The sequence below is a fragment of the Ensifer sp. ZNC0028 genome, from assembly GCF_000799055.1.
Taxonomy (GTDB): domain Bacteria; phylum Pseudomonadota; class Alphaproteobacteria; order Rhizobiales; family Rhizobiaceae; genus Ensifer.
On the sequence record NZ_JTLA01000045.1, the window covers coordinates 1 to 55267 of the forward strand.

55 protein-coding genes (1 of these 55 cut by a window edge) are annotated in these 55267 nt (G+C 63.8%); 19 read left to right on the forward strand and 36 right to left on the reverse strand.

Features of this window, described 5'->3' with window-relative positions; genetic code table 11:
* Positions 1-26 precede the first annotated feature (26 nt).
* From L981_RS11255 to L981_RS11280, 6 genes are all read right to left on the reverse strand, one after another.
* Positions 27-1307 (reverse strand): imelysin family protein, encoded by a 1281-nt coding sequence (locus L981_RS11255; protein WP_043615417.1) that lies wholly within the window; start codon positions 1305-1307, stop codon positions 27-29.
* A 188-nt stretch (positions 1308-1495) separates the two neighbouring features.
* Entirely contained in the window at positions 1496-2782 is a 1287-nt protein-coding gene (locus L981_RS11260; RefSeq protein ID WP_043615420.1) for an RsmB/NOP family class I SAM-dependent RNA methyltransferase, read from the reverse strand.
* 136 nt (positions 2783-2918) lie between these two features.
* Positions 2919-3293, reverse strand: a complete 375-nt coding sequence (locus L981_RS11265; RefSeq protein ID WP_043615424.1) for a septal ring lytic transglycosylase RlpA family protein — start codon at positions 3291-3293, stop codon at positions 2919-2921.
* Between the two features lie 460 nt (positions 3294-3753).
* The gene (locus tag L981_RS11270) at positions 3754-4629 is read right to left on the reverse strand and encodes an SDR family oxidoreductase (protein WP_043615427.1); all 876 of its coding nucleotides are present in this window, start codon (positions 4627-4629) and stop codon (positions 3754-3756) included.
* Complete coding sequence (gene queG / locus L981_RS11275) at positions 4617-5819, reverse strand: tRNA epoxyqueuosine(34) reductase QueG (RefSeq protein WP_082005985.1); 1203 nt, start codon at positions 5817-5819, stop codon at positions 4617-4619. Before queG ends, L981_RS11270 begins: the two co-directional genes overlap by 13 nt.
* The gene (locus tag L981_RS11280; RefSeq protein ID WP_043615432.1) at positions 5800-6492 is read right to left on the reverse strand and encodes a glutathione S-transferase family protein; all 693 of its coding nucleotides are present in this window, start codon (positions 6490-6492) and stop codon (positions 5800-5802) included. Before L981_RS11280 ends, queG begins: the two co-directional genes overlap by 20 nt.
* Before the next feature lie 162 nt (positions 6493-6654).
* On the opposite strand from L981_RS11280, the gene L981_RS11285 reads away from it, so the two are divergent.
* The gene (locus L981_RS11285; RefSeq protein ID WP_043615435.1) at positions 6655-7461 is read left to right on the forward strand and encodes an undecaprenyl-diphosphate phosphatase; all 807 of its coding nucleotides are present in this window, start codon (positions 6655-6657) and stop codon (positions 7459-7461) included.
* 164 nt (positions 7462-7625) lie between these two features.
* Here L981_RS11285 and L981_RS34490 read toward each other — a convergent pair whose 3' ends face one another.
* The 7 genes from L981_RS34490 to dnaN all read right to left on the reverse strand — a co-directional run bounded on the left by L981_RS34490 (position 7626) and on the right by dnaN (position 12790).
* Positions 7626-7787: a hypothetical protein gene (locus L981_RS34490; protein WP_043615437.1), complete on the reverse strand. Its 162-nt coding sequence runs from the start codon at positions 7785-7787 to the stop codon at positions 7626-7628.
* Between the two features lie 239 nt (positions 7788-8026).
* On the reverse strand, positions 8027-9007 hold the full coding sequence (locus L981_RS11295; protein WP_043615439.1) for a complex I NDUFA9 subunit family protein: 981 nt from the start codon (positions 9005-9007) through the stop codon (positions 8027-8029).
* Between the two features lie 121 nt (positions 9008-9128).
* A complete protein-coding gene (locus L981_RS11300) occupies positions 9129-9416 on the reverse strand; it encodes a DUF1330 domain-containing protein (RefSeq protein WP_043615443.1) in 288 nt (95 codons plus the stop codon).
* A gap of 115 nt (positions 9417-9531) precedes the next feature.
* The gene (gene pyrF / locus L981_RS11305; protein ID WP_043615446.1) at positions 9532-10236 is read right to left on the reverse strand and encodes an orotidine-5'-phosphate decarboxylase; all 705 of its coding nucleotides are present in this window, start codon (positions 10234-10236) and stop codon (positions 9532-9534) included.
* Positions 10237-10239: 3 nt separating this feature from the next.
* Positions 10240-10827 (reverse strand): histidine phosphatase family protein, encoded by a 588-nt coding sequence (locus tag L981_RS11310; protein ID WP_043615448.1) that lies wholly within the window; start codon positions 10825-10827, stop codon positions 10240-10242.
* A 4-nt stretch (positions 10828-10831) separates the two neighbouring features.
* Entirely contained in the window at positions 10832-11434 is a 603-nt protein-coding gene (pmtA, locus tag L981_RS11315; RefSeq protein WP_082005986.1) for a phospholipid N-methyltransferase PmtA, read from the reverse strand.
* 237 nt (positions 11435-11671) lie between these two features.
* Positions 11672-12790, reverse strand: coding sequence for a DNA polymerase III subunit beta (gene dnaN / locus L981_RS11320; RefSeq protein WP_043615451.1), 1119 nt, complete (start codon positions 12788-12790; stop codon positions 11672-11674).
* 252 nt (positions 12791-13042) lie between these two features.
* Between dnaN and rsmI the strand changes: the two genes are divergently transcribed.
* From rsmI to L981_RS11370, 10 genes are all read left to right on the forward strand, one after another.
* Positions 13043-13972, forward strand: a complete 930-nt coding sequence (gene rsmI / locus L981_RS11325) for a 16S rRNA (cytidine(1402)-2'-O)-methyltransferase (protein ID WP_043615454.1) — start codon at positions 13043-13045, stop codon at positions 13970-13972.
* Positions 13962-14330: a YraN family protein gene (locus L981_RS11330; RefSeq protein ID WP_043615457.1), complete on the forward strand. Its 369-nt coding sequence runs from the start codon at positions 13962-13964 to the stop codon at positions 14328-14330. The genes rsmI and L981_RS11330 overlap by 11 nt, the downstream gene beginning before the upstream one ends.
* A 160-nt stretch (positions 14331-14490) precedes the next feature.
* Positions 14491-15789, forward strand: a complete 1299-nt coding sequence (locus L981_RS11335) for an extracellular solute-binding protein (RefSeq protein ID WP_043615460.1) — start codon at positions 14491-14493, stop codon at positions 15787-15789.
* A 5-nt stretch (positions 15790-15794) separates the two neighbouring features.
* Positions 15795-16799, forward strand: a complete 1005-nt coding sequence (locus L981_RS11340) for an ABC transporter permease subunit (RefSeq protein ID WP_245281618.1) — start codon at positions 15795-15797, stop codon at positions 16797-16799.
* Between the two features lie 10 nt (positions 16800-16809).
* On the forward strand, positions 16810-17652 hold the full coding sequence (gene ugpE / locus L981_RS11345; protein ID WP_043615463.1) for a sn-glycerol-3-phosphate ABC transporter permease UgpE: 843 nt from the start codon (positions 16810-16812) through the stop codon (positions 17650-17652).
* Positions 17653-17718: 66 nt separating this feature from the next.
* Positions 17719-18831 carry a sn-glycerol-3-phosphate import ATP-binding protein UgpC gene (locus tag L981_RS11350; RefSeq protein ID WP_043615466.1) on the forward strand — a complete coding sequence of 371 codons (1113 nt, stop codon included), beginning with the start codon at positions 17719-17721 and terminating at the stop codon, positions 18829-18831.
* Positions 18828-19817, forward strand: coding sequence for an endonuclease (locus tag L981_RS11355; RefSeq protein ID WP_043615468.1), 990 nt, complete (start codon positions 18828-18830; stop codon positions 19815-19817). The genes L981_RS11350 and L981_RS11355 overlap by 4 nt, the downstream gene beginning before the upstream one ends.
* A 147-nt stretch (positions 19818-19964) precedes the next feature.
* Positions 19965-20912: a glutathione synthase gene (gene gshB, locus L981_RS11360; RefSeq protein ID WP_043615471.1), complete on the forward strand. Its 948-nt coding sequence runs from the start codon at positions 19965-19967 to the stop codon at positions 20910-20912.
* Positions 20913-21129: 217 nt separating this feature from the next.
* The gene (locus L981_RS11365; protein WP_043615473.1) at positions 21130-22662 is read left to right on the forward strand and encodes a YifB family Mg chelatase-like AAA ATPase; all 1533 of its coding nucleotides are present in this window, start codon (positions 21130-21132) and stop codon (positions 22660-22662) included.
* Between the two features lie 114 nt (positions 22663-22776).
* Positions 22777-23265 carry an SRPBCC family protein gene (locus tag L981_RS11370; RefSeq protein ID WP_043615476.1) on the forward strand — a complete coding sequence of 163 codons (489 nt, stop codon included), beginning with the start codon at positions 22777-22779 and terminating at the stop codon, positions 23263-23265.
* Between the two features lie 76 nt (positions 23266-23341).
* On the opposite strand, the gene cysK is transcribed toward L981_RS11370, so the two are convergent.
* Together cysK and L981_RS11380 are read right to left on the reverse strand one after the other, a co-directional pair.
* Positions 23342-24310 carry a cysteine synthase A gene (gene cysK, locus L981_RS11375; protein ID WP_043615479.1) on the reverse strand — a complete coding sequence of 323 codons (969 nt, stop codon included), beginning with the start codon at positions 24308-24310 and terminating at the stop codon, positions 23342-23344.
* Between the two features lie 137 nt (positions 24311-24447).
* Positions 24448-25065, reverse strand: coding sequence for a LysE family translocator (locus tag L981_RS11380; protein ID WP_043615483.1), 618 nt, complete (start codon positions 25063-25065; stop codon positions 24448-24450).
* Between the two features lie 174 nt (positions 25066-25239).
* On the opposite strand from L981_RS11380, the gene L981_RS11385 reads away from it, so the two are divergent.
* On the forward strand, positions 25240-25872 hold the full coding sequence (locus L981_RS11385) for a LysE family translocator (protein ID WP_043615486.1): 633 nt from the start codon (positions 25240-25242) through the stop codon (positions 25870-25872).
* Positions 25873-25911: 39 nt separating this feature from the next.
* Here the strand turns inward: L981_RS11385 and L981_RS11390 are convergent, their stop codons facing one another.
* Together L981_RS11390 and L981_RS11395 are read right to left on the reverse strand one after the other, a co-directional pair.
* Positions 25912-26217, reverse strand: a complete 306-nt coding sequence (locus L981_RS11390) for an NIPSNAP family protein (protein ID WP_043615489.1) — start codon at positions 26215-26217, stop codon at positions 25912-25914.
* On the reverse strand, positions 26214-27128 hold the full coding sequence (locus L981_RS11395; RefSeq protein ID WP_043615492.1) for a DMT family transporter: 915 nt from the start codon (positions 27126-27128) through the stop codon (positions 26214-26216). The genes L981_RS11390 and L981_RS11395 overlap by 4 nt, the downstream gene beginning before the upstream one ends.
* A gap of 132 nt (positions 27129-27260) precedes the next feature.
* Here L981_RS11395 and L981_RS11400 point away from each other — a divergent pair, with 132 nt between their 5' ends.
* Positions 27261-27698, forward strand: a complete 438-nt coding sequence (locus L981_RS11400) for an Lrp/AsnC family transcriptional regulator (protein WP_043615495.1) — start codon at positions 27261-27263, stop codon at positions 27696-27698.
* A 13-nt stretch (positions 27699-27711) separates the two neighbouring features.
* On the opposite strand, the gene dut is transcribed toward L981_RS11400, so the two are convergent.
* Complete coding sequence (dut, locus tag L981_RS11405) at positions 27712-28185, reverse strand: dUTP diphosphatase (protein WP_043615498.1); 474 nt, start codon at positions 28183-28185, stop codon at positions 27712-27714.
* Between the two features lie 91 nt (positions 28186-28276).
* Between dut and L981_RS11410 the strand changes: the two genes are divergently transcribed.
* Complete coding sequence (locus L981_RS11410; RefSeq protein ID WP_043615500.1) at positions 28277-29860, forward strand: peptide chain release factor 3; 1584 nt, start codon at positions 28277-28279, stop codon at positions 29858-29860.
* 79 nt (positions 29861-29939) lie between these two features.
* Here L981_RS11410 and L981_RS11415 read toward each other — a convergent pair whose 3' ends face one another.
* From L981_RS11415 to L981_RS11425, 3 genes are all read right to left on the reverse strand, one after another.
* Positions 29940-30632, reverse strand: a complete 693-nt coding sequence (locus tag L981_RS11415; protein ID WP_043615502.1) for a B3/4 domain-containing protein — start codon at positions 30630-30632, stop codon at positions 29940-29942.
* A gap of 33 nt (positions 30633-30665) precedes the next feature.
* On the reverse strand, positions 30666-31583 hold the full coding sequence (locus L981_RS11420) for a DMT family transporter (RefSeq protein WP_043615505.1): 918 nt from the start codon (positions 31581-31583) through the stop codon (positions 30666-30668).
* Between the two features lie 94 nt (positions 31584-31677).
* Positions 31678-32484, reverse strand: a complete 807-nt coding sequence (locus L981_RS11425; RefSeq protein ID WP_043615508.1) for an AraC family transcriptional regulator — start codon at positions 32482-32484, stop codon at positions 31678-31680.
* A gap of 184 nt (positions 32485-32668) precedes the next feature.
* Between L981_RS11425 and L981_RS11430 the strand changes: the two genes are divergently transcribed.
* Entirely contained in the window at positions 32669-33364 is a 696-nt protein-coding gene (locus tag L981_RS11430; protein ID WP_210166424.1) for a DUF2268 domain-containing putative Zn-dependent protease, read from the forward strand.
* Between the two features lie 18 nt (positions 33365-33382).
* Here the strand turns inward: L981_RS11430 and L981_RS11435 are convergent, their stop codons facing one another.
* The 7 genes from L981_RS11435 to L981_RS11465 form a co-directional block, all read right to left on the reverse strand.
* Positions 33383-33802: a GFA family protein gene (locus L981_RS11435; protein ID WP_043615510.1), complete on the reverse strand. Its 420-nt coding sequence runs from the start codon at positions 33800-33802 to the stop codon at positions 33383-33385.
* 78 nt (positions 33803-33880) lie between these two features.
* A complete protein-coding gene (iolB, locus tag L981_RS11440) occupies positions 33881-34681 on the reverse strand; it encodes a 5-deoxy-glucuronate isomerase (protein ID WP_043615512.1) in 801 nt (266 codons plus the stop codon).
* Positions 34682-34914: 233 nt separating this feature from the next.
* Positions 34915-35814 carry a myo-inosose-2 dehydratase gene (gene iolE / locus L981_RS11445; protein WP_043615515.1) on the reverse strand — a complete coding sequence of 300 codons (900 nt, stop codon included), beginning with the start codon at positions 35812-35814 and terminating at the stop codon, positions 34915-34917.
* Positions 35815-36122: 308 nt separating this feature from the next.
* A complete protein-coding gene (gene iolD, locus L981_RS11450) occupies positions 36123-37976 on the reverse strand; it encodes a 3D-(3,5/4)-trihydroxycyclohexane-1,2-dione acylhydrolase (decyclizing) (protein WP_043615518.1) in 1854 nt (617 codons plus the stop codon).
* 75 nt (positions 37977-38051) lie between these two features.
* Positions 38052-39989: a 5-dehydro-2-deoxygluconokinase gene (iolC, locus tag L981_RS11455; RefSeq protein ID WP_043615521.1), complete on the reverse strand. Its 1938-nt coding sequence runs from the start codon at positions 39987-39989 to the stop codon at positions 38052-38054.
* 124 nt (positions 39990-40113) lie between these two features.
* On the reverse strand, positions 40114-40968 hold the full coding sequence (locus L981_RS11460; RefSeq protein WP_043615522.1) for a MurR/RpiR family transcriptional regulator: 855 nt from the start codon (positions 40966-40968) through the stop codon (positions 40114-40116).
* A 213-nt stretch (positions 40969-41181) separates the two neighbouring features.
* Positions 41182-42309, reverse strand: a complete 1128-nt coding sequence (locus L981_RS11465; protein WP_043615525.1) for a Gfo/Idh/MocA family protein — start codon at positions 42307-42309, stop codon at positions 41182-41184.
* Positions 42310-42580: 271 nt separating this feature from the next.
* Here L981_RS11465 and L981_RS11470 point away from each other — a divergent pair, with 271 nt between their 5' ends.
* Positions 42581-43387, forward strand: coding sequence for a class II glutamine amidotransferase (locus L981_RS11470; RefSeq protein WP_043615528.1), 807 nt, complete (start codon positions 42581-42583; stop codon positions 43385-43387).
* Between the two features lie 199 nt (positions 43388-43586).
* On the opposite strand, the gene coaBC is transcribed toward L981_RS11470, so the two are convergent.
* Complete coding sequence (gene coaBC, locus L981_RS11475) at positions 43587-44807, reverse strand: bifunctional phosphopantothenoylcysteine decarboxylase/phosphopantothenate--cysteine ligase CoaBC (protein ID WP_043615531.1); 1221 nt, start codon at positions 44805-44807, stop codon at positions 43587-43589.
* A gap of 287 nt (positions 44808-45094) precedes the next feature.
* Here coaBC and L981_RS11480 point away from each other — a divergent pair, with 287 nt between their 5' ends.
* Both L981_RS11480 and L981_RS11485 read left to right on the forward strand, forming a co-directional pair.
* Positions 45095-46906 carry a diguanylate cyclase gene (locus L981_RS11480; RefSeq protein WP_043615534.1) on the forward strand — a complete coding sequence of 604 codons (1812 nt, stop codon included), beginning with the start codon at positions 45095-45097 and terminating at the stop codon, positions 46904-46906.
* Positions 46907-47067: 161 nt separating this feature from the next.
* Positions 47068-48648 carry an ABC-F family ATP-binding cassette domain-containing protein gene (locus L981_RS11485; protein ID WP_043615537.1) on the forward strand — a complete coding sequence of 527 codons (1581 nt, stop codon included), beginning with the start codon at positions 47068-47070 and terminating at the stop codon, positions 48646-48648.
* A 6-nt stretch (positions 48649-48654) separates the two neighbouring features.
* On the opposite strand, the gene L981_RS11490 is transcribed toward L981_RS11485, so the two are convergent.
* From L981_RS11490 to L981_RS11505, 4 genes are all read right to left on the reverse strand, one after another.
* Positions 48655-49557 (reverse strand): cation diffusion facilitator family transporter, encoded by a 903-nt coding sequence (locus L981_RS11490; protein ID WP_043615541.1) that lies wholly within the window; start codon positions 49555-49557, stop codon positions 48655-48657.
* Between the two features lie 226 nt (positions 49558-49783).
* Positions 49784-51052 carry an MFS transporter gene (locus L981_RS11495; RefSeq protein WP_052201750.1) on the reverse strand — a complete coding sequence of 423 codons (1269 nt, stop codon included), beginning with the start codon at positions 51050-51052 and terminating at the stop codon, positions 49784-49786.
* A gap of 207 nt (positions 51053-51259) precedes the next feature.
* Positions 51260-51730, reverse strand: coding sequence for a nucleoside deaminase (locus tag L981_RS11500; RefSeq protein ID WP_043615543.1), 471 nt, complete (start codon positions 51728-51730; stop codon positions 51260-51262).
* Positions 51731-51741: 11 nt separating this feature from the next.
* Positions 51742-52335 (reverse strand): ankyrin repeat domain-containing protein, encoded by a 594-nt coding sequence (locus tag L981_RS11505; protein ID WP_043615698.1) that lies wholly within the window; start codon positions 52333-52335, stop codon positions 51742-51744.
* A 359-nt stretch (positions 52336-52694) separates the two neighbouring features.
* Between L981_RS11505 and L981_RS11510 the strand changes: the two genes are divergently transcribed.
* Entirely contained in the window at positions 52695-53585 is an 891-nt protein-coding gene (locus L981_RS11510) for a LysR family transcriptional regulator (RefSeq protein ID WP_043615545.1), read from the forward strand.
* Between the two features lie 6 nt (positions 53586-53591).
* Here L981_RS11510 and L981_RS11515 read toward each other — a convergent pair whose 3' ends face one another.
* From L981_RS11515 to L981_RS11525, 3 genes are all read right to left on the reverse strand, one after another.
* Entirely contained in the window at positions 53592-54371 is a 780-nt protein-coding gene (locus L981_RS11515) for an SDR family oxidoreductase (protein WP_043615548.1), read from the reverse strand.
* A gap of 158 nt (positions 54372-54529) precedes the next feature.
* On the reverse strand, positions 54530-54790 hold the full coding sequence (locus tag L981_RS11520; RefSeq protein ID WP_043615551.1) for a hypothetical protein: 261 nt from the start codon (positions 54788-54790) through the stop codon (positions 54530-54532).
* Between the two features lie 167 nt (positions 54791-54957).
* Positions 54958-55267, reverse strand: the 3' portion of a protein-coding gene (locus L981_RS11525; protein WP_043615554.1) for a GNAT family N-acetyltransferase. Its footprint extends 221 nt past the window's final position; the window shows 310 of its 531 coding nt (coding positions 222-531); its start codon lies beyond the right edge, outside the window; the stop codon is at positions 54958-54960.

Sequence of the window (55267 nt, forward strand, 5' to 3'; positions counted from 1 at the left end):
TTATCGATGCGGCCCGCCTTTTCAGCTTATTGGAAGACGGCGTTAGGATTATCCAGGCTGTCGGAACCTTCAAGCTCAACGGTGCCGAGATCCAGCGACGCAATGACGCGCTGTACGGTCTTTGCCTGAGCGATCAGGCCGTCGATCGCCGCCTGAATGGTGGCGTTGCCCTCGGCATTGCCTTCGCCGATCATCTGGTCGTAGGCCTCGGTCGTTTCCGCGCGCTTGGCCATCGCCTGCATCTTCTCGACCGTGGTGGCGAGGTTGCCCGCCATCTCCTTGTCGAGCGCGGCATCCTTGGCCGCAACGAGTTCGGAGAGCGACGGGCCGGTCATCTTCGTGCCGTCGACGCGGGTGTATTCGCCCGTATAGGCCGACTGGATGCCGATCGCATCGTGCAGGTGCGAGTTGTGCGTGTTGTCGGAGAAGCAGTCATGCTCTTCTTCCGGATCGTGCAGCAAGAGGCCGAGCTTCATGCGTTCGCCGGCGAGTTCCCCATAGGAGAGCGAGCCCATGCCGGTGAGGATGGCGACGAGGCCAGCCTTCGGGTCGGCCTCGACCGCCTTGGTCGCGGCACCATCCGGCGTCCAGTTGGCGACCATCTCCTTGAGGTCGGAAACGAGCAGCTCGGTCGCAGCCTTCAGATAGGCGGCGCGGCGGTCGCAATTGCCGCCGGTGCACGCCTTGGTGTCGTAATCCGTGTACGGGCGGTTGCCGGCGCCGGCCTTGGTGCCGTTCAGGTCCTGGCCCCAAAGGAGGAATTCGATGGCGTGGTAGCCGGTCGCGACGTTCGCCTCGATGCCGCCGGCTTCCTGCAGCGTGCCCGCCAGGAATTCCGGCGTGATGTTGGAGGCGTCGACGTCCTTGCCGTCGATCTTGATCGTCTTGTTGGCGATGACATTGGCGGTGAACAGCGCGTTCTCGTCGCTCTCGGTGCCGTAGCTCGGATCGACATAGTCGATCAGGCCTTCGTCGAGCGGCCAGGCGTTGACCTTGCCTTCCCACTCGTCAACGATCGCGTTGCCGAAACGGTAGACTTCGGTTTCCTGGTAGGGGTTGCGGGCCTTCTTCCAGGCGTCGCGCGCGGCCTTCAGCGTTTCTTCGCTCGGCGTCGCGATCAGCGCGTCGACCGCCTTGTCGAGCGCTTCTGCGGTCGTCAGCGCATCTTCGAACTTGGCGTGAGCGACGGCGGTGTAGTGCTTCACCACGGCGGCGGCATCGGTCGCGGCATGGGCCGGCTGCAGGGCCATCGCCGAGGTCGCCGTCATCAGCGCCAGCGCGGCGCCGCGGAAAAATTTCTTGGTCATGACCCTCTCCTGTTGCGTCCCCCGGCGCAGTCGAACGCGCCGCAAAACATGGCGTCGTTCAGCCGTCAGGCCATGAGAAAGGCCCCGCCGAGCCCGCTTCTCATGAACCAAAAGCAAACTTGTGTCAAAGTGTATAGTTTAGAACGCTTTCAATCTGATGCGCGCCTTTTGACGATCGTCAAACGGCCTTAACCCTTGCGTTGCATCAGGCAGAAGAAGAAGCCGTCCGTGCCGGTGGAAGCGGGTGTCAGCGTCACCGTCTTCATGTCCGCAGACCAGGGCTGCGGCTTGTCGGTGCCAAACAGCGTCGCCCAGATGTCGGCGGCAGACAGGATCTCGAATTCCGGATTGTCCTCGCAGAAGCCGTAAACCTGCGCCTCGTTCTCCTCGGGAAGAACCGAGCAGGTGACGTAGATCAGGTGGCCGCCGGGGCGGACGAACTGCGCCGCACTTGCCAGCGCTTCTTCCTGCTGGGAGATGCGCTCTTCGAGGTTCTTCTGGTTCAGCCGCCATTTGGTATCGGGGCGACGGCGCCAGGTACCGGTTCCGGTGCAGGGCGCATCGACCAGCACGCGATCGAAACGGCCGGCCAGCGGCGCGAGGCTTTCGGTCGATTCATGCACCTGGACATTGCGGGTCCCGGCGCGCTTCAGCCGCTCGATGATCGGGGCAAGCCGCTTGCGGTCGGTGTCGTAGGCGTGGACCTGGCCCTTGTTGTTCATCGCTGCCGACATGGCGAGCGTCTTGCCGCCGCCGCCGGCGCAATAATCGAGCACCTGTTCGCCTTCCTGCGGATAGGCGAGGTCGGCGACGATCTGCGATCCCTCGTCCTGGACCTCGAACCAGCCCTTCTGGAAGGAAAGCTCGGCCGTCACGTTCGGCAGGCGCGAGGCGCCTTCGCCGGCGGGAATGCGGATGCCGTTGCGGGCGATCGTTGCCGCCTCGGCGCCGCTGCGCTCCAGTGCCTTCAGCACTTTGGCGCGCGAGGCCTTCAGCGTGTTGGCGCGCAGGTCCAGCGTCGGCCGGCCCGCGAGCGCCTTGGCTTCTTCCAGCCAGTCGTCGGAGAAGTTTTCTTCAAAGGAGGCCTGCACCCATTCGGGGATGTCGCCCTGCACATGGGCCGGGGCGTCTTCGATCCGGCGCGACCTGAAGGCCTGAAGCTGTTCGGCCGGTGCCTCCGGCGCGAACTTGTCGCCATCGAGTTCGGCGGCCAGCTTTTCTGGCGAAAAGCCCCACTGGCGGTACATCACCGCATGGCCGAGCGCCGAGGCGCTGTCGCTGTCCATGAGGTAAGCGTGGGAGAGCTTCATGCGAAGGGCGTCGTAGACGATGTTGCCGATCGCCGAGCGATCGCCGGATCCGGCGAAACGGTGGGCAAGGCCCCAATCCTTGAGCGCGTCGGCGACCGGGCGCTTCCGCTTTTCGATATCCTCAAGAACCTCAATGGCTCCAGCGAGCCTGCCGCCCAAACGCATCTTCGATCAACTCCTTTTTCGCCGTGGTAACGGCGATGGCATCGAAGAGCAAGACGGCGGAGAAGATTAACCGCCGAGAACGGCCTTTAGCGAAGTAGATCCACCCGAACGCAGGCCGGGTAGCAGTATTTCAAGATCAGGAGTTGACGACGCGGTAGCAGACGCTGGCAGTACCGGAGCGAACCATGCCGATCTGCGAAGCAGCAGCCTTGGAAAGATCCATGACGCGACCGCGGATGAAGGGGCCGCGATCGTTGATGCGAACGATCACGCTCTTGCCGTTGCGCTTGTTGGTGACCTGCACCTTGGTGCCGAATTTCAGGCTGCGATGGGCGGCCGTCAGGTGAGTGGCATTCATGCGCTCGCCGGAGGCGGTCTTGGAGCTCAGCGCATACCAGGATGCGCCGCCGCAGCCGGCACCGGCCGCATGGCTATCGGAAACGGAAACGAGACCGATAGTGGCCGTGAATAGCGCTGCAGCGGCAGCAGTCTTGATCTTCGCTGGCGTCAAACTGGCGATCCCCTCGGTCAAAACACTTGGTTAAAAACTTCTGGGAACCGCTAATTGGGGCGAAAAATGGCAAAAACGTGCTTCAACCATTTACGCTCTATTAGGATTTATTAAAAAATGACGAAATTTCAAAAACGAAGATTGTTTGAAATAGTTTAAGCCTGGGCCGGAAGTTCTTTGGAATCAGGGGTTGAGCGCTCCCCAACTTCCGCACGCGGGCCGAACTGGCCGGTAAACGAAAAAAATCATTAAAAATTTCGAATTGGACCAATTTTCCGGAATCCGGATGGTCGAAAATTCGTTACTAGCGCACAGGTTGTATGAAAAAGCCAAGTATCGAACGAATATCCAAAGAATGTCACAATTGCGCTCGCCCAGCCCTGGCCATTACTGACGGACTGACTGTCGACGTTCTATAAGCATTACGGGTTATGCTATCTGGCGCGTGCCATATTTCGTTTCACTGTCCGCGCCAGGCGCCCGACTGCCAGAGCTGTGCAAGCGAGACGCGATAATCCGGAAACGCGAATTCAAAACCGGTTGCGCGCATGCGGGCGTTCGAAACCCGCTTGTTTTCGCCATAGAAGGTGCGGGCCATCGGTGACAGTTCGGCTTGCTCGAAGGGCGTTTCCGGCGGCGGCTCGACACCCATGAGCCGGGCGGCTTCCGCGACCACGTCCTGCGGCGGTGCCGGCTCGTTGTCGGTGATGTTGAAGACGCCGCTGGTGCCAGTGTTGGCGAGGAACAGGGCTGCCGCGCCGATATCCTCGACGCGGATGCGATTGAACACCTGGCCGGGCTTGACCAGCCGCCGTGCCGTGCCGTTTTCGAGATTGCAGAAGGCGTTGCGGCCGGGGCCGTAGATGCCGGAGAGCCTCAGCACCGCGACGGGAATATCCTGCTTCTTGCCGAAGGCGATCCAGGCGTCTTCCGCTTCCACGCGTTCGACAGAGCGGGCCGAGACCGGTTTGCGCAGCATGTCCTCGGTGACCCATTCTCCGCCGTGGTCGCCATAGACGCCCACCGTCGAGAGGTAGCCGATCCATTTGAGGTTCGGCGCGATCTGCGCGAGGTCCGGGCTCGTGGCGCGGAACATGGGATCGCCGTCGCGACCGGGCGCGATCGACTGGATCAAATGGGTTGCCTTGCCAAGGGCGGTGGCCAGACCGTCGGAGATCGTTTCGCCGTCGAAGAGGACCGGGCGGATGCCGGCCTTTTCGAGCTTTGTCGCCTTCTCCTCGGTCCGGGTGGTGCCGATGACGCTTGTGGCCGTCGGGGCCATCGCTTTTGCGATTGCCGTACCGGAGTAACCGGCGCCAAGGATCAGGACATGCATCGGCTCACTCCCGCGATCTGCCATTCGTTGAGGACGTCTTCGTCCGTCTCTGGCTCGCATTGTTCGGCAAATTCCGCAAGCGCCGCAGGCGCGACCAATCGTGACAGCGCCCAGACCGCCATCGCCCGCACCACGGCAGAGGGGTCGTTGACGCGCGCCTTGACTGCGGGCACCAGCGCCTCGCTGCCGGAGTTGCCAGCGGCGATCAGCACGTTCCGCACGAAGCGGTCTCGACCGATGCGCTTGACCGGCGAGCCTGAAAACAGGCTGCGGAAGCTCGGGTCATCGAGGTCAAGCAGGGTTTCGAGCGACGGCGCCTTCAGGTCGTCGCGTGCCCTGAGCTTCATTTCCGAGGCCGCCTGCGCGAACTTGTTCCAGGGGCAGGCGGCAAGACAGTCGTCGCAGCCATAGATGCGGTTGCCGATCAGCGGTCGGAGTTCGGGATCGATCGGCCCCTTGTGCTCGATCGTGAGGTAAGAGATGCAACGGCGCGCGTCGATCCGGTAGGGCGCCGGGAAGGCGTCGGTCGGACAGGCGTCGAGACAGGCGCGACAGGAGCCGCAATGGTCGCGTTCGGCTTCGTCGAAGGCGAGGTCCGCCGTCGTGAACAGGCTGCCGAGAAACAGCCAGGAGCCGAACTCGCGGCTGACGAGATTGGTGTGCTTGCCCTGCCAGCCGAGGCCGGCCTGCTCCGCCAGCGGCTTTTCCATCACCGGGGCCGTATCGACGAAGACCTTGACGTCCTCGCCGGCGCGGGCGGCAAAGCGGGTCGCGACTTCCTTCAGCTTGCCCTTGATGATGTCGTGGTAGTCGCGGTTCTGGGCATAGACCGAGATCGCACCGCGATCGGTCTGCTGGAGAATGCCACGCGGATCGTGTTCCGGGCCGTAGTTCATCGCGAACATGACGACGGAGCGCACCTCGCCCCAGAGCGTGCGCGGATCTGAACGGCGCGCGGCCGTCTCTTCGAGCCAGTCCATCGTGCCGTGGAAGCGCTCGTCGAGGAAATCCCTGAGCCGGCTTGGGGCTTGCGGAATGGCATCGGGCCGGGTGATGCGACAGAGATCGAAGCCCTTGTCTGCCGCTTCCGCCTTCAGGAACGCCGTCAGCTTCAGCCGGCGCCGTTCCTCACTGTCTGCCTTGGCATCGATGCCGGGCACGCTGTTCGCCTCAGAAGTCGAGATCCGCATAGTGCGGAACGGGGGTCACGCCGCGCACGCGCTCGGCAAGCAGCGGGCGGAAGGAGGGGCGGGACTTCAGCCGCTGGTACCACTCCTTGGCGCTCGGAGCGTCCGACCAGTCGATTTCTCCAAGATAGTCGAGCACGGACACGGTCGCGGCCGCGGCGAGATCCGCATAGGAAATGCGGTCGCCGGCAAGCCAGGTGCGTGTGCCCGCGAGCCACGAGAGGTATTTCATGTGCTGGCGGATGTTGGCGCGGGACGTGCGCAGGATCTTGCTGTCGGGCGCGCCGCCGCCCTGGTCCGGCGTCATCTGCAGCTTGAAGATACGCTCGCGCACCAGCGGCCGGGTCACATCGGCTTCCATCTTCTGCAGGAACCACTCGACCAGCCGGCGGATCTCGGCGCGCTGGAACGGATCTTCCGCGAGCAGCCGGCGATCCCGCTTCATGATGCCGTTCGTCTCGTCGAGATATTCCGAGATGATCGTGGCCCCACAGAGAGCCCTCATACTATCGTCAACATAGACCGGTAGCGTGCCGGCCGGGTTCAACGCCAGGAAGTCGCGCCGATTTTCCCAGGGCTGCTCATCGGTCAGTTCCGTCTGATAGCCGTATTCCGAAAGGATCAGGCGAACGAACCGTGAGGCGGAGGACATTGGGTGATGATACAGTGTCGGCATCGATGATCTGGTTTCTCAGAGGCTTTTTGCTGGGGGCATCAGCGTGGCGGCGCAAGCGTCTGGCCACGGCTCATAAGAAAGAGCTATAGAAATTTGTGGTGGCAAACACAAGCGAATCAGCCTTTTCCCCCCACTTCAAAACTTGTCAGGAAAATCTCATATATGGCGGATCAATCGATCATCAGCGCGCTCGTCCTCGGGCTCATCGAGGGCCTGACGGAGTTTATCCCTGTCTCGTCGACGGCGCATGTTCTCCTCGCCGGCCACTTTCTCGGCTTCAAGTCGCCGGGCAACACCTTCGCCGTTCTCATCCAGCTTGGCGCCATTCTGGCGATCCTGCTCGTCTATTTCCAGAAGCTTCTGTCGATCGCGCTGGCGCTGCCGACAAGCATCAAGGCGCGCCGCTTCGTCGTGTCAGTGCTGCTCGCTTTCCTGCCGGCGGCCGTCATCGGCGCCATCGCCCATGATTTCATCAAGACGGTGCTGTTCGAGACGCCTGTCCTGATCTGCGTCGTGCTGATCGTCGGTGGAGTCATCCTCTATGCGATCGACCAGATGCCGCTGAAGCCGCGCTATACCGACGTGATGGACTATCCGCCGTCGCTGGCGCTGAAGATCGGCCTGTTCCAATGCCTGGCGATGATCCCCGGTACGTCCCGTTCGGGCGCGACGATCGCCGGTGCGCTGCTGATGGGCACCGACAAGCGCTCGGCCGCCGAGTTCTCGTTCTTCCTGGCGATGCCGACCATGCTCGGCGCCTTCACGCTGGACCTCTACAAGAACCGCGACGCGCTGTCCTTCGACGACTTCACCCTGATTGCCGTCGGTTTCATCGCCGCCTTCGTCGCCGGCATCTTCGTCGTGCGCTCGCTGCTCGACTTCGTCTCGCGGCGCGGCTTCACGCCTTTCGCCATCTGGCGCATCGTCGTCGGGATCGCCGGCCTGATCGGTCTGTGGCTGCTTGGCTGAGCGGAACCGACGATCTCAGAATGACAAAAGGCGCGTTCCGGACGCGCCTTTTTCTTTGGCCTAAAGCGGCCTCCATAAACAAAGCCGCGTGCGTCTCACGAAGAAACGCACGCGGCCACTGGCCCCCGCCAATAACTGATTTTACCCTCCAAGAGGGTGCCGGCTTAGTTGCCGGAAAGGTCGATCGACGCGGTCGTGCACGGATCGACGCCATAGGCCGGAGCGCAATCCTTGCCGCTGCTGGCGACCGTGTTCGGCGCCATGAACGAGCCAGCCAGAATGATCAGTGCCGCACACGCAAAAAAGATTGCGATCGACTTGCCCATGGACGCTATGCCTTTCGAGATTGATGCCGCCGCCCGCCGTCATGCCTTGGGATCGGGGGCGCGAGGCGGTGTTTAGTTGGTGGATATGACATGATCAATATCAGGACATGTTGAATTTGCGGTAAATGCCAATCGCTTTTGCCAGTGCGGCAGAACTGCAACGCTGTTACCGCAATACAACAGAAAACGGCCGCCGGAAGTTCCGACGGCCGTTCAAAAAATCGCTGGGTCGCTGCCGATCAGGCAGCGCGGCCGCTGCGGGTGTACTGGCCCTGTGGGCGGTAGCGCACGAGGTAGGTCGGCAGGATCGGTTCCAGCATCGTCGGGTCGATGCCGATGCCCGAAAGCGTGCGACCTTCCGAAACGGCCTTTGCCGAGACGACATTGTCGGATTTCAGCAACACCACCTGGTCGGCGGTGAGCGGCGGCGTCACGAAGGGGATCAGCGACGAAACGCTGCCGATGAGGGACGCAACGCCGAAGGGCAGCGAGACGAGTGCGCGCTTGCGGTCGATCGTGTTAAGCATGATCTCGAGACAGTCGCGGAAGCTCAAGACGTCCGGGCCGCCGAGTTCGTAGATCTTGCCCTTGGCGATCTTGCCGTCGACGGCGCGAGCAACGGCTTCGGCGACGTCGGTCACGTAGACGGGCTGGAACTTCGTCTCGCCGCCACCGATCAACGGCAGGGCCGGCGAGAAGCGGGCCATGTTGGCGAACTTGTTGAAGAAGCCGTCCTCGGGACCGAAGACGACCGACGGACGCAGGATGATCGCGTCGGGCTTCGTTTCCAGGATCGCAGCCTCGGCGCGGCCCTTGCTGCGGGCGTAGTTCGAGGCGGACGATGCGTCGGCGCCAATGGCGGAGATGTGGGTCAGCGTCGCGCCGACGCCGCGGGCGGCTTCAGCCACCGCACGGGCGCCGAAATCCTGGACGGCATCGAAGGTGTTGCGGCCGCTTTCGAACAGCACGCCGACGCAGTTGATGACGTGATCGGAGCCTTCGACGGCGCGGTCGACCGATTTACGGTAACGCAGGTTCGCCTGGACGAAGGAGATCTGGCCGACATTGCCGAGCGGCTGGAGATGGCCGGCAAGATCCGGACGGCGAACGGCGACGCGGATGCGATAGCCGCGCTTGGCGAGCGCGCGCACCACATGACGGCCGACGAACCCGGATCCGCCGAAAATCGTCACCAGCGGCGGAAGGTTGGACAAGGTCATGGGATGTGCACTCCTGATCGGATCGGAAAGAATTGATTGCTACATAGCCCAACAGCCGCGAGAGGTGAAGGCCAATCGACGCCTGCGTGCAGAGCCTGCTGAAGGTTGGAGGCGGTGGGGATCAGACGCCTTCGACGACCACCATCTCGGCGTCGGCGACTTCCTGGCGGATTGCGGCGGCAATCTGGTACTCGGGAGAGTTATAACAGTCGATCGCCGCCTGCAGCGATGGAAATTCGATGACGACGTTGCGGGCGCGAACGCCACCTTCCAGCCGGTGATGGACACCGCCGCGTGCCAGAAAATTGGCGCCGTACTTCTCGAAGGCCGGCTTTGCGGCCGCCACATAGTCCTTGTAGCGCTCGGGGTCGCGGACATCGACCCGTGCGATCCAGTATCCCTTGGCCATACTGAGCTCCTCGTCTTGCAGCACGAAAGGCTGACGGGAGTGTTACTTCCGGCAAATTTGGGTCGAGGTCAAGCGGATCGGCCGGCCACGCGGGTCCGAGGGGTGCCGCTCGGCATCAGCGGGCAAGCGCGCCGTTCATTTCGGCAAGGATGGCGCGGGCAGCGGCAAGCGGTTCGGCGGCTGCGACGATTGGGCGCGCGACGACGAGATGGCTGGATCCGGCCTTGAGCGCCTCGGAGGGCGTCATCACCCGCTTCTGGTCGCCCTTGTCCGCGCCGGCCGGGCGGATGCCGGGAGTGACGAGCGCCATGTTGGGGCCGATGATCTTGCGCACGGCCGAAGATTCTTCCGCCGAGCAGACGATGCCGCCCATGCCGGCGGCGCGCGCCTGTTCGGCCCGGCGCAGCACCAGCGTGTGCGGGTCGTATTCGTAGCCGGCATCGATCACGTCCTGCTCGTCCATCGAGGTGAGCACGGTGACGCCGAGCAGGCAGAGATCGGAGCCCTTCGCGGCCTCGACAGCTGCCTTCATCGCCTTCGGATAGGCGTGCAGGGTCAGCATCGACATGCCCATCTTGGCGATGTTCTCGACGCCCTTGGCCACCGTGTTGTCGATATCGAGCAGCTTCATGTCGAGGAAGACCTTCTTGCCGCTCTTGGCCAGGTCGCGTGCGAATTCCAGGCCGCCGGCAAAGACCAGCTGGTAGCCGATCTTGTAGAAGGAGACGTCGTTTCCGAGCGTCGACACGATCTTCTCGGCATCCGCAATCGTCGGAAGGTCGAGGCCTACGATCAGTCTGTCGCGCGCGGTTTCGGTCATCGTCTAAATCCCCTGCCAGTGTTCCATCGGGGTCCAGTCGCATGCGACGGCTCGATCCGCAAGGCGGAAAGCAAAGACATTGCCGCCGCCGCCACCCTTCTGGTCGGCGGCGCGCGAGATCGGCGCGCCAGTGAGCCGGCATTTCAGAAGCGTGCCGACGCCGCCATGGCCCACGAAGGCGATCGGGATCTTCGGGTCGTGGTCCTCGAGGATCCGAAAGACCGCATTCGAGATGCGGGCCTGGGCGTCGATCGCCCGCTCCCAGCCCTTGAAGCTCTCGGTGGGATTGGCGAAGAACCAGTCGGCCGCCTTCTCGAATTCCGGCGGAGGAAGGAAGCCGGTAGCCGAGCGATCGTTCTCGCCCATGTCGTGGTGGACCTCGACCGCCACGCCGGCCGCATCGGCCAGCAGTTGTGCGGTTTCGATCGCTTTGGTTTCGTCGCTCGAAACGATCCGTCCGAGCGAACGCACCCAGGGCAATGCGGCGGTGATGACCGCGCGTTCGCGGCCAACCGTGGAAAGGCCCCATTGCGGGACGGGCACATCAGGATCGATCTGGACCTGCGGATGGGTGACGTAGACGCCGAACATCCTGTCAGTGCGCCCGGCGATAGACCCAGAGCTGCGCCGGCGGAATGTTGCGCACGACGAAGTCGAGATGCTGGATGCTGTAGCGGTCCGGCATGGCAACGACGGGCGACAAAGGTCCGTAGGAAATCTGCACGACCGGCCGGCCGACCGGAATGCGCGACAGCAGATCGTCGATCAGTTCGACGCGCCGGTGCATCGGGAAGTTCAGAAGCGGCACGGCCGAGACGACGCTGTCGAAGGTCTGGCCATTGAGTTCGCCAAGGGTATGCTCCAGATCGAAAGCATCGCCGTTGATGAAGTTGACGCCGTTGAAGTTGGTCTTGAGCTGATTGTAGAAATCGGTCGAATACTCGATCGACACGAGATTGGACGGCTCAAGGCCACGCTCCAGGATCGCCTTGGTGATGACGCCAGTGCCGGGGCCGAGCTCAAGAACCGGAAGGCCCGAGGCCGGGTTGATGACGCTTGCCATTCGGCGCGCGGTGACGGAGGAGGTCGGCAGGATCGCGCCGACAGCCTTGGCGTTGCTCATCCATCCCTTGAAAAAGCGAATCTCCTCGTCGAACTTCCGTCCGAGCCGTTCCTTCACCTTCACGCGCAAATTCATTGAACCCCTCAAAACCGCTGTCCTCTCCTCGCACAGGCCGTCCGCGCAAAATTCCCCACCCGGTGATTCGAGCCGGTGGCGGCGGCGTCAACATAATGTGTCCCCATCTGCGGCAAAAACAAGTCTGTCTGCGCCTGAAAGCGTTCGCTTATCAACAGCCCGCAAATGCCGCGGTCAACAAAAAACCCGCCACGCGCGGGCGTGACGGGTTGGCAATTCGTGCCACGTCAGGCCCGGCTACACGCGCATCGGCATGAGCACATAGAGCGCATCTTCAGCGGCCAGATCACGGACGAGCGTCGGCGAGCCCGGGTCTGCCAGCATGAAGATCGCATCGGTGCCGGTCAGTTGCGACGTGATGTCGAGCAGGTACTTGGCGTTGAAGCCGATTTCGAGCGGATCGTGGTCGTAGCCGACGGGCAGTTCTTCCGTAGCACTGCCGGAATCCGGATTGTTGACCGTCAGCGTCATCTGGCCTTCGTTCAGCGCCAGCTTGACGGCGCGGCCGCGCTCGGACGAGATCGTCGACACGCGGTCGACGGCCTGGGCGAAGGACTGGCAATCGACGCGCAGTTCCTTGTCGTTGTTGGCCGGGATGACGCGCTGGTAGTCCGGGAAGGTGCCGTCGATCAGCTTCGAGGTCATGACGATCGAGCCCATCGTCAGGCGGATCTTGGCGTCGGAGACTTCGACGGTGACGACGAGATCCGGGTTGTCGAGCAGCTTCTGCAATTCGCTGACGGTCTTGCGCGGGATGATGATGCCCGGCATGCCTTCGGAACCGGACGGCGCTTCGACGTCGGCGCGCGCCAGGCGGTGGCCGTCGGTGGCGACGGCGCGAAGCTTCAGCTCACCCTTGCTTTCGACCGTGTGGACGAAGATGCCGTTGAGATAGTAGCGGGTTTCCTCGGTCGAGATCGCGAACTGGGTGCGATCGATCAACATCTTGAGGTCGGTCGCCTTGAGGCGGAACGAGTGCGAGAAGCTGCCGGCGGTGAGATCCGGGAAGTCCGATTGCGGCAGGCACTGCAGCGAGAATTTCGAACGGCCGGATTGGACGGTCATCGCCGTGCCCTCGGCATTGGTGGCAAGCAGCACCTCCGAACCGTCTGGCAGCTTGCGCACGATGTCGTAGAGCAGGTGGGCCGGCACGGTGGTCGCACCCGCCTGTTCCACCTGAGCCGGCGTCGCCTCGGTGATTTCGAGGTCGAGGTCGGTCGCCTTCATTTCGAGGCTGGCGCCGTCGGAACGCAGGAGCACGTTCGAGAGGATCGGGATCGTGTTTCGCCGCTCCACCACGCGGTGCACGTGGTTCAGCGATTTCAGGAGGTTGGATCGCTCGAGAGTAATGCGCATGGGATGCCGCTTTCAACCATTGCCCGGCGGGCGAAACGTCCGCCTGAGCGTCAACTGCGAGTGCCCCGGCCGACCGACCGGATAGATGTGGACCGGCAAAATGGCAGAAAGAGCGCCCGGAAAGCAAGGGGTTTGAGGGCTTCTGTCCCCAGATGCGGCACGTAGGCCCGCCGTCTTGCCCTTGCTCTGTCATGGTGGCTCACTCATAAAGGCCGGATAGACACATCGGTCAGCACGATCAGGACGTTACAGGTGGAAAAGCAGAAGACAGCGGAACCGGCAGGCGGACAGAGGGAGCGCAGCTACCGGCTGCACAATGTGAGCGTTCCGGCCCGTCCCCTTGATGCCGCGCTCTATCTGGTGGCGACCCCGATCGGCAATCTCGGCGACATCACGCTGCGGGCGCTGGAAACGCTGGCCGGCGCCGATGTGCTGGCCTGCGAGGACACGCGGGTTACACGCGTGCTGCTCGACCGTTACGGCATCACCAATCGGCCCTATGCCTACCACGAGCACAATGCCGACGAGGTCGGTCCTCGGTTGCTGGCAGCGCTTTCGGAAGGGCGTTCGGTGGCGCTGGTGTCCGATGCCGGCACGCCGCTGGTCTCCGACCCCGGCTATCGCTTGGGGCAGCTTGCGATCGGGGCCGGACATCGCGTCGTGCCGATCCCCGGCGCCTCGGCGCCGCTGGCAGCCCTCGTCGGTTCGGGCCTGCCGAACGATGCTTTCCTTTTTGCCGGTTTCCTGCCGACCAAGGACAAGGCCAAGCGCGATCGCTTCAGGGAACTCGCCGCCGTGCCGGCAACCATCCTGTTCTTCGAATCGCCACACCGGATCGCTGCAACCGTCGCTGCGGCAGCCGAGGTCCTGGGCGAGGGCAGGCGGGCCTCCGTCTGCCGAGAACTGACCAAGACCTTCGAGGAGTTTCGCCGCGGCACGCTTGGCGAGCTTGCCGTTCATTATGAACAGGCGGGGCCGGTCAAGGGCGAGATCGTGCTCGTCATCGGCCCTCCTGACGCCGCGCCCGAACCGGAAGCGGCCGATGTCGACGCGCTGCTGCAAAGCCTCGTTGCCGACATGCCCACCGGCAAGGCGGCAACCGAAGCCGCCCGCCAGACGGGCCTGCCGCGCAAGGAACTCTATGACCGGCTGCTGCAACTGAAGGAGCGCCATGACGACTGATGGCGGCGACAAGCGGAAGCTGAGGGCGCTGAGGCGAGGATACCTTGCCGAATACCGCGCCGCGCTTTGTCTCCTGCTCAAGGGCTACCGCATCGTCGCCATGCGCCATCGCACCAAGCTTGGTGAGATCGACATCATCGCAAGGCGCGGCGATCTCATCGCCTGTGTCGAGGTCAAGGCCCGTCGCTCGGCCGAAGACGGCGTCTTCGCCGTGACGGCGACAGCGCAGAGGCGTATCCGTGCCGCGAGCGATCTCTGGCTGGCGAAACAGCCGGATTTCAGCAGGCTTTCCGTGCGCTACGACATCGTCACCGTGACCCCTTGGGGCTGGCCGCGGCACCTGCCGGATGCGTTCTGAATCGGCGCATAATGAAGGAAAATGATTGCGTTGTTCCGCGGGTGCCTCTCGTTGGAACATATTCTCGAATTTGTAATCGTTCCGACATAAAAGCGTTACGGGCCTGTCATTGAAGGTCACTAGTCCACTGCCATCCGCAACCCGGTGGAGAGGATTAGTCATGTTCAAGAAGTTTACGCTCGCAGCCCTTACCCTTGCTTTTTCCGCGACCTCGTCGCTTGCCGCGACCAATATTACCTGGTGGCACGGCATGGCCGGCCGCAACGGCGAAGTCATCAACGAAGTTTCCAAGAAGTTCAACGAAGCCCAGAGCGCCTGCGCGCTGACCCCGGTTTCCAAAGGCACCTACGAGGAAGCGCTTGCCTCCGGTATCGCCGCTTTCCGCTCGGGTGAACAGCCGAACATCCTGCAGGTCTTCGACGCCGGTGCAGCGACCATCATCAACGCCAAGGGCGCGGTCATTCCGGCCGAGGACCTGATCATCAAGGCCGGTCACAACTTCGACCGCAACGCCTTCATCGATGGCGTGCGTTACTTCTACGCCGACAGCCAGGGCAAGTTCGTCGGCATGCCGTTCAACTCGTCGGCGCCGATCATGTACATCAACGACGAAGCGCTGAAGAAGGCTGGCGTCGAAGCGCCAAAGACCTGGGAAGAGTTCGAGGCCGCAGCGCCGAAGCTGAAAGAGGCCGGCTATATCCCGCTCGTCCAGTCGCAGCTGACCTGGCAGTTCACCGAGAACTTCTTCTCGCGCAACAACATCCAGTTCGCCACCAACAACAACGGTTATGATGCCGTCGTCGACACGCAGCTGAAGGTCACCGACCCGAACCTCGTCATGATGTTCGACAAGCTGAAGGCGTGGAAGGACGAAGGCTACTTCGCCTTCTACGGCGCCGGCTGGAACGATAACCAGAAGGTCTTCGAAGAAGGTAAGGCCGCGTTCTGGATCGGTTCGTCGGGCTCCTTCGGTGGCCTGCAGAAGACGGCCCAGATGCCGTTCTCGGCAACCTTCCTGCCCTATTGGGGCTCGATCAAGGGTGCGGGCACCAACTCCTTCATCGGCGGCGCGGCACTCTTCGCCATGTCCGGCAAGTCGGATGAAGAAAACAAGTGCGTTGCGGACTTCTTCCAGTTCCTGACCTCGCCTGAGATCCAGTATTTCTACCACAAGGCCACCGGCTATGTGGCCATCACGAAGGCAGCCTACGAGCTTGCCCAGAAGGACGGCTACTACAAGGAAAAGCCGGTTGCCGAAGTCGGCATCAAGCAGCTGATGCTGCCGGCCGGCGAATGGTCGAAGGGCTACCGCCTTGGCTTCTACCCGCAGATCCGCGAAATCATGGAACGCGAATACGGCCGCATCTTCTCGGGCGAAACGACCGTCAAGGACGCGTTCGACACGATCGAGAAGGAAGGCAACGAGCTGCTGGCCCGTTTCGCCAAGACGGCTGGCTGACCCCCATGTCGACCGCGACAGATCTCCTCCCCGTAGCGCGGGGAGGGACCGGAACCACGACCGGTGGGCGTCGCTTCGGCGCCTTCCGGCTTTTCGGCGGCCAGTCGAATGGCGGAGGTGAAAGCGCTGCAAAGCGCGTTCAGTTCTCCTCGCCGTTCCTGCCCTACCTCTTTCTCGCGCCACAGCTCGCGATCATCTTCATCTTTTTCTACTGGCCGTCGGTTCAGGCGATCCAGTCGTCCTTCTATCTCGAAGATCCCTTCGGCTTCGGCTCGACCTTCGTCGGCATGACCAACTACACCGACGTGCTGAAATCGGGCGAATATCTCGGCATCGCCCGCTTCACCGCGGTCTTCACGGCGCTCGTCACCTTCTTCGCGCTGTCGATCGGGCTCCTGCTCGCCGTCAAGGCCGATGGCGTCATCCGCGGCAACGCCGCCTACAAGACGCTGCTGATCTGGGTCTATGCCATCGCTCCGCCGGTTGCGGGCCTCATCGGCATGATGTTCTTCGACCAGCATATCGGCCCGATCGTCGAGCTCGCCCGCTGGTTCGGCTGGGACATCAAGGTCGGTCTCAACTATTTCGACACAGCCTTTTCCATGGTGGTCGTCTCGGTCTGGAAACAGATCCCCTATAATTTCATCTTCTTCCTCTCAGGGCTCCAGGGCATTCCGGTCTCGGTGCGCGAGGCGGCGGCGATCGATTGCCGCTCCGGCTTCCGCCGTTTCTGGACCGTCATCCTGCCGCTTCTGGCCCCGACCGCCTTCTTCCTTCTGATCATCAACGTCACCTATGCACTGTTCGACACCTTCGGCGTCATCGACGTGATGGTGAAGGACAAGGCCGCCAACAACCCGATCACCCTTGTCTACAAGGTCTACATGGACGGGTTCCGCGGTAACGATCTCGGCGGCTCTTCGGCACAATCGGTGATCCTGATGCTGATCGTCTTCGTTCTCACCATCTTCCAGTTCCGCTTCATCGAGCGGCGCGTGCACTACAACTGAGGTGGGGCCGATGTATCGCACCAAGATTTTCGACCACGTCATCCTCCTCTTCGGCGTCTTCATCATGGTGGCGCCGGTTGTCGTCGCCTTCATGACCTCGACCCACGAGGCGGCCGATATTCACCGGAATGGCCTCAGCCTCACCTGGGGCGGCCATTTCGTCGAGACCTACCAGACGGTGCTGACGCGCGAGGGGGGCTTCACCGGCAAGATCACCGGCTTCAACATGATGATGAACTCGATGATCCTCGGGCTGGGTTTCGCCGTCGGCAAGATCGTGCTGTCGATGCTGGCGGCCTATGCGCTGGTCTACTTCCGCTTTCCGCTTGCGACCTTTTTCTTCTGGGTGATCTTCACGACGCTGCTTCTGCCGCTCGAAGTGCGCATCCTCCCCTCCTACGAAGTGATGAACACGCTGAAGCTGACGAACACCTATACCGGTCTGATCGTGCCGCTTCTGGCATCCGCCACCGGCACCTTCTATTTCCGGCAGTTCTTCAAGTCGGTGCCGGACGAGTTGCTGGAGGCGGCCCGTATCGACGGCGCCGGGCCGTTCAAGTTCTTCATCGACGTGCTGGTGCCGCTCTCGCGCACGATGATGGCGGCGATCTTCATCATCATGTTCGTCTACGGCTGGAACCAGTATCTCTGGCCGACCTTGATGACGACCGACGAAGGCTTCTTCACGCTGGTGCGCGGCATCAAGCAGATCCTGCTCGTCTGGGTCGGCTCGAACATCCCCGACTACAACGAGGCCTTTGCGCTGGCGATCCTCGCCATGCTGCCGCCTGTCATGATCGTCGTGATCTTCCAGCGCTGGTTCATCAAGGGCCTGACCGAAAGCGACAAGTAAGCGGAGCAGCAGTGGGGCAAACGTCCCGCCCGCTCCTGAAACGACACCAATTCTACGGAGGCAGCCATGGCGGCCATTACCATCGCCGAGGTCTCGAAGATCTATCACGGCAGTGTCGAGGCGGTGAAATCCGTCTCGATCGACATCGAGGACGGCGAATTCATCGTGCTGGTCGGCCCGTCCGGCTGCGGCAAGTCCACGCTCCTGCGCATGGTTGCCGGCCTTGAAACGATATCCAAGGGGACGGTGACGATCGGCTCGCGCGTCATCAACGACGTCGATCCAGCCGAGCGCGACATCGCCATGGTCTTCCAGAACTACGCGCTCTATCCGCACATGACCGTCTACGAAAACCTCGCCTACGGCCTGAAGAACCGCAAGACGCCGAAGGCCGAGATCGACGCCCGCGTCGCCGAAGCCGCGCGCATGCTGGAGATCGAGCCGTATCTCTCCCGCAAGCCCCGCGCGCTCTCGGGCGGCCAGCGCCAGCGCGTCGCCATGGGCCGCGCCATCGTGCGCAAGCCGGCGGCCTTCTTGTTCGACGAGCCGCTCTCCAACCTCGATGCCAAGCTGCGCGTGTCGATGCGCGGCGAGATCAAGCGCTTGCAGAAACGCCTCGGCACGACCTCGCTCTACGTTACCCACGACCAGCTCGAAGCGATGACGCTCGCCGACCGGCTGGTGGTTCTGAATGGCGGACGCATCGAGCAGATTGGTCGACCGCTCGATGTCTATCACCGCCCGGCCTCGACCTTCGTTGCCAGCTTCATCGGCTCCCCGGCGATGAACCTGATCAAGGGGCATATCGAAGGCGGCAGCCTGCAGATCGGCCTCTACCGGATAGACCTTGCCGGCCGCGCGCCGGTGGAGGGCGCCGTCACCGTTGGCCTTCGCGCCGAGGATCTCCGGCTTGCTGGCGTCGGCGAGGGCGCCATGCTGTTCCAGGTCGACTATGTCGAGGAGCTGGGCGCGCAGCGGCTCGTGCATGGCTCCATCGAGGGCCAGGCGCTGACCATCGCGCTGTCTCCGGAAACGCCGCTATCGGGCGATCTCGCGGTGACCATCGCGGTCGACCGCCTGCACTTCTTCTCGCCCGAGACCGGAAAGCGGCTGGAGCGCGGCACGTCGTTTGCCAATGAAGCCCCGGCGCAGACCCTTCGCCTGGAGACCGCATCGTGATTTTCGAAACCGTCGAGCAACTTGCCGTTCCCTCGCTTGAAACCCGCGCCAGCTTTGCCGAGATCGTTCGCACCATTGCCGCCCATGACGCCGCCATGGCTGCCCGGCCGGAGATGAACAGCGTCGAGGTCGGCGGTACGCCTTCGTCGGCCGCGCCGCTCGCCTTTCCGTTCACCGTCTCTGCCTGGAACCTGGAGCGCTGCCTGTTTGCGCCGGAAAGCGCTGCACATCTGGCCGAAACGGGGGCGCCGGTCGTCCTGCTTTCGGAAATGGACAACGGCATGGCCCGTACCGGCCAGCGTCATCCGACCGCCGAAGTCGCCGACACGCTCGGCATGCAATACGCCTATGGCATCGAGTTCATCGAGATGGGTCTCGGCTCCGACACCGAGCGCGAATTCTGCGAGGACGATTTCAACGCCAAGGGGTTCCATGGCAATGCGCTGATGGCCTCGGCGCCGCTCGGTCGACCCTTCATGCTGCGCCTCTGGGGCGAACGCCTGTGGTTCACCGACGGCGAGCAGCCGCGCCTTGGCGAACGTATGGCGATCGGCGCCGTCATCGAGACGGAAGCCGGTCCCTTCGTCGCCGTCTCCACCCATCTCGAAAGCGCAACGACCGCCGTCTATCGTGAACGCCAGGTCAAGGAATTGATCGATACGCTCGACGAAACCTTCCCCGGCCTGCCAGTGCTGATCGGCGGCGACCTCAACACCGGCAACCATGGCGGTGGCGATTTCGAGGCCGAAGGTCTGTTCGCCGTGAGCGCTGCCAGGGGCTTTACCCGCCACGGCGGACCGCTCGACGTGATGACCACGCGTCCGAGCCTCATCACCCGCTGGCCGGAACGGGCGATGAAGCTCGACTGGTTCCTGTCGCGCGGTCTGAAAATTGGCGAGACCCGCATCATCCCGTCGCTCGACGAAACCGGCCGGCCGCTTTCGGACCACGATCTCATCACCTGCGTCGTCGAAGGCTTCGAATAGGCCCGGCTCTCCTTGCCTAAGGCCCGCCCGCATTCTACATGTCGAGGGCTTTACCAGTGCGGCAGGGGGCAGCGGTTTTCCCGTCCTCTTCCGTTCCGGTAGTTTGAAATCGATCACGGCTGTCCGTGATCCATGAGGGATGGGTAGATGGCGAAAATCGTCAATGTCGGGGTCCAGATGGACCATGTGTCGGGCATCAACATTGCGGGCGATTCCACCTTCGCCATGAGCCTCGAGGCACAGTCGCGCGGCTACCGACTCTTCCACTACACGCCCGAGAAGCTGTCCCTGCGCGACGGCAAGGTCTATGCGAGCGTGCAGCCGATGACGCTGCGCGACGTCAAGGGTGACCACTTCACGCTTGGCGAAGCCGAGCGTGTCGATCTTTCGACCATGGACGTCATCCTGCTCCGTCAGGACCCGCCCTTCGACATGGCCTACATCACCTCGACGCATCTGCTCGAGCGCCTGCATCCGAAGACGCTCGTCGTCAACGATCCGGCCTGGGTGCGCAACTCGCCGGAGAAAATCTTCGTCACCGAATTTGCCGACCTGATGCCGAAGACGCTGATCACCCGCGATCCCGCCGAAATCGCAAGCTTCCGCCAGGAAATGGGCGACATCATCCTGAAGCCGCTCTACGGCAATGGCGGCGCAGGCGTGTTCCACTCGACCCGCGACGACCGCAACATGTCGTCGCTGCTGGAAATGTTCGGCCAGATGTTTCGCGAGCCCTTCATCGCCCAGGAATACCTGCCGGCGGTGCGCAAGGGCGACAAGCGCATCCTGCTCGTCGACGGCGAGCCGGTGGGCGCCATCAACCGCGTTCCGGCGGACCATGACGCCCGCTCCAACATGCATGCCGGCGGCCGCCCCGAGCCGACGGAGTTGACGGCACGCGAAAAGGAAATCTGCGCCCGCATCGCGCCGGCACTCAAGGAGCGCGGCTTCCTCTTCGTCGGCATCGACGTCATCGGCGACTACATGACCGAGATCAACGTGACCTCGCCGACCGGTATCCGCGAAGTCAAGAAGTTCGGCGGCGCCGATGTCGCGAGCCTGCTTTGGGATGCGATCGAGCGCAGGCGCGCCTGATTAATACCTCGGCCGAGGATCCATCTCGGGTCGATGGCGCTGCCGCGGGCTTCCGCCCGCGGCCGTTTGCTGGAACGGCCCCTTGACGGTGCGTCCACGCCTTTCAAATGTTCTGTTATTGTTCTTGTTTTTGTGCGCGATCCGTGCAAGGCTTCTGCCTGCAACCCTGGGCGGTTGCGGCGCCCGATAGCCGGGCTGCCTGGGCGAGGGGGCAAGCATGGTCGCGCGCGTCAGCACGGTCGCATTTCAGGGTATAGAGGGACTGCCTGTTGATGTGCAGGTGATGGTCGCGCCGGGCAAGGTCGGCATGCAGATCGTCGGCCTGCCAGACAAGGCCGTCGCCGAAAGCCGCGAGCGGGTGCAGGCCGCGTTGCATGCCTCCGGTCTCGCCCTGCCGGCCAAGCGGGTGACCGTCAATCTCGCGCCCGCCGACCTGCCGAAGGAAGGCAGCCATTTCGACCTAGCCATCGCACTCGGGCTGATGGCAGCCCTCGGCGCCATCCCCGGCGATGCACTGGCGCCATACGTCGTCATCGGTGAACTCAATCTCGATGGCACCATTGCCGCCGTTACCGGAGCGCTTCCCGCGGCAATCGGCGCCAATGCGCTCGGCAAGGGGCTGATCTGCCCGGCCGAAAGCGGGCCGGAAGCGGCCTGGGCCGGCGCCGAGATCGATATCCTGGCGCCGCGCAGCCTGATCGCGATCGCCAACCATTTCCGCGGCACGCAGGTGCTTTCGCGGCCTGAGGCCGCCATCCGCTCGGGCGCATCGAACCTGCCCGATCTCGCCGACATCAAGGGGCAGGAGAGCGCCAAGCGGGCGCTCGAGGTGGCTGCTGCCGGCAACCACAATCTGCTGATGGTCGGCCCGCCTGGATCGGGCAAGTCGATGCTTGCCGCCCGCCTGCCGTCGATCCTGCCGCCGCTCAATCCGGCCGAATTGCTCGAAGTGTCGATGATCCACTCGATCGCCGGGCAACTGCCGGGCGGCAAGCTTTCGGACCGGCGGCCGTTCCGCACGCCGCACCATTCCGCCACCATGGCCGCGATGGTTGGTGGCGGCCTTCGCGCCAAGCCCGGCGAGGCGTCGCTCGCCCATAACGGCGTGCTGTTTCTCGACGAGTTTCCGGAATTCACGCCGCAGGTACTCGATGCGCTGCGCCAGCCGCTCGAAACGGCCGAATGCATCATCGCCCGCGCCAATCACCGGGTGAGCTATCCCGCCGCGATCCAGCTTGTCGCCGCCATGAACCCCTGCCGCTGCGGCATGGCCGGCGAGCCGGGCCGCAGCTGCGCCCGCGGGCCGCGCTGTATGTCCGACTACCAGGCGCGCATCTCCGGCCCGCTGATGGACCGCATCGATATCCGCATCGACGTGCCGGCCGTCAGCGCCGCCGACCTCTTGAAGCCGGCAGCGGCCGAAAGCAGCGAGGTCGTCGCCCATCGCGTCGCCCGCGCCCGCGCCATGCAGATCGACCGTTTTGCCGCCCTCGGCCATGCGGAGCTGACCAGCAATGCCCGCGCATCGACCTCGCTGATCGAGAAGATTGCGGCACCCGATGCGGCCGGGCTGCAGCTTCTGCGGGACGCTGCCGAAAAGATGAAGTTCTCCGCCCGCGGCTACCACCGTGTGCTGAAGGTCGCCCGCACGCTCGCCGATCTCGATGGCGCAGTAACCGTCGGCCGCATTCATCTCGCCGAGGCGATTTCCTATCGCATTGCCGGCGAGCGGCTGCAGGCGGCTGCCTGACGAGGGCAGACAAGACTGTGCATGCCCAGCTCTCGCCGTCTCGGGCACGCATGATGCTGGAAGCGGATCGTCCAAGCTTTCTTGAAGTAGCTTGGCCGGCGAGGAGTGAACTGGATGACGGATACTCCAAACGGCAGAAGAACCGATCGCGCCGAATGTCTGATCCAGGCGCTTCCGTCAAAGATCTACGCCGCGCTGGTCGATCCCGCTGCGGTGGCGGTCTGGCTGCCGCCCGAAGGCATGAAGGGGCAGGTGCATGCCTTTGAGCCGCACGTCGGCGGCGCGTTCCACATGGAGTTGATCTACGAGGCGCCGGACGACAGGACGCAGGGCAAGAGTTCGGCGGATGCCGACATCGTTTCCGGTCGCTTCGTCGCGTTGGAGCCGGATCGGTGCGTGGTGCAGGAGACCGAGTTTCAATCCGACGATCCCGCTTTTGCCGGGACGATGCGGATCACCTGGGCGCTGGAGCCGGCGGCAGATGGCACCCGCGTCAGCGTCACCTGCGAAAACGTGCCGGAGGGCATTTCGAAGGAAGATCACGACGCCGGCCTGCGCTCGACGCTCGCCAATCTTGCAGGCTTCACGGAGCAGGCTGGCTGAAGCGGAACCACGCATCAACGACAAACAAAAAGAGCGCCCGTGGCGCCCTTTCCAATTGTAGGTGATGCCAGCCCGATCAGCCGCCCAGGCCCTCGAAAAGCACCGTCGAGAGGTAGCGTTCGGCAAAGGACGGGATGATGACGACGATGGTCTTGCCGGCATTTTCCTCGCGCTGGCCGATCTCGATTGCGGCGGTGAGTGCGGCGCCCGCGGAAATGCCGACCGGCACGCCTTCGAGCTTGGCGACCAGGCGTGCCAATTCGATCGCCTCGGCGCTGCTGACTGTGACGATCTCGTCATAAACCGTGGTGTCGAGGATCGCCGGGGCAAAACCTGCGCCGATGCCCTGGATCTTGTGCGGCCCAGGGGCGCCACCGGAAAGAACCGGCGATTCTTCCGGCTCGACGGCGATCACCTTGACGGAGGGCTTGCGCGCCTTCAGCACCTGGCCGGCGCCGGTGATCGTGCCGCCGGTGCCGATGCCGGAGACGAAAATGTCGACCGCGCCGTCCGTGTCGTTCCAGATTTCCTCGGCCGTCGTCTTGCGGTGGATTTCCGGATTGGCCGGGTTTTCGAACTGCTGCGGAATGATGGCGTCCGGCAGCGTCTCGACCAGTTCCTGCGCCTTGGCGATCGCGCCCTTCATGCCCTTGGCGCCTTCGGTCAGCACCAACTCGGCGCCGAGCAGCGCCAGCATCTTGCGCCGCTCGACCGACATGGTCTCCGGCATCGTCAGAATCAGCTTGTAGCCTTTGGCGGCCGCGACGAAGGCGAGCGCGATGCCGGTGTTGCCGGAGGTCGGCTCCACCAGCGTCGTGCGGCCGGGCGTAATCTTGCCCTGCGCTTCCAGGCTCTCGATCATCGCTACGCCGATACGGTCCTTGACCGAGGCGATCGGGTTGAAGAACTCGAGCTTGGCCAGCAGGTTCGCCTTGACGCCCTTTTCCTTGGCAAGCTTGTCCAGCCGCACGATGGGCGTGTCGCCGATCGTTTCCGTGATCGAGGAGTAGACGCGGCCGCGGCCGGGCTTGCGTGTGTCGGACATGGGTTTCTCCCTTGGGCGTGAAGTGTCGGGCTATGAGAATAGGAACAATGAACGCGCAATTCCAGAACGACAAACACCACGCGGCGATCCGCCGAAGGAAAAACCACCGGCGAAGTCGTTGTTCGGGAAAAGTTTTTTCAGTTGGCGCGAACGGCGATATAGGCCGCCGTTCCGGCAAGCACGCTGGCGGCAACCCGGTTCAGCGCTTTCAGGGCCTTCGGTTGCTTGAGCAACAGTCGCGCACGCGAGGCGAGCAGCATATAGGGCACGAGTACGCTTAGGAGCACCAGGAAGGTGGCGGTCAGCAGCAGGCCGTAATCGCCGGGGCCGATCGCCCTGATGTCGATCAGCGTCGGCACGAGCGCCACGTAAAACAGCATCGTCTTCGGATTGCCGAGCGTGATCAGCAGGCCGGACAGGAAGGACATAGCCGCACTCGTCGACGGCTTTGCCTTGATGTCCTCGGGCAGCAGCCCCGCGCTCCAGAGCTTCCAGGCGATGTAAGCGAGATAGAGAACGCCGGCAAACTTCACCACCAGGAAGGCTGTGGTGAAGGTCTGGGCGATCAGCGCGAGCCCGAGGATGACGGCAGTCAGATAGATCATGTCGCCAAGCGCGATGCCGAGACCCATGAAGAAGGTTTCGCGGAAACCGGAGCCGAGCGCGCGCGCAACCAGCGCGGTCACGCCGGGACCGGGGATGGCAGCGGCGATGAAGAGCGCGCCGCTATAGGCGATGAGGGCCGCGAGCGTCATGGAACGTCCTTGCGAAGATGATGCCGATTTCTACCGCAAGCGACCGAAAAAGGAAATCACCGAACTGCGATCGGCGGGCGTCCGCTGACGAAATTGATCGGGTGACAAGTCTGGCGTTGTCCGCTGCAGCGAAATGCGTAGAGCTTGCTGAAAACGAGCGAAAGGCGCCTCTCCATGCCCGAGTTGAAGGATATGATCGGCTTTGCCCTCCTGGCCCTTGGCATGGTGCTGACGCCGGGGCCGAACATGATCTATCTGATCTCGCGCTCGATCAGCCAGGGGCCTGGCGCCGGCTTGATCTCGCTCGGCGGGGTGGCGCTCGGCTTCGTCGTCTACATGGTCTCGGCGGCACTCGGGATCACGGCGCTGCTCCTGGCCGTACCCTTTGCCTATGATGCGCTTCGCATCGCCGGTGCGGCCTATCTTCTCTATCTCGCCTGGCAGGCCGTCAGGCCCGGTGGCCGCTCGCCCTTTCAGGTCAAGAACCTACCGAAGGATGGGCCGAAGAAGCTGTTCGTCATGGGCTTCCTGACGAGCCTGCTCAATCCCAAGGTGGCGGTGCTCTATCTCTCGCTGCTGCCGCAATTCATCCGGCCGGAACTCGGCAACGTGCTCGGGCAATCGCTGGTCTTCGGCTCGATCCAGATCGCGACCAGCGTGACCGTCAACGCCATGATTGCGCTCGCCGCCAGCGGTATCGCCGCCTTCCTTGCCGGGCGGCCGTTGTTCATGGTGGTGCAGCGCTGGGCGATGGGTACGGCGCTGTTCGGCTTCGCGCTGAGCATGGCCTCGGAAGCGCGGCGCTAACGCGCGCTTGCCGATGCCTTCGTCAATCCCGGAGCGCGCTTACTCGAAAACCGGCCGCATGAAGCTGCGCTCGTAGCTGAGGATGCAGCGTGTCTTCTCGGCATAGGCGAAGGCGTCCTGGCATTCCGGATCCGCGGCCATTTCCTTGCGGTAGGCCTCGTATGCGGCCAGGCTCGGAAAGCTGAAGAGCGCCAGCGCAATATTGTTCGCCCCCTCGTGCGGCAGGAAGTACCCGTGATGCGTGCCGCCCAGCCGATTGACGAGCGGGATCCAGAGCTTGGCATAATGCTCGAACTCGGCCGCCTTGTAAGGGTCGATAACGTATTTCAGGTAGCAGGTGATCATGCGGTTCTCCCTTCGCGTTCCCGCTTGATAGAAGACGGAAACCGAAGTTTCCAGCCAAGAGTCATGCCGGCGGCGGCAACGAGGATCGCGACCGAGCCAGCGATCTGGATCGGCTGCAGCTGGTGCCCGAAGGCGAAGCGGTCGACGACGATCGCGGCGATCGGATAGATGAAGGAAAGCGCGCCGGTCACATGTGTCGGCAGCCGCTGGATCGCGCCGTAGAGCAGCACATACATCAGCCCGGTGTGGATGATGCCGAGGGTCAGGACGATCGACCATTGCGTTGCGCCTGACGGGGCGGGTGCGGCAAGCGCCATCGGTGCCAGCATCACGGTGCCGGTGATCACCTGGATCAGCGCGATCAGATGCGGCGGCGTGCCCTTGAGCAGCTTGGTCGCAATCGCCGCGATCGCGTAGAAGAAGGCAGCGCCGATCGAAAGGGCAACGCCGATCAGGTAGTCTTCGGGCGCGAAGCCCTGGCCGGGCTTGGCCGAAATGATCGCGAGCATGCCGGCGAACGACACCAGGAGCCAGAAGATCTTGGTGACAGTGATCTTCTCCCCGAGGAACACCGCGCCGAGCCCCAAGAGCATGAAGGGCTGGGTGTTGTAGACCATGGTCGCGATCGAGATCGATGCGTGGGAATAGGCGGCGAACAGCAGCAGCCAGTTGACGACGATGGCGATGCCGCCGACGACCGACAGCAGCAGCATCCGACGACTGAAGTGACGACGGTCGAGAAGTCCGAGCGCCCAGGCGATGGCAACGAGTGTCACGGCCCCGAAGACGCAGCGCCAGAACACCACGCTCGTCACCGGCTGCCCCGACATCAGCACGAACCAGCCGATGGTACCGGAGATCAGCATTGCTGCCGTCATCTCGATACTGCCGCGTTTGAGTTCGGTATTCATGGTCACTGCTCTCCTATTGGTGATCGCAGAATAGCCGGTACTCATGGCCTTTCCCATGGATGAACGAAGGCGATTATGCTATATTGCCTAATTATCGAAGTTCTGATTGTTGTTGTGACTTATGGTGTCGTGATGCTGGACGAGATAGACCGACGAATCCTCGACATACTGGCAGCCAATGCCCGGGTGTCGCTGAAGGAACTGGCGCAGGAGGCGGGGCTCTCCTCTCCGAGTGCTGCGGATCGGCTGCGCAAGCTCGAAGAGCGCGGCGTCCTCGACGGTTTCACCATCGCCCTCAACCCCGCCAAGGTCGGCTACCCGCTGCAGGCGGTCATCCGCGTGCGGCCGATGCCGGGCATGCTGCACATCGTCGAGCGGCTGATCCAGGAAACGCCGGAATTCGTCGAGTGCGACAAGGTCACCGGCGACGACTGTTTCATCGCCAAGCTCTACGTGCGCGACATGGCGCAGCTCGACACGATCCTCGACCGGATCGCCGAGAAGGCGCAGACCAACACCTCGATCGTCAAGTCGACGCCGGTCAAGCGCCGCCTGCCGCCGCTCCTTTAATGGGAAATCTGGCTTAAACGCCGGTCGAGCCGAAGCCGCCGGCGCCGCGTGCCGTCTCGCTTGCCCCGTCGGCCTCGCGAACCGTCACCTGCGTGACCGGTGCGATCACCATCTGGGCGATGCGCATGCCGCGCTCGATGATGAACTCCTCGTCGCCGAGATTGACCAGCAGCACCTTCACTTCGCCGCGATAGTCGCTGTCGATCGTGCCGGGCGTGTTGAGGCAGGTGATGCCGTGCTTGAAGGCAAGGCCAGAGCGCGGGCGGATCTGCGCCTCGTAGCCAGCGGGCACTTCGAAGATGAAGCCGGTCGGAACGAGGGCGCGCTTGCCTGGGTTCAGCATCAGCGGCCGATCGGCGGGAACGCCTGCGCGCAAATCCATGCCGGCAGCGCCTGCGGTCTCGTAGGCCGGAAGGTCCAGGCCTTCGCCGTGCGGCAGGCGAACGAGGTTGAGGGTCGGGCGGGATAGGGGCGTGTGCGTGCTCATGCCCGCATAAGCCGGGCCACGGGCGCCTCGGTCAATTGCATAATCGGGGCCGAGCCTGTAAAGGACGCGGCAACTCACAGGATTTTACGATATGGCTGAAACTCTCGCCGAGGCGGTCTCCCGCCGCCGCACATTTGCGATTATCGCCCACCCGGACGCCGGTAAGACCACGCTCACGGAAAAGTTGCTGCTGTTCGGCGGTGCCATTCAGCTCGCCGGTGAGGTCAAGGCCAAGAAGGACCGCATCCAGACCCGTTCGGACTGGATGAAGATCGAGCGCGAGCGCGGCATCTCGGTCGTCACCTCGGTGATGACCTTCGAGTATGGCGGCAACGTCTTCAACATTCTCGATACGCCCGGTCACGAGGACTTCGCCGACGACACCTACCGCACGCTGACGGCGGTGGACGCGGCCGTCATGGTCATCGATGCGGCCAAGGGTATCGAACCGCGCACGCTGAAGCTCTTCGAAGTCTGCCGCATGCGCGACATCCCGATCATCACCTTCGTCAACAAGATGGACCGCGAAAGCCGCGACCCCTTCGAGATCCTGGACGAGGTCGAGGAAAAGCTGGCGCTCGACTGCGCGCCGGTGACCTGGCCGATCGGGCGCTCCAAGACCTTCTGCGGCTCCTACAACCTCGCCGACAACACCGTACGCGGGTCCGACACGCAGGAAATCCCGACCAAGGTCAACGGCCCGGAGATGGCCTCCCATCGCCTGCCGGAAAACGAGCGCGACGCCTTTACCGAAGAGCTGATGCTGGCGATCGAGGCGTGCAAGCCCTTCGACAAGAAGGCTTTCCTTGAAGGTCACCTGACGCCGGTCTTCTTCGGCTCGGCGCTGCGCAACTTCGGTGTGCGCGATCTCATCAACGCGCTCGGCGACATCGCGCCGCCGCCGCGCGACCAGGTGGCGGATGTCCGCACGGTGCATGCCACCGACGACAAGATGACGGCCTTCGTCTTCAAGATCCAGGCCAACATGGACCCGAACCATCGCGACCGCATCGCCTTTGCCCGGGTCTGCTCCGGCAAGCTCGAGCGCGGCATGAAGGCGCGCCTGTCGCGCACCGGCAAGCAGCTGGGCCTGAGCGCCCCGCAGTTCTTCTTCGCCTCGCAGCGCCAGCTCGCCGACACGGCCTACGCAGGCGATGTCGTCGGTATCCCGAACCATGGCACGCTCCGGATCGGCGACACGCTGACCGAGGGCGAGCCGCTGGTGTTCCAGGGCGTGCCGAACTTCTCGCCTGAAATCCTGCGCCGCGTGCGCTTGGAAGATGCGATGAAGGCAAAGAAGCTGAAGGAAGCGCTGCAGCAGATGGCGGAAGAGGGCGTCGTGCAGCTCTTCTCGCCGGAAGACGGTTCTCCGGCGATTGTCGGCGTGGTCGGCGCGCTGCAGCTCGACGTTCTGAAGGAGCGCCTCAGCGCCGAATACGGCCTGCCGGTCTCCTTCGAAATGTCGCGCTTCTCGGTCTGCCGCTGGATCTCGTCCGATCAGCCGGCCGAACTCGACAAGTTCGTCACGGCCCGCCGCGGCGACATTGCCCGCGATCTCGACGGCGACCCGGTGTTCCTGGCGCAGGACAGCTTCTCGCTGCGCTACGAGGCCGAGCGCTACCCGGCGATCAAGATGGTCGCGATCAAGGAATATCACGTCGCCAAGGCGGCCTGATTGTTTGCGTCCGGCCGGTGCCAAGGCATCGGCCGGCCTCTCGGCGCACAAGCGCCCTTTCCGAACGAAATCCCTAAACCTAAAAATCGAAACGCGGCGACGAACGATCGAGCATGGCCATGCTTGGACGAGCGCCCCAGGTCTGTTCGATGGCCGGCGAAAGTGCTGTGAGCAGGCGGTCGATGTCCTCACGTGCCGTCTCGTGCAGCGCTTCTGCCACGATCAGCGCTCGCGTTGTCTCAGGTCGTATCGCCGAAAGGCCGCCCTGCCGGTTGGTCCAGCGCCGGGCATGCGCCCGCCCCTCCGCGTCAGTGAAGACCACTTCGGCTGGTTCCGGATTTTCCGTTTCTCCTGAGAACGTCAGATAGCTCTCGTTGCCGAATGCCCGGCAGACATGCAGATGGCCGGCAACCTGCGCCAGATCGAAGACCGCGATCGGTATGGCGAAGGCGAGCGACGCTGCGTTACAGAGATCGATCAGCGGGTGGATCGAGGGTAGGTCGCCTTCCTTGCGGAAGCGCCGGAGCAAGGCTTCAGACGCCGAGCGATACTGCGTCGGCTTCAATCCCATCTTGGCGAAGGTCCGGCGCCAGGCCTGGATCTCGGGCAGGTCGCTTTCCGAACCTGCGCCGAGGCGATCGTTCGCGATCGCTTGGAACTGGCGAACATGGTCCCCGACCGAGACGCCGCCGCTGATGCCATCGATGAAAAGCGCGCCGGCGCTCAGCTCCGGGAAGTCGCGCCAGATGTCGCCTGCGTGCTGGAAGTGCATGGAAGTCCTCGAAGTGGATGCGTTCATTCTGGTTCAGGCCTTTGCGGTCGGAAGGGCGCGTGCTGTCCTTCGGCCAGCGCGGATCTGGGGTAGGGTCATGCCGAGGACGGCGGCGAGTACACAGCCGATCCCAAGCAATTGTGGGGCGCCGACCGGCTCGCCGAGCAAGAGAAAGGCAAAGGCGACGGCTGAAACGGGCGCCAGCGCGGTGAAGACGGAAGCCTCCGTGCCGCTCACTTTGGCCGACCCCGCATACCAGAGCAGGAAGCCGGCAACGGTCGGGATGAGGGCGTAGTAGAGAACCGCAACGATTGCGTCCCTGTCGATCGCGGCCGTTGCATGCGTCTCGAAGAGCGCGGGGATGAGGGCGACCACGAAGCCGAGGCCGGCCATCAGCGTCGAAAGCGCCAGCGGCGAGATCTCCGTCTTCACGCGCTTGTTGAGAAGGATGAACAGGCCCTCGCAGATGACGGCACCGAAGATAAGGGCGATGCCGAGCGGCGAATGGGCGCCGCCTTCACCGGGCTTGAAGACGATGGTGAGCACGCCGGCTGCGGCAAGCGCGATCGCCGCAAGCACTTTGCGGTCCGGACGCTCGCCGAGAAGAAGGATGGCGATGGCGGCGGAAACCACCGGTAGGGTGCCGATCACCACGCCGGCATCGGTTGCCGACGTCAGGCTCAGGCCGGCGATCAAGAGCGTCGTATAGCCGACGCTGCCGGCCCCCGCCTGGGCGATGAGGAGAAGCCAGTCGCGGCCTTTCAGTTTCGGCCATGACGTCCTGGTGAGCCACATCAACAGCAGGAAGAGCGGGAAGGCGACGGCAAAGCGCAGCGCGGTGGCCGTGAACGGTGGCAGGCCCGCCGCGATGATCTTGCTGGCGATGACCGTGCTGCCGACGAGGATCATCGCCAGTGACAGGTAGAGATAGCCTTGAAATTTTCCCGACACGTCCGTTCTCCGTTGCTACGCCACGCTTGTCGCTGCGCGGCTGGTGCAGCAATGCGCCCGGGGAGGGCTCTGGTCTTGAACGGAATTGCGGGTGTTACTTTCTGGCCTCGGCATAAATGCCGGGCGAGAGGCCATATTTGCTGACGAAGACGCGGGTCATATGGCTCTGGTCGGCAAAGCCGGCCGTAAACGCAGCCTCCGCCAGCGGCATGCCTCCACCGATCAGGCGGCGAGCGAGATCGATCCGGCGCTGGACGATATAGGCATGTGGCGTCAGGCCGACCGCGCTCGCGAAATTGCGCACCAGTTGAAAGCGGCTGAGCCCGGCTTCAGCGGCAAGATCGGCCAGCGTGATCGCGGCCGTCGGGTCGTCGTCGATCATCGCCTTGGCCGCCGTGACTGTTGCCGGCCTCTCACCCTGGTTTCGCTTGCCGGTGGCAAGAACGCCTTCCAGCAGCATGAGGAGCTGTTCTTCATGCCGGATGGCGTCGGCCCTGGCCGTTGGGTCGGTGATGGCCGCAAACAGCGACCGAAATTGATCTGCCACCTCCCGGTCGTGAAAGGCGGGGGCAGTGAACTCGCCGGAATCCGCGCGGCCCTGGCTGATATCCTCGGCGGAAGTGGCGATGACGGATGGATCGAAATAGAGCATGCGCCAGGCGCGGCCGGCATCGCCGATCGGCATGCCGTCATGCACTTCGCCAGGGTTGACGGTGATCATGTCGCCGGCGCCGGCTTCGACCATGCCACGGCCACTGAGCGACTTCTGCGCCCCCTCATAGATGAGACCGATGCCGAACTGGTCGTGCGTGTGACGGGCGAAGGACTGGCGCGTTTCGGCCTCGACCGCGTCTATGCCCGCGGCCGCACTGCGCAACATCCTGATCTTGCCCTTCGCCATCTCGCGCGCCTGCTCCGGTCTCCAGCTTTGTCTTGTACACCGCAGAGCCGCCTCCGGCCATCGCAATGACGCGTCCTCGGGCTCACATCCGCGGCTCACGGAAACTTTCATCTTTTCGACGTTGCAATCACCGGCCGCATCCTTACGTTGCGATCCCAAGCGGCGCGAAAGGGAGATGATCGAAATGCTGGATCTGCGTGTTCACTTCCTCGAAGCGGACGGATCTCTGGCGCCGTGGCGCGAACGGATACTGCAGTCCGTGCGCGAGACCGCCGAGCGGATCGGCGCGGCGGTTTCTGCCTCAGACAGCGCCGCACCCATCGATGTCCTCGTCGAGCATCGTGCGGGCGAGACGATTCCCGAACTCGGTGTTGCAGGTGCCTGCTATCGCAGGGCGCTGGTCTTTTTCACGGTCGATCCCGGCAACGAGAATTTCGAGGTAAGCCTTGCTGCAGGAGAGGTGCGCAAGTTGCTGACGCACGAGCTGCATCATTCCTTCCGCCACGGCGCCTGCGGTTATGGTTCCAAGCTCGGCGAAGCTTTGGTCAGCGAGGGGCTAGCCGATGCCTTCGATGCGGAAATCAACGGCGGCGACGGCCACGCGTGGAATCATGCGCTCAAAGCTGCAGACTGGGAAAGCCTGTTGGAGCGCGCCGAGCGAGAGCTTTGGGCCGAGACCTATGATCATGCGGGCTGGTTTTTCGGCACCGATCGCTCCCTGCCGCGCTGGGCCGGCTACACGATCGGCTATCACCTGGTGAAGACCTATCTGGCGGCGAACCCGGACGCGCGCCCGTCGCAGATGACGGCAACGCCCGCATCGGTGGTGATCGGCGAAGCCTGGGCGCCGCTCAAGGAACGCCTGCTCGTTGCGGCATGATGGTTCCGTCCGAGGCGGCTAGGCGTGAGGCGGCTCGTCGCGATCACGCCCCGGCAGCTTCCTGACGTCGCCGATCCAGGGCAGTGCCGAGGCGCACCAGATCTGTGAGCGTGGCCGGAGCTGCCGGCGCTGGTTGACCGTTCCCACCCGGATGCCGACCTCCAGGGCGTCCTCGTCCGTGCCGGTCGTATAGATCGGCGAGCCGCAGTTGGGGCAGAAGAACTGCAGCCGCTGCCGCCCGTTTGCGCCGATCTTCACATAGAGCTTCGGTTCGCCGCCGGTCAGCCGGAAGTTCTCCCGCTCCGTGCCGGCGGTGACGCGGTAGGCGGATCCCGTCAATTGCTGGCAATCGGTGCAATGGCAGATGCCGACATCGGCCGGATCGATCTCCGCCTCATAGGTCACGAAGCCGCAATGGCATTGCCCGTCGATATGCATGAAGCCCTCCCTGAAAGCGGGAAAGCTAGGGCGGTCCGGGCAAAAAGGCTATGCCGCTCTCATTTGGTTCGCCGCCGCTTACACGCCGGTAAACAGCCACTCGTGTTCGCGGGCGTTGTGGAACTTCCAGATGCGCTTCGGCCCGGCCATGACGTTGAGATAGTAGACGTCGTAGCCATGCACGGCGGCGACCGGATGATAGCCCTTCGGCACCAGCGTCACGTCACCGTCCTCGACAGCCATGGATTCGTCGAGCGAGCGGTCGTCGGTATAGACGCGCTGCATCGCAAAACCCTGCGGCGGGTTGATGCGGTGGTAGTAGGTCTCTTCCAGATAGCTCTCGGCCGGCAGGTCGTCCTGGTCGTGCTTGTGCGGCGGATAGGAGGAGGTGTGGCCGCCGGGCGTGATCACCTCGACGACGAGCAGCGACTGCGCCGAGCCGTCGTCTTCCGGCATGATGTTGGTGACGTAGCGGGTGTTGGTGCCCTTGCCGCGGGTCATCTGCGGATGGGTGCCTGGGGCGATGACCTTCGCCTTGAAGCCGTCGCCGCCCGGGGCCGAGCAGATGGCAAGGTCGAGGTCGGAGGTGGCCGTTGCCTGCCAGCGGCTGCCTTTCGGCACGTAGACGGCATAGGGCTGGCCCTCGAACGGCGTCATGCGCTCTCCGAGCTCGCCGAGGCTTTCGCCGTCGACGGCGACCTTCGCCTTGCCGGAGACCAGCACCAGGCAGATTTCCTTGTCGCCGGTCTCGCCTTCGGTCGTCTCACCGGCTTTCAGCCGTTCCAGCGCGAAGCCGACATAGGTCCAGCCGGCGCTCTCCGGCGTCACGTTTTGCATGAGGCCCGATTTGGCTTTCGGTTTGACGAGCAGCTTGGACATGTCGATCTCCCTGAATTCTTTTCTAGGGCACGCCGAACGTATGGCTTGCCCCTCACCCTAACCCTCTCCCCGCAGGCGGGGAGAGGGGATTGTCGAGTTCGCCGCTACTTTCTGCTTCGCCGGAGCGCGAGGAGGGCGACGGTGCGGCATATCCCTTCTCCCCGCCAGCGGGGAGAAGGTGGCGGCAGCCGGATGAGGGGTATTCCCATCACCCAGCAACCGAACGTGACGGCTTACCTGTCGAGCCCGGCTTCCTTGGCGAAGGCCTTCAGCGACTTCAGCCCGAGCGACTGGTACTCGAACGGGTTGCGCACGGCCGAGTCCTGCTCGGCTTCGATCACCAGCCAGCCGGAATAATTGTGCTCGGCGGCGATCTTCAGCACGGGCAGGAAGTCGACGCCGCCTTCGCTGTCGCCGGGAACCGTGAAGACGCCACGGCGCACGCCTTCGAGGAAGGAGAGGCCTTCGCCCTCAACGACCTTGCGGACGGCGGGCCGCACGTTCTTGCAATGGATGTGGCGGACGCGGTGCATGTATTTCTTCGCAACTTCCGCCGGATCGGAACCGCCGAACCAGGCATGGCCGGTATCGAGCAGCAGCTTGGTCGCCGGGCCGGTGTTCTGCATCAGGAGGTCGATTTCCTCGCCGGTCTGGACGATCGTGCCCATGTGGTGGTGGTAGACGAGGTCGATGCCCTGGTCGGCGCAATACTGAGCGATCGCTTCGAGGTCGGCGCCGAACGTCTTCCACTGGTCGGCCGGCAGGACTGGCTTGTCGTTTGCGACCGACTTGCCGTCGTCGCCATGGATGGCGTTCGAGGTTTCGCAGACGATCGCCACCTTGCAGCCATTGTGCTTCAGCAGATCGAGATGCGGCTGGATCGCCTTCTTCTCGGCCTCGACGTCATGGGTGAGCAGGTTGGTCGAGTGCCAGCCGGAAACGAAGACGAGATCGTAAGCGCCGAGCTTCTGCTTCAGTGCTTCCGGATCGGACGGCATCTTGTGGCCCTTCTCGATGCCGTCGAAGCCGATCTTCTGGCAATCGGACAGGCAGTCCTCGAGCGTCAGATGCGCGCCGATCGAATGATCGTCGTCGTTGCTCCAGGCGATCGGGTTGGTTCCGTAGCGGATCATGTCTTTCACTTTCTGTCTGCTGAAGCGGTTGCTTCGCCATTCTTCATTTGCTGTTCAGGCAGCCCCTCATCCGCCCGGTGAGGGGCCTGCCCCTCATCCGGCTGCCGCCACCTTCTCCCCGCTTGCGGGGAGAAGGCATATGCCGCGCCCGAGTACCCCAATCTCGATCTCTCTTTGGGGCACGTCCCCTCTCCCCGCCAGCGGGGAGAGGGTTAGGGTGAGGGGCTGTTGTCAACGTCTCATCCTTCGGGCCTTGCCCGACACGCAAAAAGCGCTCGCGTATAAAAACGCGAGCGCCGTGTTCTTGTTCAGCCGAAGCGCTGTGCGGCGAGCGCCTTCTCGTAGCCCTCGCGCGCCGCGTTGACCTGGGCGCGACCCGAGACTTCGGGCACCGCGACATCCCACCAGTGGCCACCGGCCTCGGTGGTGATCAGCGGGTCGGTGTCGATGACGATGACGGTCGTGCGCGTCTCGCTTGCCGTTTCCTTGAGCGCCGCTTCGAGTTCGGAGATCGAGCCGACCTTGCGGGTGACGGCGCCCATCGCGCCGGCATGCGCCGCGAAGTCGATCTGCGGCAGTTCGACGTGATGGGTGTCTTTCAAGAGATTGTTGAAGTTGGCGCTACCGGTGCCCATCTGCAGTCGGTTGATGCAGCCGTAGCCGGCATTGTCGAGCAGCACGATCGTGAACTTGGCGCCAAGCATGATCGAAGAGGCGATCTCCGAATTCAGCATCATGTAGCTGCCGTCACCGACCATGACGATCACGTCGCTCTCAGGCTTGGCGAGCTTGACGCCGAGACCGCCGGCCACTTCGTAGCCCATGGTCGAGAAGCCGTATTCCATGTGGTAGCCGCCAGGCTCTTCCGCCTGCCAGAGCTTGTGCAGCTCACCCGGCAGACCGCCGGCAGCGCAGACGAGCGTCGTGTTCTTGCCACCGCGGGCGCGCTGGACGGCACCGATCACCTGGGCGTCGGACGGTAGGGCCGCGTTGGTCGTGGCCGTTGCCTTGTCGGCGACAGCTAGCCATTCGGCCTTGCCGGCCTTCGCCTTGGCGGTCCAGCTCGGGTCGACCTTGTGGCCGCCGAGACCCCCGGAGATGCGGCGGAGACCAGCGCGCGCGTCCGCGATCAGCGGCAGGGCGTTGTGCTTGCCGGCATCGAAAGGCTGGACGTTGAGGCCGATGATCTTCAGCCCTTCGTTTTTGAACAGCGCCCAGGAACCCGTTGTGAAATCCTGCAGGCGCGAGCCGACGGCGAGAACCACGTCGGCATCCTCGGCAAGCGCGTTGGAGGCGGAGGTACCGGTCACGCCGACCGAGCCCATGTTGAGCGAGTGGGAATGCGCCAGCGCCGACTTGCCGGCCTGCGTCTCGACGACGGGAATGCCATGGCGTTCGGCGAAGTCTGCAAGATCCTTGCTCGCTTCCGAATAGAGCACGCCGCCGCCGGCGATGATGATCGGCTTCTTGGCTTCCTTCAGTACCGCGATCGCGGTCGCCAGTTCGTCGAGATCCGGCTCGATCCGGCGCGGCACCCAGACCTTCTCGTCGAAGAAGTTTTCCGGATAATCATAGGCTTCGGCCTGAACGTCCTGGCAGAGCGACAGCGTCACCGGGCCGCAATCGGCGGGATCCGTCAGCACCTGCATGGCACGGCGTAGCGCCGGGATGATCTGTTCGGGGCGGGTGATGCGGTCGAAGTAGCGCGACACCGGGCGGAAGCAGTCGTTGGCCGAGATCGTGCCGTCGCCGAAGCTTTCCACCTGCTGCAGCACCGGATCGGGACGGCGGTTGGCAAAGACGTCGCCCGGCAGGAAGAGAACCGGCAGGCGGTTGACATGGGCAAGCGCCGCCGAGGTCACCATGTTGAGCGCGCCGGGGCCGATCGAGGTGGTGCAGGCCATGAAGCGGCGGCGGAAGCTCGCCTTGGCAAAGGCGATCGCGGCATTGGCCATGCCCTGTTCGTTCTGGGCGCGGTAGGTCGGCAGCGTCTCCTTGATCGCGTGCAGCGCTTCGCCGACGCCGGCGACGTTGCCGTGACCAAAGATCGCGAAGACGCCGCCGAAGATCGGCACCTTCTTGCCATCGATGACGGTCATCTGGCGGGTCAGGAACTGCGCCACCGCCTGTGCCATGGTCAGACGCACGGTCTTCTGGCTCATAATCTGTTTCCTCCTCGTGGCGGAATCGTCCCGTTCCACCCTGTCTGCTGCATCGTCCGACGTTTGGCGTCGATCCTATGCCGCCTTTGTTTCACCCAGTTGCAGCCAGAGATCGACAAGTGCCTTGAACTTTCCGGCCATGTCGGCGATCGCCTGGTCGTCGCTCATCGTGCCGCCGAGCCAGGCCCTGCCAGCATCGGCGAAGATCGTGCGGCCGACGGCAAAGCCCCGGACCGTCTTCGACGTGCGGGCAGCTGCAAAGCCGTCCTTCAGTTGCTCATAGGGCGCTTCGAGGCCCAAGAGCACCACGCCGCGGCAGAGCGGATCGCGGGCTTCGATGACGGCATCGATCGCTGCCCAGGCGCCGCGGCTTGCCTGCGGCTCGAGCTTCCACCAGTCCGGCTTGAGGCCGGCATCGTAGAGCTCGGTCAGGGCCCGCGGAATGGTCTGGTCGTCGAGCTTGCCATGCTTGCCGGCAATGATCTCGATCAGGATCTCACGGCCAACCTTGCGCGCCGCCTCGAAGGCCGAGCGGAGCTTTGCCACCTGCTGGGCCTTCAGCTCGGCCGGATCGTCCGGGTGATAGAAGGAGAGGACCTTGATGCAGTGGTCGACCGGCCAGTCGATCAGGCGGCTGCCGAGATCCTGGCTGAATTCGAATTGCAGCGGCCGCGAGCCCGGAAGCTCGATCGGCTTGCCGATCCAGAAATCGCGGTGGGCGCCGGCGGCGTAAAGCGCGTCACGGCCGTACTTGTCGTCGATCAGCATGCCGAAACCGGAGCGTCCGGCCGCGACCTGGGCGGCGGCCTTCACCGCCAACACCTTGAACGCTGGAATGCGGTCCAGCAGGGACTGGTCACCGGCGGCCATGTCTTCGAGCTGGCTGCGATGGTCGATCGCCAGCGCCATCAGCAGCGGAATGTCGCGGCGGCGGGTGGTCGCCCAGTGAACGTGGTTGATCGCCTCGTCCTTGCGCAGGGCCCGCTCCTTGCTGCCCTTTTCCAGGAAGAACTGCAGTTCGGTCCAGGTCGGGATTTCCGGCGCGCAGAGAAGGCGGGAGACGGCGAAGGCGCCGCAGGCATTGGCCCAGGTGGCCGACGTCGCGTGCGGCTCGTTTTTCAGCCAGCCGCGCAGGAAGCCGGACATGAAGGCGTCGCCGGCGCCGAGCACGTTGTAGACTTCGATCGGGAAGCCCTTGCCGACGATACCGTCTTCGAGGTCGTCGGTGATCGGGCCGTCATAGACGATGCAGCCCATGGGGCCGCGCTTAAGCACAATCGTCGCCTTGGAGAGGGAGCGGATCGTCTTCAGCGCCTGCAAGAGGTCGCTTTCGCCGGAGGCGATCAGCACTTCTTCTTCTGTGCCGACGATCAGGTCGCAATCGGAGAGAACAGTCTTCAGGTGCGCCGAAACGCGATCCGACGCGATGTATCGGCTCTCGCCGGCGTCATGGCCGGCAAGGCCCCAGAGGTTCGGGCGGTAGTCGATGTCGAAGACGATCTTCGCGCCGTTTTCCTTGGCGATGCGGATCGCCTTGCGCTGGGCAGCGTCGGTGTTCGGCTTGGAAAAATGCGTGCCGGAGACAAGCACGGCGCGGGCGGAGCGGATGAATTCTTCCGAAACGTCGTCTTCGCAGAGCGCGTTGTCGGCGCAGTTGTCGCGATAGAAGAGCAGCGGGAAGGTCTTGTCGTTTTCGACCGCGAGGATTGCAAGCGCAGTCAGCCGCTCCGGGTCGGTGACAATGCCGCGGGTCTCTACGCCTTCACGGGTGAGCTGCTCGCGGATGAAACGGCCCATCTGCTCATTGCCGACGCGGGTGAGAAGCGCTGACTTCAGACCGAGGCGCGCCGTGCCGACAGAGATGTTGCAGGGGCAGCCGCCCACCGACTTCGCGAAACTCGAAACATCTTCAAGCCGCGTGCCGATCTGCTGGCCATAGAGATCGACCGAGGCCCGGCCGATGGTGATCAGGTCGAGCGGCTTTGCTCCCTGTGCCGAAACGTTCTGGCTCACTGCTTCCTCCCCGCGGACACCTTGGCGGGCCCGACCATTTCCGTACTGTGGGTGATGGCCGTATGAAACATAAATTCCGACGTTTAGTCAATATGGAATTTTCATTCTATCTGTTCCGTTTCGCCTAACTGCCCTCGGCAAGCCGCTGGCGCTTCTCGGCAATGGCGACCGTCAATGCCATGGCAAAGGCCATGCTGGCGGAGAGCGAACGGAAGCCGGCATGATCGGCCTCGACCAGTTCGAACCAGACTTTCGAGGATTCCGCGAGCGGCGAGAAGGCCGAGTCTGTCAGCGACACGACCGGCACCTTGCGCTCGGCGAGAAGCCGCGCCTGGGCGGCACTTTCAGACGCATAGGGCGAGAAGCTGACGGCAAAGGCGGCATCGTTCTTCGTCGCCATCGCCAGCATGTCCTCGTCGATGCCGGCGGCCGTGCCGACGAGCTGGTACTTCACCTTCAGCTTGCCGAAGGCATAGGCCATGTAACTGGAGATGGGATAGGAGCGGCGCTTGGCGATCAAGTAGATCGTGTCGGCCTTGGCGAGGATATCGACGGCGCGCTCGAAGGCTTCCGGATCGACCGAGGAGGCGATGTTGTCGAGCGAGCGGTGGGCGGCGGCGACGAAGCCGTTGAAGATTGAGCCGCTTTCGAGCTTGCTGTGGTCGTTGGCGCTCAGTGCCTTCAGCCGGTCCTCATAGCCCGGCGTGCGCTCGCGCAGCCGGGCGCGAAAGATCTGCTGCAGGCTGGAAAAGCCCTCGAAGCCGAAATGCTGGGCGAAGCGCACCAGAGTCGACGGCTGCACTTCCGCCGAGGTGGCGATGCTCGCGGCTGTACCGAAGGCGATTTCGTCGGGGTTGTCGAGCGCATAGGCGGCGACCTGGCGAAGCCGCTTCGGCAGCTCCGCCTTGCGTTCCAGAATGGCGGCCTTCAGCGCCTCGAAATCCTGCGGCACCTCTGTCGTCGTTTCCGGCGTGGCCATGTCTCGCTCGTCTCCCTCGATATCAGTCTGGCTTTCGGCCTCACCCTAATCGATTAGTCGGGAACGGGATAGAACAGGCGTTCTATTTTCCTCCAGCATTTCTAGCAAAAGTGCGCAGCGGTTTTGCGTCCGGAAATGCGTACCGAGATAGAGAGCATTTCCAGCAAAAGTGCGCAGCGGTTTTGCGTCCGGGAATGCGCGTCGGGGAACCGCTTAAATCCGTACCCATTCGTTGGTCTTGGCCGATTGATAGGTCGCCGAAAGCACCTTCTGCACCTCGTAGCCTTCGCGGAAATCCGTCGATGGCGACCTGCCGCCGGCGATGGCGTCGAGGAACTCCTTGACCTCGATGGCCTTCAGGTCGTTGAAACCGATCTGGTGGCCCGGCGCCACGCAGAAGGCGCCATAGGGCGGATGTTCCGGTCCGGCCCAGATGGTGCGGAAACCGCGGGTGCGGATATCGTCGCCAGTCTTGTAGAGGCGGATTTCGTTCAGCCGCTCCTGGGTGAAGACGATGCTGCCCTTCGAACCGTAGATCTCGAAATCGTGCTGCATCTTGCGTCCCGTTGCGATCCAGCTTGCCTCGAAGCTGCCGGTCGCACCGTTTTCGAAGCGCACGAAGGCGCGGGTGATGTCGTCGACCTCGACGGCGCGGGTTTCACTGGAGCCGGCGGAAACCGGGCGTTCGGGGATCTGGATGATGGTCTCGGCGAGCACCCGGCTGATCGGGCCGACGAGGTGGCGCATCGAGGCGATGATGTGGCTGCCGATGTCGGCAAGCGCGCCGCCACCGCTGGCCGGGTTCAGGCGCCAGCCCCACGGAACCTGCGCATCGGCCATGAAGTCTTCCGCATGAATGCCGCGCATCGAACGGATTTCGCCGATCTCGCCGCTTTCGATGATGTCCTTGGCAAGGAAGATCAGCGGGTTCTTCAGATAGTTGAAGCCGACCTGGGTGACGACGCCCGCCTTCTCAGCCGCTTCAACCATCTCGCGGCATTCCGCAACGGTCGGCGCCAGCGGCTTTTCGCAATAGACGTGCTTGCCATGGGCGATCGCCGCCAGCGCCATCTCCTTGTGCAAGAGGTTCGGCGTGGTGATGTCGATGATGTCGATATCCGGATCGGTCAGGAGTTCCCGCCAGTCGGCCGTCGCCTTGCGGAAGCCGAGCTGGCCGCGGGCGCGCTCGGCACTTTCGACGGTCACGTCGGCGACCGAAACCAGATCGAGCTCGAAGGGCAGGTCGAAGACCCGCGCGGCAATGGTGAAGCCGAGCGCATGGGCCTTGCCCATGAAGCCCGTGCCGATCAGGCCGATGCCGAGTTTGCGCTTGCTGCCCATGCCGAATTCCTCCCTGGCGGCGCTGCCGTATTGGCTCGAAATGAAATGAATTGTGCAAGATTTGTCAATATGGAATATTTGTTCGAAATATGACGGAGATACCGACGTTGTGCCGTTTGAAACAGCCAAAACTGTGTGTTCCGGCTAGCTTCACCTTGACGAAGGGGGAATGTGTTAACGCATTTTTACCATGTTCCGTTGGAACATCGCATTTCGTCATGGTTAACGAATCGCCCTCACGTGAACGGGGCGGAGCTGGAGTGAAGTCAGCATGTGCCGCTGGGCAGCCTATCGCGGAGAGCCGCTCTATCTCGAGGAACTGGTGACCTCTCCGGCGCACTCGCTGATCGAGCAGTCCCATTGCGCGACACGGGCCAAGACCGCCACCAATGGCGACGGTTTCGGCATCGCCTGGTATGGCGATCACCCGGAGCCCGGACGCTACCGCGATATCCTGCCCGCCTGGTCCGACTGCAACCTGAAGAGCATCGCAAGGCAGATCCGCTCGCCGCTCTTCCTTGCCCATGTGCGCGCCGCAACCGGCGGCGGCACAAGACGCGACAACTGTCATCCCTTCGTCTTCGGCCGCTGGTCCTTCATGCACAACGGCCAGATCGGCGACTTCGAGCATCTGCGCCGTCCGATGGAAAGCATGCTCGACAACGACCTCTATTCGGCGCGCACCGGCACGACGGACTCGGAACTCCTGTTCCTGCTCGCGATGCAGTTCGGCCTCGACCGCGATCCGCTCGGCGCCATCGCCGAGGCGCTCGCCTTCATCGAGCAGCTTGCCGAGCATCTGGAGCGCCAGGTGCTGGTGCGCTTCACCGCTGCTTTCTCCGACGGCCAGGATCTCTACGCCGTGCGCTACGCCTCCGACTGGAAGGCGCCGACGCTCTATGCCGCACCCATGGGTCCGAGCGGCGGCTATTGCCTGGTTTCCGAGCCGCTCAACGACGACGACAGTGCCTGGGTGGAAATCCCTGACGGCACGGCGGTCATCGTCGGCGAAAATGGCGTCGATGTCCGGTTGTTTTCGACCAAGGGCACGCCGGTTCGGTCGCGCCAGCTGGCTTGAGGAATCACATTTGTGATGTAGCGGACAGTGCCAGCCCCTCATCCGGCTGCCGCCACCTTCTCCCCGCAGGCGGGGAGAAGGGACACGCCGCACCCTCCCGATCCATCTGCTCGCTGCGAACGCACCGTTCACGCAGGGCACGTCCCCTCGCCCCGCTTGCGGGGAGAGGGTTAGGGTGAGGGGCACCTGTTTCGCTGGACTAGCCTTTATCTGCCCGTGCCAACGCGTCGGCAACCATCGCCGCCAGCTTCTCCGCCACCGCGTCCTTGTCCATCTCCGGCCAGTCGTCATTGCCGGCATGAGAGATGAGCTTCACCTTGTTGCGATCGCCGCCCATGATGCCGGTTGCCGGTGACACGTCGTTGGCGAGGATGAAGTCGGCGCCCTTGCGCTCGAGCTTGGCGCGGCCGTTGTCGGCGACGTTTTCTGTCTCGGCGGCAAAGCCGATGACGAGTTTCGGCCGCCTGGCATGGTGGCCGACCGTCTTCAGGATATCGGGGTTTTCGGCAAGCTGCAGCGGCGGCGGTGCCTCGCCGGGTTTCTTCTTGATCTTGTTGCCGGCGGCCGTCGCCACCCGCCAGTCTGCAACGGCGGCGACCATGACGGCGACATCGGCGGGAAGGGCGGCAAGCACCGCGTCGCGCATCTCTTCGGCCCGTTCCACATGCACGACCTTGACGCCGGCCGGATCCGGGATCGTCACCGGGCCGGAGACCAGCGTCACGTCGGCGCCGAGTTTTGCCAGCGCCGCGGCGATCGCATGGCCCTGCTTGCCCGAGGAGCGGTTTGCGATGTAGCGCACCGGGTCGATCGGCTCATGCGTCGGCCCTGACGTGACGACGACGCTGCGTCCGGCAAGCGGCTTTGGTGTTCCGCCAAGAAGATCCTCGACGGCCGCCACGATTGCCAGCGGCTCGCTCATGCGGCCTTCGCCGGCCTCGCCGCTTTCCGCCATCTCGCCCGCTTCCGGGCCAATGAAACGGATGCCGTCCTTGGCAAGGGTCGCCCGGTTGCGGCGGGTCGCCGGATGCGCCCACATCTTCGGGTTCATCGCCGGCGCCACCAGCACAGGCCGGTCGGTCGCGAGCAGAACGGTCGAGGCGAGATCATCCGCGTGGCCGTTCGCCATCTTCGCCATCAGGTCGGCGGTGGCCGGTGCCACGACGATCAGGTCGCATTCGCGGGCAAGGCGGATATGGCCGACATCCTGCTCGTCCTCGCGGGAGAACAGCTCGAGATAGACATGCGAGGCCGAAAGCGCACCGACGGCCAGCGGCGTCACGAACTGCTGTGCGCCTGATGTCATCACCGGCCGCACGCTCGCGCCGCGTTCCCTGAGGCGCCGGATGAGATCGAGGCTCTTATAGGCCGCGATGCCGCCTGAGATGATGAGGAGAATACGCTTGCCCGACAGTGTCATTTGCACCCGGCCCTTCGGCCGTCCTCTTGCCCGGCATGGGCTGCCGAGCCTACGCGATACCAGAACATTTGGGACGGCTGGCTTTGCCAGCGTCACTTGATCGAACCTACTTGAGCGATCCGTCAGGCGCAACGTGTGCCGCTGGCGGACACGCGTTGCACCCCGCGGATCGAGGAAATGCGGCAGAACAAAAGCCGCACCGCTTGCGTCAACCGGGGCAGGGGCTGTTGCCGAAGCCAGATAATGCGGTTAATCCGCTCTCAATCCGCGGGGGCTAAGCTTCTTCCATGCGAATAAATGCGATCACAAACTGGGCCTATGGCGTGACCGTCCTTCTGACGGGGCTTTCCGGTGCCGCCTTCATCCTGTCGACCGACAGCGCGATCAGGGAACGCCAGGCAGTCGAGCAGCACTTGGTGCTCGACACCCTCGGCGAAGAACTGGCACTCGGGGCGGAAACGCGAAGCGACGAAGCGCGCCTTTATGTGATGCGCGGCGACGAGCGCCATCTCGAGGCCTTTCACCGCGCCGAGGAAGAGGAGCGCCGGCGCGAGGAGGCGACCAAGACCGCGGCGAATTTTGGCGCGACGCCGGCGGAGATCGCCGCCTTGCAGGAAATCGTTCGCGAGGCGGAAGCCCTCGACAAGGTCGAGGTTGCCGCCATCGAGGCCTATCAGAAGGGTGACCGCGCCGGCGCGCAGGAAAAGCTCTTTGGGCCCGAGCACGAGCGTCTGCAGACCGCCCTTCTTGAGACGGTGGCGCGGTTCAGGGACCTGACCAACGTCCGCACCGGCGCGGCCCTCAATGAGGCGCAGGAGCGCAGCGATTGGTATGCGGCCGCCGCCAAGACGATGCTGGGCATCACCGCCGCCCTGTTCCTGAGCGTGCTCTATTTCATTCTTAAGCGCCGCGTCGCCATGCCGCTTACCCGAATGAGCGGCATCGTCACCCGCCTTGCCGAGCAGGATTATGCCGTGGAGGTCCCACTCGATCGGCGCCGCGACGAGATCGGTGAGATGAACCAGGCGATCCATATCTTCCGCGAGAACGGCCTGGAACGCGACCGGCTCGATGCCGAACGGCGGCTGGACCAGCAGACCAAGGACCTGATCCTGCAGATGATGCACCGGCTGCAGGCCTGCCAGAGCCAGGACGAGCTGGCCGAGGTCGTCGCTCGTTTCGCGCCGCAGGTCTTTCCCAACCTCGCCGGCCATCTCTATGTGCTGAACGACAGCCGGACGCTCCTGTCGCGCGTCGGTACCTGGCTCGATCCGCAGCATTCGGCGCCGACGTTTCCGTCGAGCGCCTGCTGGGGGCTTCGCCGCGGCCGGCCGCATGTCAGCAACCGCGGCCACAGCGACATTGCCTGCCAGCACCTCGACGATGAGGGCGTGATCGGCCTCTGCGTGCCGCTGACGGCCCAGGGCGACACGATCGGGCTCCTCTACTTCGAGGAACGGTCTGAGGAGGAGTTCGCGGTCGAGGCGTCGCGCCTCTATCTCGAACTGATCGCCGAAAATATCGGGCTCGCCGTCGCCAATCTTCAGCTGCGCGAGAAGCTCACCAATCTCGCCGTCCGCGATGCGTTGACGGGCCTGCTCAACCGGCGCTGCCTCGACGAGGCGCTGAACCGGCAGCCGCGCGGGCAGGCCGGCAAGCTGCTTAGCTGCCTGATGATCGACATCGACCACTTCAAGCGTTTCAACGATGAGTTCGGCCACGATGCCGGTGACGTCGTCATGCAGTATGTCGCCCAGATTATCGTCGACACGGTGGGCGATGCCGGCAGCGCCTATCGCTTTGGCGGCGAGGAATTCACCGTGCTCATGCCCGACGCCGGCGAAGCCGCAGGCTTCGAGCTTGCCGAGCGGCTGAGGACGCGGATCGGCACGACGCCGCTTTCGCATCGCGGCCGCATTCTGGGCACGGTTTCGGTCTCGGTCGGCGTTGCCTCGGCGCCAGACGATGGGCCTGTAGCCACGCTTCTGACCCGGGCCGATGCCGCTCTTCTCGACGCCAAGAACCAAGGCCGAAACCGGAGCGTGCGGGCCTCCGGGCTCGCCTTCGGCGACGACGAGGCGCGTCGCAGCCTCGCCTGATCCCCTGGCTTCCGGCACACCGTATCGAATGCCCCGCCTTGAAACGGGCGCATTCGATGCTATCTATGACCGCGATAGAAATTTGAACAGGATACACGCATCGATGGATTTCACCCTGACCGCCAAGCCGAACCGTCTTGCCATCAGGGAAAACCGTATCCATGCCTGCCTCCATTTCACTCTCCCAAATTTCGTGGTCCACGCCTGAGGGCCGAAGCCTCCTTTCCGATCTCGACCTGACCTTTGGTCCTGTCCGCACCGGCCTTGTCGGCCGCAATGGCGTTGGCAAATCCACGCTGCTGCGACTGGTCGAGGGGGCGCTGACACCGCAGGGCGGCAAGGTCAGTGTTGTCGGCAGTCTCGGTGTGCTCAGCCAGACCGTTCAGGTCGCAGCAGGCGAGACCGTCGCCGATCTCTTCGGCGTCACCGACGCGCTGGCGGTTCTGCAGAAAGCGGACGAGGGGCACGCCTCCGTGGACGAACTGGCTTCTGCCGATTGGACGCTGGAGGCCCGCATGGAGGAGGCGCTTGCGCGCGTCGGTCTGGACGCGGCAGCGCAAACGCGCCTTGCCGCCCTGTCCGGCGGGCAGATGACCCGCGTGAAGCTTGCCGCGCTCGTCTTCAAGGAGCCGGATTTCATTCTGCTCGACGAACCCACCAACAATCTCGATCGCGAGGGTCGGGCTGCCGTCGCCGCGCTGATGGCGGGCTGGCGCGGCGGCGCCATCGTCGTCAGCCATGACCGTGAACTCCTGGAGACGATGGACGTGATCGTCGAACTCACGACGCTTGGTGCGACGACCTATGGCGGCAACTGGAGCCATTATCGCGAACGCAAGGCGATCGAGCTGGCGTCCGCGCGCCACGATCTCGCCGATGCCGAGCGGCGTCTGGCCGAGGTCGAGCGCAAGACCCAGGAGACGACCGAACGCAAGGCGCGCAAGGATGCCGCCGGCCGCCGCAAGCGGGCCAAGGGCGACGAACCGCTGCTCCTGCTCGACGCCAGGAAGGAGCGCAGCGAAAAGACCGGCGGCGACAATGCCCGCCTCGCGGAACGGCGGCGGGACCAGGCAGTCGGCGATCTCGCCGAAGCGCGCGAGCGCATGGAAATCCTGCAGCCTCTGACCGTCCGCCTGCCGCCGACCGGCCTGCCTTCCGGCCGCAGCGTCCTGCAGCTCGATGATGTCAGCGTTGGTTATGGACCGGGAAAACCGATCGTCGATCGGCTGACGCTTTCGGTCGTCGGGCCGGAGCGCGTGGCACTCACCGGTCGCAACGGTTCGGGCAAGACGACGCTGCTGTCGCTGCTGACGGGTGATCTCGAGCCATGGTCCGGCACGGTGCGCGTCCTGGTCGATCACGCCATGCTCGACCAGAAGGTAAGCCTGCTCAATCCCGCGCTCTCGATCCGCGACAATTTTCGTGCCCTCAACCCGGACGCCAGCGAAAACGACTGCCGGGCGGCGCTCGCGCGTTTCATGTTCCGGGCCGACGCTGCGCTTCAGATGGTCTCGAGCCTCAGCGGGGGACAGATGCTGCGCGCCGGTCTCGCCTGTGTCGTCAGCGGCAGCAAGCCCCCGCAGCTCCTGATCCTCGACGAGCCGACCAACCATCTGGACATCGATTCCGTCGAGGCGGTTGAGGCGGGGCTCAGGGCCTATGACGGCGCGCTGCTGGTCGTCAGCCACGACCAGGCCTTTCTGGAGGCGATCGGCATCACCAGGCGGGTCGATCTCTCCTGAAGGGAATTATTCCGCCCAGTGCGTTTCGCCGGTAAACGCGATGGTCAGCCAGCGGTCGTGGCCGGGATCGCCGATCTCCTCGCCGATCTCGGCGCGGATACGGTCGAGCTCGGCAAGCGTGCCGACCTTGGTTTCGGGCGTTCCGATCAGATGGACCTCGATCGTCTTGGAGCGTCCGACCTTGGCGACATAGGTGCGGTAATCGGCAAAGCCGTGGCGCGCGACCGCATTCGCCGCCGCCTGCCGCACGCGCTCGTCGAGCTCGGCCGGGGCGAGGAGGAAGATCTCTTTCAAGGCCTGGAAGACGGTGCGGATCGGCAGCGGGATCAGGCAGAGCGTCAGCACGATCAGGATCGCCGGGTCGACATAGGGCGTGACGTGTTCGTAAGCCGTGCCCTTCAGGGCGGCGGCGATCGCGAAGGCGACGAGCAGCGCGAAGGTGATCGCACCGGACATCGCCCAGGCGCGCACGTCAAGCGCCAGGAATTCCGAGCCGATCGGCCGGTTCGCCCGGCGTACATAGAAGAACATGACGGCGCAGATCACCACGACGACGGCGGCATAGGCGATCGCCCAGTCGAAGGCGAGGTGGTTGCCACCTGACAGGAGCGAGCCGACGGCATTCACCATCGCGTAGAAGGAAAGCAGGGTCAGCAGGCCGGCATTGAAGAGGAGCACCATCGGTTCGATGTGCCAGAAGCCCATCTGGAAGCGCTTGCTCGGCTTCGGGATCAGCTGAGTCACGCCGAGCGCGAGCAGGGTCATGGAGGCGTCGACGGCCGAGAACACACCGTCGAACACGATCGATACCGAACCCGAAAGCAGACCGAAGATAACGCCCGTCACCCCGACGACGACGGTGGCCGCGATCGATTGTTTGAGGACTGTCTGTTCGCTTGGCGCACTCATGATCTTGTTTTTACTCCGGTTTTGGCGCGGTGCTTAGGCGTTGGCAGTGTCGAAATGGTGGCAAGGAGGGTCGATGACGCTGCAAGCATAGCGTTTCGGCCCGCCGCAAGACAGTCGCGACGGGATGGCGCTCAGGCGCATGGCATTGGGTTTTGTCGATTGGCGGGTTCAAAGAATACCGCCGCGTCTTGGCCGACCGCCGGACAGGATCCCCTGTAGCGGAGGGCTAGGCGAACTGTCCCAGCCGCAAGAGATCTCCCGTCGCGGCGCCATTGTCGAGCGTCGTGGCGCGCGCGACCTCGGGCCGTGGCGGCGGCATGGAATGGCCGATCGCAAACAGAAGCGCACCTGCGGCCGCAAACAGCCCGAACAGCAGGAACATGCCGGCGCCGCCGACGGCGCCAAGCGCAAGGCCGCCGATGAGCGGCCCGAGGAAGTTTCCGAATGTCGAGAGCGAATGGGCGCCGAAATAGGTGCCCCGGTTGCCGGCGTTGGAAATGCCGTCGACCAGCACGTATTCCGAGGGCACGACCAGCACCTCGCCGATGGTGAAAAGGATCATCGAGGCGACGAGCATTTCCATTCCGGACGAGGCGGCAAACCCGATCTCGCCGATCAGGAACAGCAGGCTGCCAAGCGACAGCGCGCGCAGGGCGCCGATCCGTTCGATGACGAAGCGGGCCGGCGTGCTGGCGACCAGCACCGTTACCGCGTTGGTCGAAACCAAAAGCGCAAAGAGCGTGATGCCATCCTCGAAGCCGCTGTTGAGATATTGCGACAGGGTCACCGACCATTGACCGTGAACGGCGAGAAGCAGGGTACCGCCGACGACGAAGAAGACCAGGCGCCGGTCGCGCAAGGCTGCGACAAGTCCGCGCCAGCCAACGGCACTCCCTGACGCTCGTTCGGTCTCGGTGGACTGCCTGCCGCTGGCCTCGGGTACCGTGAGCAAGATCACGAGACCGAAGGCTGCATGGATGACGCCGGCGATGACGAACAGCGTCACGTAGGCCGCACCGACCGATACGCCGATCAACGGCCCGATCGCCCAGCCGGCATTGATGGCGAGATAGCGCCAGGAGAAAACCTTGAGGCGCAGATGTTCAGGCGCCGCATCGCTCATCAAGGCACGCGCGACCGGCTCAAAAACGGCGGCGGCAACGGCTGAGACGATATGGGCCAGCGCGAAGGCGGCGATCGATTGTGCCAGTCCGAGCCCGGCCAGCGCCAGTCCGGCCATGAAGAGTGCGACGGTCAGCACGGCTTTTCGGCCAATCCGGTCCGAGAGTGTGCCGGCGAAGGGGCTGACGATCGCGCCGAGCAGCGGACCCACGCCGATCAACGCGCCGATGCTGGCGGGGGTGAGGCCGAAGTCACGCTGGAGGCGGATCGCAAGGAAGGTCAGGCTCATGCCCTTGGCGATCGTCACCACGCCGGAGCCCGCGATGAGAAGCAGCGCGACGAAGCGGCCGGCTTTTTCGGAATAGGCAGTCATCACGGGCACCTGCTGGCTGGAAGCCGCCCGGTCTCCTTTAAGGATGGGGCAGAGCAAAAGGAAGAAACGCCTATGCGATTACAGCCGGCACGTGTGTTCGGCAAGGGGCATCGTTTCCCCGAACCTCTGGACTGAAAAGAAGGCCCGAGGCGGCCGTCGGCCGCCCCGGCTGTTCACATCCGGATCGCCGGGCGTTGACCCGGCGGCTCAGGCCTTGGCCTGTCGCTCTTGCCAGGCCGCGTAAAGCGGTGCCGTCCCTGCATCGTCGACAGGCACATGGCGGAAGCGCATGGCCTGCTCGGCAAGCGGCTTTGCCAGTTCCGCATAGATCGCCGCGGTCGAGAGGCCAAAGGGCTCGGCGTCGGCATTCGAGTTCGCATAGGCGATCTCGGTGATCCCGGCCATGCGCATGGCGGCAAGGCACATCGGGCAGGGCTGGCCGCTGGCATAGACGGCGGCGCCTTCGAGCCGCGGGGAGCGAAGGTTCTGGGCGGCCTCGCGCAACGCGTTCAGTTCCGCATGCGAAGTGGGGTCGCCGGATGACAGCATCTCGTTGACGCCGCGACCGACGATCTCGCCATCCTTGACGACGACGGCGCCGAAGGGGCGTCCGCCTTTCTCGACGTTGCGGCGGGCAAGCGTTACCGCCTCGGCCAGATAGGTCTGTTCCTGGGTCATGGGAGTTCTTTCTAGCGCGCGCCGGCGTCGGCCAGCAGCTTCTCGATCTTGCCATAGCCGCGCTGGCGGGCATGGGTCAGCGGGCTGACACCCTCGCCATCGGCAAGGTTCACGTCGGCGCCGGCAGCAATCAGCAGGCGTACGATCTCGGTGTGTTTTTCGCCGCCGCTGCCGAGGATGATGGCTTCGAGCAGTGCGGTCCAGCCGAGGCGGTTGACGTGATCGACGTCGATGCCGGCTTCGATCAAGGTCTTGACGGTCTCGACATGGCCGCGCTCGGCGGCCGGGATCAACGCCGTTCCGCCATAGCGGTTGGTGCTCTTGAGGTCGGCGCCATTGGCAAGCGTCAGCTTCAGGATCTCGAGATGCCCGCGCGCGCCGGCATAGAGGTAGGGGCTGTCCTGGATCTTGTCCTTGGCGTTGACGTCGGCGCCGGCCTCGATCAGGGCACGCGCCGCATCGACGCGATTTTCATGGGTGGCGGCGAGCAGCGCCGTCGCACCGCTGGCGTCGCGCGCTTCGATGCTTGCGCCTTCCTTGAGCAGCGCCTTCACCTTGTCCGGATCGCCGGTCTCGGCGGCGGAGATCAGTTGGTTTTCAAGCATCGAAGCCCCCACGGTTTGAGGTGCAAGGCTGAAGGCGGCAATCGATGCGCCGATCAGCGAGCCGAAAAGTCTTGGTCGCATTTGGTCTTTCCGATCATGCAGGCCGGTCGAATGGATCGACCGATCGCAATGGTTGCGGTTACGAGCGAAACGAGGAAACCCGGAAGGGGCTCCGTCCATGCCGCTCTCGCTCATCGCGATCTCGTGCTTACTTGAGCCGATCCGTGACCTTTTCAAGGGCGCAAGACACGCGTCGTCGCCGAACGTCTCCCGCGCCCGGCATGGCCCTCCCGTCCGCGACCTTAGGCACTGCCGCATTCATTTGGAAATTAAATGTATGAATGCTATCAAGTGGAGATATGAATGGTCACCCTTTCGATCTGGATCTGCTGAGAGCTTTCGCGGCGGTGGCCGATTGCGGTGGTTTCACCGCTGCCGCCGGCCGGCTCAATTCCACACAGTCGACCGTCAGTCAGAAAGTCCTGCGGCTGGAAGAACAGGCCGGTCATCGGTTGCTCGAACGCAGCCATCGTCAGGTCCGCCTGACGGAAGCGGGCGAGCAGTTGATCGGCTATGCGCGGCGCATGCTGGCGCTCGATGCAGAGGCGCGGCAGCTTCTCTCCGGCGCATCGGTCGCCGCGACGCTGCGCCTCGGCCTGCCCGAAGACTTTGCCGCCGGTCGCACGACCCGCATGCTTTCGGCCTTTGCCCGCCGGCATGACAATGTCAGGCTCGAAGTGACGAGTGGGCTCAGCCGCGAGCTGCGGTCACTCTATGATCGCAGCGAGCTCGATATCGTCGTCGTCAAGCAGCGCCGTGGCTCAGGCGAGGCGGTGCAGCGGTGGCAGGAAAACCTATGCTGGATCGATAGCGCCGCCCATCCTGTTCTGGCGCTCGATCCTCTGCCGCTCGTCGTCTTTCCGCCGCGCGGGCTTTATCGCGACGACATGGTGGCGGCACTGGATGCCTCAGGGCGACGCTGGCGCGTGAGCTATACCAGCTCCAGCCTTGCCAGCATTCAGTCGGCCGTTGCCGATGGGCTCGGCATCAGCCTGCTGCCGGCCCGCGTCGTCCACGACCGGCACCGGGTGGTGAAGCCGCAGGACGGGCTGCCGATGATCGAGACGATGGAGATCGGGCTCTATTACCGGCCGGAGGCCGGCGCTCTGGTCACGCGGTTGGCAGAGGATCTCTCAGCGCTCATCGGCGATGACAGCCGGGACGAGGAGCCGTCGACGGAAATGTCCTGAACCGTATCAGAGCATCGAACGGCTGAGGCCGCCATCGACGGGCAACGCCACGCCGGTGATGTAGCTTGCCTGACGGCCGGCAAGGAAGGCCGCGGCCGCCCCGAATTCCGCCGGTGTGCCGTAGCGGCCGATCGGGATGTCGCGTTGGCTGCGGGCTGCGACCGTTGCGATATCGAGCCCTTCGCTTTCGGCGTCCATCCGGTCGAAGCTGAGCGTGCGGTCGGTGGCAAGCCGCCCCGGCAGAAGCAAGTTGACGGTCACGCCGTCGGCCGCGACTTCGCCGGCAAGCGTCTTCAGCCAGCCGGCAACCGCACTTCTGAGTGCGTTCGACGCGGTGAGCCCGACGATCGGCTCGCGGATGCTGGTGGAGGCGACGGCAATGATGCGCCCGAACTGGCGTTCCCGCATGCCGGGCAGCAGTCGTCCGGTGATGCGCATGCCAGCCAGTACCATGGTCTCGAATTGCGCCCGCCAGAAGTCCGGTTCGATGACCGAGGCAGGCGAAGGTGGCGGCCCGCCGCCATTCAGCACCAGAATGTCGATCGCGCCGAAATCGGCTTCGAGCTGGTCCAGCAGGCCATCGAGGCTTTCGGGTTTCGAGAGGTCGAGGGCATAGCCGCGCGCCGAAGGGCTGATGTCGGCTGCCACCTTGGCGGCCGATGCCGCATCGCGGCCGGTCAGCGCCACGATGACGCCTTCGCCGGCAAGAGCCTCGGCAATGCCGCGCCCCAGCCCCTTGCTGCCGCCGAGCACCAGCGCGCGTTTTCCAGCGATGCCAAGATCCATGGACGACCCTCCTCGATTGCGGAATTCAGAATGGCTTGGCATTCGAGCTACACCAGATTTCCGCGCAGCGGAATTGTTTTGACGCCGGTGGGGGTGGGAATGCAAAAGCCCGGCCGCATGGCGGCCGGGCTCTCAAGCGCCCTCCCTCATTCTGTCGCTTAGCGGCAGATGCGGATTTTCTTGTAGTAGCGGTTGCCGTAGCTGTCGTAGCGCTTCACCGTCTTCAGGAAGCAATAGGGTTCGTCCTCGTAGTAGTAAGGCCCGCCATAATAGCTGTCGACATAGCCGACACGGCCGTTCCAGCCATGGCCGTAATAGCCGTCGCTGAAGCCGATCGAGAAACCGCCGGCCTGAGACGGTGCTGCAAAGGAGATGGCGGCGGTGACGGCGACAGCGGCTGCGACGATGAACTTGCGCATGATGATCTCTCCTCCGGATGGGTGGGATGATCCTTCGTCATCCATGAGACGAAAGTCGCATGAAGCCGATATATTCGCAGTTCCGGATGGAACAGGATGGTGCCGGCGGATGCGTGAAGGCGCGCTCCGCCGGCCACAGCCTAAGCTGTCGCCGAGTGTCGTGCTCTTCAGGCGGCGCGTGGCCCTGCCGGGTCGCGGATACGCGCCATCGCGAAAACGTCGGCGAGAACGCCGTGCCGCAGCGCATAGGCCCGGTGCGTGCCCTCCATCTCGAAGCCGGCCCTGCGGTAGAGCGCGATCGCGGGCTCGTTGTCGGTAAAGACCGTAAGCTCGATGCGGCTGATGCCGAGCCAGTTGTCGGCGGCATCGATCAGAGCGGTTAGCAACGACTTACCGATGCCTTCGCCGCGATGATTGTCGTCGACGCTGATCCCAAGGGCTGCCGAATGATGCCGGCGCCCCTTGCTGCGGTGCAGC

Bases quoted from the DNA above. Each gene is read 5' to 3' on its own strand.
- L981_RS11255 (WP_043615417.1), bottom strand. From the start codon at position 1,307: ATGACCAAGAAATTTTTCCGCGGCGCCGCGCTGGCGCTGATGACGGCG.
- L981_RS11260 (WP_043615420.1), bottom strand. From the start codon at position 2,782: ATGCGTTTGGGCGGCAGGCTCGCTGGAGCCATTGAGGTTCTTGAGGAT.
- L981_RS11270 (WP_043615427.1), bottom strand. From the start codon at position 4,629: ATGCATGTCCTGATCCTTGGCGCCGGTTACTCCGGTACGGCAATCGCA.
- queG (WP_082005985.1), bottom strand. From the start codon at position 5,819: ATGCGGATCTCGACTTCTGAGGCGAACAGCGTGCCCGGCATCGATGCC.
- L981_RS11280 (WP_043615432.1), bottom strand. From the start codon at position 6,492: ATGCCGACACTGTATCATCACCCAATGTCCTCCGCCTCACGGTTCGTT.
- L981_RS11285 (WP_043615435.1), top strand. From the start codon at position 6,655: ATGGCGGATCAATCGATCATCAGCGCGCTCGTCCTCGGGCTCATCGAG.
- L981_RS34490 (WP_043615437.1), bottom strand. From the start codon at position 7,787: ATGGGCAAGTCGATCGCAATCTTTTTTGCGTGTGCGGCACTGATCATT.
- L981_RS11295 (WP_043615439.1), bottom strand. From the start codon at position 9,007: ATGACCTTGTCCAACCTTCCGCCGCTGGTGACGATTTTCGGCGGATCC.
- L981_RS11300 (WP_043615443.1), bottom strand. From the start codon at position 9,416: ATGGCCAAGGGATACTGGATCGCACGGGTCGATGTCCGCGACCCCGAG.
- pyrF (WP_043615446.1), bottom strand. From the start codon at position 10,236: ATGACCGAAACCGCGCGCGACAGACTGATCGTAGGCCTCGACCTTCCG.
- L981_RS11310 (WP_043615448.1), bottom strand. From the start codon at position 10,827: ATGTTCGGCGTCTACGTCACCCATCCGCAGGTCCAGATCGATCCTGAT.
- pmtA (WP_082005986.1), bottom strand. From the start codon at position 11,434: ATGAATTTGCGCGTGAAGGTGAAGGAACGGCTCGGACGGAAGTTCGAC.
- dnaN (WP_043615451.1), bottom strand. From the start codon at position 12,790: ATGCGCATTACTCTCGAGCGATCCAACCTCCTGAAATCGCTGAACCAC.
- L981_RS11330 (WP_043615457.1), top strand. From the start codon at position 13,962: ATGACGACTGATGGCGGCGACAAGCGGAAGCTGAGGGCGCTGAGGCGA.
- L981_RS11335 (WP_043615460.1), top strand. From the start codon at position 14,491: ATGTTCAAGAAGTTTACGCTCGCAGCCCTTACCCTTGCTTTTTCCGCG.
- L981_RS11340 (WP_245281618.1), top strand. From the start codon at position 15,795: ATGTCGACCGCGACAGATCTCCTCCCCGTAGCGCGGGGAGGGACCGGA.
- ugpE (WP_043615463.1), top strand. From the start codon at position 16,810: ATGTATCGCACCAAGATTTTCGACCACGTCATCCTCCTCTTCGGCGTC.
- L981_RS11350 (WP_043615466.1), top strand. From the start codon at position 17,719: ATGGCGGCCATTACCATCGCCGAGGTCTCGAAGATCTATCACGGCAGT.
- gshB (WP_043615471.1), top strand. From the start codon at position 19,965: ATGGCGAAAATCGTCAATGTCGGGGTCCAGATGGACCATGTGTCGGGC.
- L981_RS11365 (WP_043615473.1), top strand. From the start codon at position 21,130: ATGGTCGCGCGCGTCAGCACGGTCGCATTTCAGGGTATAGAGGGACTG.
- L981_RS11370 (WP_043615476.1), top strand. From the start codon at position 22,777: ATGACGGATACTCCAAACGGCAGAAGAACCGATCGCGCCGAATGTCTG.
- cysK (WP_043615479.1), bottom strand. From the start codon at position 24,310: ATGTCCGACACACGCAAGCCCGGCCGCGGCCGCGTCTACTCCTCGATC.
- L981_RS11380 (WP_043615483.1), bottom strand. From the start codon at position 25,065: ATGACGCTCGCGGCCCTCATCGCCTATAGCGGCGCGCTCTTCATCGCC.
- L981_RS11385 (WP_043615486.1), top strand. From the start codon at position 25,240: ATGCCCGAGTTGAAGGATATGATCGGCTTTGCCCTCCTGGCCCTTGGC.
- L981_RS11390 (WP_043615489.1), bottom strand. From the start codon at position 26,217: ATGATCACCTGCTACCTGAAATACGTTATCGACCCTTACAAGGCGGCC.
- L981_RS11395 (WP_043615492.1), bottom strand. From the start codon at position 27,128: ATGAATACCGAACTCAAACGCGGCAGTATCGAGATGACGGCAGCAATG.
- L981_RS11400 (WP_043615495.1), top strand. From the start codon at position 27,261: ATGCTGGACGAGATAGACCGACGAATCCTCGACATACTGGCAGCCAAT.
- dut (WP_043615498.1), bottom strand. From the start codon at position 28,185: ATGAGCACGCACACGCCCCTATCCCGCCCGACCCTCAACCTCGTTCGC.
- L981_RS11410 (WP_043615500.1), top strand. From the start codon at position 28,277: ATGGCTGAAACTCTCGCCGAGGCGGTCTCCCGCCGCCGCACATTTGCG.
- L981_RS11415 (WP_043615502.1), bottom strand. From the start codon at position 30,632: ATGCACTTCCAGCACGCAGGCGACATCTGGCGCGACTTCCCGGAGCTG.
- L981_RS11425 (WP_043615508.1), bottom strand. From the start codon at position 32,484: ATGGCGAAGGGCAAGATCAGGATGTTGCGCAGTGCGGCCGCGGGCATA.
- L981_RS11430 (WP_210166424.1), top strand. From the start codon at position 32,669: ATGCTGGATCTGCGTGTTCACTTCCTCGAAGCGGACGGATCTCTGGCG.
- L981_RS11435 (WP_043615510.1), bottom strand. From the start codon at position 33,802: ATGCATATCGACGGGCAATGCCATTGCGGCTTCGTGACCTATGAGGCG.
- iolB (WP_043615512.1), bottom strand. From the start codon at position 34,681: ATGTCCAAGCTGCTCGTCAAACCGAAAGCCAAATCGGGCCTCATGCAA.
- iolE (WP_043615515.1), bottom strand. From the start codon at position 35,814: ATGATCCGCTACGGAACCAACCCGATCGCCTGGAGCAACGACGACGAT.
- iolD (WP_043615518.1), bottom strand. From the start codon at position 37,976: ATGAGCCAGAAGACCGTGCGTCTGACCATGGCACAGGCGGTGGCGCAG.
- L981_RS11460 (WP_043615522.1), bottom strand. From the start codon at position 40,968: ATGGCCACGCCGGAAACGACGACAGAGGTGCCGCAGGATTTCGAGGCG.
- L981_RS11465 (WP_043615525.1), bottom strand. From the start codon at position 42,309: ATGGGCAGCAAGCGCAAACTCGGCATCGGCCTGATCGGCACGGGCTTC.
- L981_RS11470 (WP_043615528.1), top strand. From the start codon at position 42,581: ATGTGCCGCTGGGCAGCCTATCGCGGAGAGCCGCTCTATCTCGAGGAA.
- coaBC (WP_043615531.1), bottom strand. From the start codon at position 44,807: ATGACACTGTCGGGCAAGCGTATTCTCCTCATCATCTCAGGCGGCATC.
- L981_RS11480 (WP_043615534.1), top strand. From the start codon at position 45,095: ATGCGAATAAATGCGATCACAAACTGGGCCTATGGCGTGACCGTCCTT.
- L981_RS11485 (WP_043615537.1), top strand. From the start codon at position 47,068: ATGCCTGCCTCCATTTCACTCTCCCAAATTTCGTGGTCCACGCCTGAG.
- L981_RS11490 (WP_043615541.1), bottom strand. From the start codon at position 49,557: ATGAGTGCGCCAAGCGAACAGACAGTCCTCAAACAATCGATCGCGGCC.
- L981_RS11495 (WP_052201750.1), bottom strand. From the start codon at position 51,052: ATGACTGCCTATTCCGAAAAAGCCGGCCGCTTCGTCGCGCTGCTTCTC.
- L981_RS11500 (WP_043615543.1), bottom strand. From the start codon at position 51,730: ATGACCCAGGAACAGACCTATCTGGCCGAGGCGGTAACGCTTGCCCGC.
- L981_RS11505 (WP_043615698.1), bottom strand. From the start codon at position 52,335: ATGCTTGAAAACCAACTGATCTCCGCCGCCGAGACCGGCGATCCGGAC.
- L981_RS11510 (WP_043615545.1), top strand. From the start codon at position 52,695: ATGAATGGTCACCCTTTCGATCTGGATCTGCTGAGAGCTTTCGCGGCG.
- L981_RS11515 (WP_043615548.1), bottom strand. From the start codon at position 54,371: ATGGATCTTGGCATCGCTGGAAAACGCGCGCTGGTGCTCGGCGGCAGC.
- L981_RS11520 (WP_043615551.1), bottom strand. From the start codon at position 54,790: ATGCGCAAGTTCATCGTCGCAGCCGCTGTCGCCGTCACCGCCGCCATC.